We start from the raw sequence: 57,452 nt of genomic DNA on the forward strand, positions 1-57,452 counted from the left end.
CCGCCGCCGCTTCCGGAACATACGGGTCATAGGCGATGACGCGCAGGCCTAGTGGTTTCACCTTTTGGGCCAGCGCTTGCGGGATATTTCCAAAGCCGACCAGCCCGAGCGTCCTGCCCCGCAGCCTCACAATCGGCTGAGTCACCTTGAAATCCCAGCACCCGCTCTTGACAGCTTGATTGGCGACGGCGATCTTGCGCGTCCATGCGAGCATCAATGCGAGGGCGTGATCGGAGACTTCGTCCCTGCAGTAATCCGGCACGTTGGCCACGCAGATCCCTTTTTCCGTCGCCGCCGGCAGATCAACCGTGTTGACGCCTACGCCGTAGCGGGTGATCACCCGGCAGGCTTCCAGCCGTTCGATCACCTTGCGGCTGATCGGGGCGTACTGGTTGATCAGTGCGTCTGCATCCCGGCAGGCTGCGATCACGTCTTCCTCCGTCCGGCATTGCGCGGGGACCAGCTCGATCTGCTCGCTATCCAGCACCTGCTCTTCATACCGCAAATCGGCAAACTCCCAGTCTGTAACGACAACTTTCCACTTTCGCAAATCTCACCCCTCCTCAGGTCAACCAGTGCAGCGGTACAGTAATGAGTGACGGAAACAGAATCAACAAGATCAGGATGAGGATCTCTACCAGCAAAAACGGCCAGACTCCTCTCATGATGTCTTCCATCCCGATTCTTCCGACACCGCAGGCCACGTTGAGCACCGTGCCGACCGGCGGCGTCAACAAGCCGATACAGGTGTTCACGATAAATACGACGCCAAAGTAGATCGGGTCGATGCCCGCCTCTTGAATGATGGGCATCAGTACCGGGGTCAGGATCAAAATGGTCGGCGTCAAATCCATCGCGGTGCCCACCAGCAGGACGATCGCATTGATCACAATCATCAGCAGCAGCGGATTTTCTACCAGCGGTCCCAACAATTCTGTCAGCTGCAGAGGAATGTTGGCCACCGTGATCAGCCAAGCGGAGACCATTGCCGCCGCCGCGAGAAACATCACGACACTCGTCGTCTTGGCGGAGACGATCAAGATGGAGTAGAGCTTCCGCATCGGCAGCTCCCGGTATACCGCCACTCCGACGAACAGGGCGTAAAAAGCGGCTACTACCGCCGCTTCTGTAGGGGTAAATACCCCTCCGCGAAGTCCCCCGACGATGATCACGGGCAGGATCAGAGCCCAAACTGCACCCTTCGCCGCTTCCAGGATCTCCTTTGGCGATTTGCGCGGGTAAACGTCGAATTGCCCCTTTCTTACCACGACACCCCACGTGACCATCAATCCGATGCCGATCAAAAGCCCCGGTACGATCCCCGCCATGAACAGCTTGGTGATCGAAATCCCGCTGGTGACGCCAAAGATGATCATCGGAATGCTCGGGGGAATGACGGGAGCGATGATGCCGCCCGCCGCGATTAACCCGGTTGAACGGTTCCGGTCGTACCCCGCCTTCACCATCATGGGAATCAAGATCGCCCCGAGGGCGGCTGTGTCCGCCACGGCGGAACCGGACAATCCGGCGAACAGGATACTGGCCAGGATCGCTACGTAGCCCAACCCGCCGCGGATGTGGCCGACCAGCGCCAACGCCAGCGAGATAATTCGCTTGGAAATGCCGCCCGCGTTCATCAATTCGCCTGCCAGGATGAAAAATGGAATCGCCATCAAGGGAAAATTGTCCGCACCGTTAATCAGATTTTGCGCGATGATTTGACTGTCAAAAATATCCATATAGAACATCAGGGCGACTCCGCTGAAGAGCAAGGCGAAGGCAATCGGCATGCCTAGCGCCATCACTCCCAACAGAGACCCGAGAAATATGCCCAGCGTCATCTATCTCCCGCCCTCCTGTATGGCCCCGCGGCTAGACGCCGGCAAGTCTTCTGCTGATTCGCCCGTCCGGGCCATTTGCTCAACCGTCCGATTGCCAAACAGCACCCGGTACAACTTGGCGATGATGATGACGGCCATGCATACACTCGTGACGATCCCGATCCCGTACACATAGCCGAGCGGCAAACCGGTGGCCGGAGCCGTGCTGTCCATGTTGATCAGGGTCATTTTCCAGCTGCCGTCGAGAACCAGCCAGAGCACGTAGAGGAGAAGGACATGGGTGAGCACGAACACCACTTTTTTCATTAGCGGCGAGAGCTTCTTCACAACCATGTCAACGCCCAGATGCTCGTTGTCTTGCAAAGCGCCGATTGCCCCCAGGAAGGTCATCCAGACAAACAGAAAGCGTGACATCTCTTCCGACCAGGTGATCCCCGAATTGAACAGATAGCGCAGAACGACGTTGCCGAAGACGAGAATGGCCATGAATGTCAATGCCAGAGCGATGGCGCCATTCAACAGCACATTCAGGATTTTTGAAGTTTTGTCCACCTTATCTCCTCCCTCTTTTTCAGCTACTTGGCCTGTGCCTTGATTTTCTCCGCCATTTTCTTTGCCCACGGATTCTTTTGATAGCTTTCGTCATAAAGCGGTTGGACGGCAGCTTCCATCGCCCGTATGAAGGCATCGTCAGGCTCGGTGAACTTGATTCCTTTTTCCAGGAGAAATTTCTTGTCTTCTTGATAGCTCTTTTCCAGCAGTTCCCACTCGTAATCGGCGGATTCTTGAGCTGCCTCCTCGATGATCTTTTGCTGGTCGGGTGTCAGCTGGTTCCAGAGTTTGGCGTTGATGATGTAGTCTTATTGCTCTCTCAGCTCGGGAATCAGATCCGGAGGCACCTCTCCTTGAACTGCCAGTACCAGATTTTTCGCCGCCGTCATCGCCATGTTGAACCGCGTCTGCCGGGTCGCCGAGCCGATATGGGGCAGGGTCACGACATTAGGCATGCCAAGCAGGGGATTAGCGGGTGAAACAGGTTCCTCGGCAAAAACGTCGAGGCCAGCCCCCCAGATCCGCCTCTCCTGCAGCGCCTCGATCAGCGCCGCCTCGTCCACTGTCTTGCCGCGCGACGTATTGATAAAGATCGCCGATTCCTTCATCAGGGCGAATTGCTCCCGCCCCATGAAGTGCTTTGTCTCTTCATTGAGCGGGATCATCAGGACGACAAAGTCGCTTTGCCGCAGGAGGTCCTCCAGGGAACGGTAGGACACGCCCAGCTTCTCCTCTGCATCCGGCTTGCGCCTGCGGTTGTAGTAGAGCACCTCCATGCCGAAGCCGTACTTTCCCCTAACCGCAATCGCTTCGCCGATTCTCCCCATACCGATGATGCCGAGGGTCTTTTTGTGCACATCCACTCCAAAGAGCCACTCGTCGCTCTTACTCTGCCATTTGCCTTCTTTGACATGCCGATCCAGCTCGGGCACTCTCCTGGCGGTGGATAAAATGAGCGCGAAGGCCAGGTCGGCCACCGTCTCGTCCAGGACGTAAGGCGTGTTCGTCCCCATCACGCCGCGGGATTTCATCGCTCTCCAATCCATGTTGTTGTAGCCGACCGAAATATTGCTGACCACCTTCAGACGGGGAGCGTGTTCGAGCAATTCGCTGTCAATCTGTCCGCCGACCATCAGCAATCCTTCTGTATCTGCGACCTCCTTCAGCAGTTGGCCGCGGGGGATCGGTTCATCCCCCGTCCATTTGCGATAGCTGCAGTGCTCGGCGACGTACGCTTCCACTTCCGCCGGTACCTTCGCAGCGATAAAGACATGTGGCTTCATGGTCAACCTCCTTGTACGTATCGTTACGCCTTTCTTTCCTCAATCGGATCCTTCACGATAAACCAGTAACAGAGGGCCGCACATCCGGCGATGATGCCCCCGGATACAAAAGCAAACAGGTAGGAGCCGGTCGCATCGACGATAAAGCCGGCTACAACGGGAGAAAATGCGCCGCCAAAGTATCCGCCGAAGTTCTGGATCGACCCCACGGAAGCGACCAATGCAGGCGGAGCCACATCTCCTGCCATCGCCCAGGCACTGCCGGTGATCGCGGAGATAAAGCAGAGCGCCAGCGTGAGCAGCGCCAGTGTGATCGCAATGCCCTGCACAAATGGGATGAGGATGACGACGACGGCAGCTGCCAGCGCGCAGATGCTGATCAAGCTCCGTTTGGCGTTGATCGGTGTACTGATCCCCTTATCCACCAGCTTTTTCGTGATGAATCCACCAACGATGTTTCCAAAAATGCCGCCGATCCACGGAATACTGGCGTAGATCCCCAGTTCCTGCAGCGAGATATGATGGGCTTCTACCAGATACAGCGGCAGAAAAACGAGGAAGATGTTCCAAATCCAGATGGTACAGAAAAAACCGAGGATCATGCCCCAAACGCTTCTGTAGGTAAACAGCGTCCGCCATTTGATCGGAGTTTGGTTGATGCCCTGTTCGGTACCGGCCCCGTCTGCCTGGATGTAGGCTCGCTCCTCCTCCGACAGCTTGCGGCTTTTGTCCGGGTTTTTATAAAACACAAGGAAGATGATGGCGAACACGATCCCAATCGCACCCGTGATGTAAAACAACGCCCGCCAGCCAAAGCTGACCAACAGAAACACGAGAATCGGCGGAGCGATCGCCGGCCCCCATTTGGATGAGGAGTCCCAGAAGCCCGTCGCCAACCCCCGCTCTTTTTTTGGAAACCAGTTGGCTGTGATCTTGGCCGCAGTTGGAAAACAGGGGGCCTCCCCGACGCCAAGCAGGAGCCTCGCTGCGATAAAGGAAGACATTTTGCTGACTGCGCCTGTCAGGAACGTGGCGAGACTCCACCAGATCACCGCAATGGAATAGACTTTCTTCGTTCCGAACCGGTCGATCAGCCATCCGGAAGGCAGCTGCATCATTGCGTACGACCAAGAAAATACCGTTCCCATCAACCCGATGTCTGTCTTTGTCAGCCCCAGTTCTTTCATCATTTCCGGGGCCGCAATGGACAGATTCGCCCTGTCCAGGTAGTTGATGATTCCCCCGATCAACAGCCAAATGACGACTGTCCAGCGGAAGTTCTTCCTCGTCTCCAAAGGAAGGCTTTCTTTTCTCGGCGCCAATGGTGTACTCATGGGATCTCCTCCTTTTTGTTTGACAAATAGTTGCCTTCAGTTTGTTCTATCCTATAAAACAATGTTCTACCGAGAGCTAATTGCAAGCGCTGCCATGATTTTATTGGTTTTACCATGTAAAACAAAGTTTTTATCTCTATTGATGAAATACTCATTCGACCCGGTATTTTCTGTAACAAATATACGAGCTATCGCCTCAAAACATGTCAATAAAATCCCCGTCCGTTTCTTCCTTCTCTCTTTTCTGTCGATCACAAGATTTACTTGAACAGGTGCGGCAGCCACAGGGAAATCTGCGGAATATAGCTGACCAGGAGCAAATCCACGATCAAGACAAAAAGGAAAGGAAGGACTCCTTTTGTTATTTCTTCCAGCGAAATCTTGGCGATTTGGCAGGAGATAAACAAATTAACCCCAACCGGAGGCGTACACATGCCCATTGCCAGGTTTACGATCATAACCAACCCGAAATGCACCGGATCGATTCCGAACTGCATGGCGACTGGGGTCAACAGGGGTGCCAGGATGATAATCGACGCACCAGTCTCAAAGAACATCCCGACGATAAACAAAAGCAGGTTGACCAAGAGCAAAAATACAAAGGGGTTGGTTGAAATCGTGGCAAAAAAGTCACCGACCATCTGCGGCACGCTTTCGCGGCTGAGAATCCACCCGAACAATCCCGCATTGGCAATGATAAACATGACGATCGAGGTCGTGATCACCGATTGGCCGAGAATCGGGAGCAAACTCTTCCATGTAATTTCTCTGTACACAAACATGCCGATCACAAAAGCATAGGCTACCGCCACCCCTGCGGCTTCCGTCGGCGTAAAGATCCCGCCGTAGATGCCTCCCAGGATGATAACCGGCATAATCAATGCAAGGCTCGCCTCTTTAAACGCCTGCCAGCGTCCGGGCCAGCTTACCCGCTCCTCGCTGGCATAGCCCCGCCTTTTCGCGATGAAATACACGGCAAGCAGCAGAGAAAAGCCGATTAGCAGACCGGGGATCACCCCTGCAATAAACATGTCGCCAACGGAAGTCTCCGTAGATACGGCATACAGAATCATGGGAATGCTGGGAGGAATAATCACACCCAACTCACCCGATACAGCCTGCACGCCGCCGGCAAAGTTGCGATGATACCCCCGCTTGATCATCGCCGGAATGAGGATGGTGCCCAGCGCCGCGACCGTGGCCGCGCTCGATCCGGATATCGCCCCGAAGAACATGGAAGTCACGACTGCCACTACACCTAAGCCGCCTTTGATGTGGCCGGTCAGCGAGTTGGCGAAATTGATCAGTCTCCGGGAAATTCCTCCCGATTCCATCAGCGAACCCGCTAAAATAAAGAACGGAATCGCCATCAGCGGAAAGGAATCAATCGAGGTAAATTCCCGCTGGGCCAGGATAAGGAGCGGAATTTGCCCTCCCCACCACACTGCGATTACGGAAGCCAATCCTAACGCCACCGCGATCGGCACCCCGAGGATGAGGAAACCAAATAAGGAGATGAAGAGAATGGTCGCCATCTACTTCCCGCCCTCCTTTTCGGAAAACATTTCCATGATAACGGTAACCGCATTCATGATCAGAAAGACAGAGCCAACGGGAATGCTGGCATACGCGAACGACATTGGCAGCTGCAGCGCGGCCAGCCTTTGGGTTTGAACTTTATCCATCATGTCCAGACCCTTCACCAAGAGCAGCACGAAGAAAATGATCGCCACGACATGGATGATCGTTTTTAAGATCCTTCGTTTTTGCGGGGGGAGCCGCTCGGCAAGAAACTCCACCGCAATCATCTGCTGATGACGCAGGGCTAAGCCGGAGCCCATAAAAACGGCATAGGCCATGAGGATGCGTGCCAATTCTTCAGACCAGGGAAGGGGAAGTCCCAGGAAGAAACGGGAGAATATCTGGAAAATAATGATGACAGACATGATTCCCAGCAATACGCCCAACAGGATCAATATTGCTCGGTTGATGGAATCGATTAGCCTTATGATCGCGGTCATTTTCACTCACCCTTTTCTTCGCTTGTGTATGAGCCGGCAGAAGGCAGAACAGACCATTCTGCCCTCTCATTCGCCAGCAGCTGAACCTACTGTGTATTCCTGATTTTCTTAATCAAGTCGCCGTATTCTTGTTCATATTTTTTGTACACATGCTCTGATGCCTGAACGAACGCCTCGCGGTCGAACTCTTCGCGCGGAACAATTTGCATGCCGTTGTCCCGGGCTGTCTGCAAAAATTGGTTGTTCATCTTGAAGATGAACTCCCGCTCGTGATCACGCGCAGCTTCAGCAGCGGCCTGGATAATCTTCTGCTGCTCGGGCGTGAGACTGTCAAATTTGGCTTTGTTAATGATGAAGGGGGCAGCTTGATAAAAATGTTCCGAAATGGTCATATGCTTTTGAACTTCATAGAATTTGTTCGGGATGATGACAGACAAAGGATTTTCCTCTCCATCGATGACCCCTTGCTGCATCGCTGTGAACAGCTCGGTAAAGGCCATCGGTGTGGGACTCGCTCCGTAATCCCGGAAGACATCCAGATGAACCTTGTTTTCCTGTGTGCGGAGCTTCAGCCCTTTCAGATCCTCCGGTTTCTTGACCGGATGTTTATTGTTGGTCATATTGCGGAAACCGTTTTCGGGCCAGACGATCAGCTTCATGCCCTGGTCTTCCAACTGCTTCGCTATCTCCGCTCCCACTTCGCCGTCCAGCACTTTGTAGGCATGCTCGCGATCCCTGAACAAGAACGGAAAATCCAGGGCGTTAAACATCGGGGCAAAGTTACCCAACGGCCCGGCTCCGGTAATGACCGCGTCCAGGGTCCCCAATTGAACCGCTTCCACCATCTCTCGCTCGCCGCCCAATACGCCATTGGGGTGCATTGTGATTTTTACTTTTCCCGCTGTTTCCTTTTCTACCTGCTCCTTGAACGCCACCAGAAACTGCTGGTAGTGGGACGTCTCCGTATCCGGCGCCGCGCTTCCAATGGCGATGGTGACAACCTGGTCTCCATTATGTACAGTTCCTTGGCTGGCCGTCGCCGCCGGTTTGCCGCTGCCGCCGCATCCTGCGAGCACGCTCATGGATAACAACAGGACTGCCGAAAGAAACCTGCTTCCTCTTTTCATCTTCCTCACCCCGATAACGATGTGATTAATTGTCAATTCACATTATTAGGAAAATTTTAGCCCTATCGACCCGTCCCCGGATCAGGTCCTGGAACGCCCGATTGCCGTCCTGCAGGGAACGGATTTCGGACCATTCTGTTTCGTCGATTTTCCCGCTCTTCAACAGCTCCAACGCGTCGTAAAAATCCTGGGCATTGTAGGAGAAGGAGCCCAGCAGACTGATTTCGCTCCGTATGCAGACATTGATCGGCAGCTGGGTCTGGTCGATTCCCAGCCCGATATTCATAATCGTCCCCCCTGGATTGACCAGTTCAACCGCAGCCGAGCGGGTAGGCTGAAACCCGGCCGCATCGATGATCACGTCAATTCCCGAAGGTCCCATCGCAGCTTTTATTTTTTGCAAATACCCTGGTTCATCAGGGGTGATCGTTCCTGTCGCACCCAGTTTCTCCGGCGTTTGCAAGCGGGCCTTGTTTGTATCCACCACGATCACCTTCGAAGCCCCCAGGATTTGCGCAACCAGGAAGGATAACAAGCCGATGGTACCCGCTCCAAACACCACAACATTGGCAAACGGATGCTTTTCCATCGCCCGCCGGGTCGCCCGCAGGGAACAGGCCAAGGGCTCTGCCAGTGCGGCCCGATACGAATGGAGCGAGTCGGGAATCACGTGAACGGCCGAAGCCGGAACCCGGACGTATTCGGCAAATGCGCCCGGGCGGTGAATTCCGATAATGGCTCGATCTCTGCAGAGCTGAACCATTCCCCTCCGGCAGGCATTGCAGCTCCCGCAAGAGATCAGGGGATTCACCACGACTCTTTGCCCAACCAAAAGACTGCGGACGGATGATCCCATTTTCGCGATCGTCCCGCTAAACTCGTGCCCCATGACCAGCGGAGGGACTCGCAGGCTATTGTGACCGAGGTAGCCCTCGATTTCCGACCCGCAGATCCCCGCCGCATCCACTGATAGCAGGACCTCATCTTCGGCCATTTCGGGGACCGGCATCTCCTGAATTTCCATCCACTCAGGTTTTGTCCAGACCAGGCTTTTCAATTCAGTCCCCCCTGACTGCCAACATTCACTTCGGGAATGCCCAAATCCGCCGCTCCCAGCGGAGAAGTCACGGCTTCCGGGCAGTAGCGCTCGATCATTTGAATGCCCAGCTTGGCACGCCTCACCCTTTCTCTGCACAAAGAGATATTGGCCGCCTCCAGATGCTTTCCGGAAGGATACACATCCGGATGGTTGCGGAGTCCGAATTTGATATAGACCGGGGATAAAATACGAATCAGTGCGGGAATTTCATAATGCCGGATAAATCCGCCGAACCCGTCCGGCACTTCCACGTACAGATCAATCGGGATGTCGATCGCTTGGCGGATGGCCGCAAGCTTGGGCAGGGTCAACGCCGTCGGCACATTGTATGTATCTGCTCCTAAGTCCTGCATGATCTTGATCGAAACCGGATTGGCCGCCATCATCTGAACGGACACTTTCACGACAAAGTTCTTGGGGAGCATCCCTCGGTCTTTCATTTTTTTGGTCAGATACAAAAGCCCCTCATCGGCCACCAGCGCTCCGCGGACACCGAGGTCTGCCGCCCGTTTGAGATCCTCCATGGCATAGACCAGCTGATCGGCCCCTTCATGGCGCAGGGCGATCACCTTTCCCGCGGCGGTAAACGGTTGGGCACTGATGTCCCAGGTCCCGCGCGGTCCGACAAACAGGCTCAGCTCCATTCCCCGCTCCGCAGTCATCCGGGCCATTTCCTGAATTTCTTCATCGGTCAAGAGCATGATGCCGCTTCCTTGGGAAACCCGATGTACGGTGATCCCGTAGCGGTCGATTTCTTCCAGCGTAGCCTCCAGGGCGCGCGGACCTTCAACACTGGGCAGTTCGATCCGGTACTGCGCCCCGTCCGGAAAGCGTTTGGCCGAAGCGGGGAGATCGTATCGATCGCCCGCCGGGAAGCCTAATTGAGCAAGCAGTTCCTTGGACTCGTTCACTTTTCACACCTTCTCCCGTTGGTTTTTTAGAAAGTAGGGCCAATCCGCCAAATGCCAAAGTCGTGCTGCTTGAGAATTTCCGACTTCGTCAGCTTGCCGTTGGACACTTGCCTGATCTCCTCGAGCAGCCTTCTTCCGACAGAATCGATCGTTTCCGTGCCTTCGATGATCGTCCCGGCATTGACATCCATATTGTCGCCCATATTTTCGAACATTCTGGAATTTGTCGCGATCTTGATGACTGGAGCGATCGGCGAACCGGTAGGCGTTCCGCGTCCGCTGGTAAACAGGACGACCTGTGCACCGCCGGCGACCATGCCGGACAGCTGCTCGATGTCATGCCCCGGCGTATCCATCCAGACCAGGCCTTTTTTCGATGGCCGCTGGGCGTAATCGATCAGCTCCTGCAGCGGTCTGGTCCCCGATTTATTGGCCGCTCCAAGGGACTTTTCTTCCAGTGAACTCAAGCCGCCGCGAATATTCCCCGGACTGGGGTTGCCTGTACGAATGTCGATCCCCATGGAAAAGGCGCGTTTTTCCATCGCATCGATCACTTCGTAGACCCGCTTCGCCACCTTGTCATCCACCGCCCGCTTGGCCAGCAGATGCTCCGCCCCGATCAATTCAGTCGTCTCCGCCAGGATGGAGGTACCGCCAAGATCGACGATCAAATCGCTGACCACGCCTACCGCCGGATTAGCCGACAATCCCGAACACGCATCGGAGCCGCCGCATTCCGTCGCCACGATCAGTTCGCTGAAATCGCACTCTTCCCTCATCAGTGCCGAAGCGTCCTGCACCATCTGGGCCGCAACCTTCGCCCCATTGGCGATCGCAGACAGCGTTCCGCCGTTTTCCTGAATAGAAACCAGTTCAACCGGCTTTCCCGACTGGGCGGCAATTTCGTCGGCAATCTTCCGGGCTTGGTGAGTCTCGCATCCCAGCCCCAGGACGACGACTCCGTAGACGTTCGGGTTGGTTCCATGCCCCACATAGGTGCGAAAGGTTTGCTCGTAGTCTGCTCCTACCTGGGCACAGCCATGCTGATGGATCATGCTTACCGTTCCCTGCACCAGCTCGGTAATTTGCCGGGCCGTTTGAGTAGCGCAGACAATCGTCGGCAAAATCAGCACGTGATTCCTTACGCCCACGCGGCCGTCCGGACGGCGGTATCCCCAAAACTTAATGCTGTTTTGCTTGTCCAAGCTTATCACCTCTCCCTCTTTTTCCTTCCAAATTATGAATGTGGACGTGTTCCCCCGGCTCGATATCGGCGATGGCGACACCGATTACCTCGCCGTACTTCAAAATATTCTGTCCATTTTCGATCCGCTTCACCGCAAACTTATGGCCAAATTCGATCGCCGCCTTCAACTTTACTTGTATCCGCAGATCTTTCGTTTCTATTTCTACGGTTGCATCAGCCGGTATATCGGCTAGCGCAGTCGCCACGTTGTCTGCCGGATTCATGATCACGGCGTGGTACTGATTGGTTGTCACGAAAAACTCCCTCCCCTGTTACCTGATTTTTTAGGACCGGATCAGTCGATGTCCAAAAAAGCGAGTTTGTAAGCGTTGTCGGAAAAGAGCAACCACCTCCTTTCGCATTGTATTTTTGTATTTAATATGATTGTATACAATGAGATGAAAAACAGGATCAATGCATACATTTATGATTGTATACAATCAGGTTATTAAAAAAACTTGACCGTTCTTCGATAGGAATTATCGAGATGAATCTTCATGATTTCCCGCGCCCGCTGAGGATCTCCCTCCATCAGAGCCCGCACGATGTTATGATGCTCCTTCGTCTCCTGCTTCAGGTGTTCAGCGTCGAAGACGATTTTATTTACGGCAAAGTATTGATGAATTCGTTCCGTAAATAAAATGATGAGATTTTCCAGTGTCTTGTTTCCGGAATAGTGCGCAATCAATGCGTGCAATTTATTCCCTGTGGTTAATATCGGCAGCCAATTGTCTTCCTGGCGGTCAGACAGCTCGATTTCCTGTTCCAGATTTTTCAGCGTCTCATAGGGAATTTTCCCGATCGCCAGCTCTAATGCTCTGATTTCCAATACCATGCGCAGATCGTATAGATCCTCTACTTCTTTTCGGTCGAGAGAGGCGATAAATGTTCCCTTATAGGGGATGGTTTCAATCAATCCCTCGTGTTCCAGCAAGGCCATCGCCTCTCGAAGCGGCGTCCGGCTTACCCCCAGTCTCTCTGACAAATCCATTTCCACCAACGGGTCCCCAGGTTTTAAATTTCCCTTTAAGATCGCGGACCGGACCTCTTCATAGGCAAGCTGCCTTAAGCGAACAGATTTCTTGTTTATCTTCTTCACTTCATTTTCTCCTTTTTCATTCATTGGCATTTTCTTCGGGCGGATTTACTATTGGGAATTTTAAGACATCTATTTGGGGTTTGTCAACAACCAGGCTGAATTTTCTGTAAATGTTTTTTTGCATATGAAAAGGGCGCTTTTCAAAAGCACCCTGACGTCTCTTACTTTTCAGCTGTTTCCATCACTTTTACTTCCGGGTCTGCAACCTGCATTTCACCGAGACCGCGGATCAATTTCTTGGCGTATACCTTTTCGGGCTTCAGGACAGAAACCAAGTAATCGATGGCAATTTGAGGATCAACCGTCTCACCACAGGTGTAGCAATCCAGTGCCGCGAAGCCGCGTTCAGGATAGGTGTGAATCGACAGATGACTTTCCGAGAGAAGAACCAGAACGGTCGCTCCTTGAGGAGAAAACTGCTTGGCTTGAACGCCAAGAACCGTAGCGCCACAGGCTTCTGCGGCTTCCACCATTTGCCGCTTGAGAAATTCTGCATCATTTAAAAGGTCAAACTGTACACCCCATGTGTCAATGGCAACATGTCTTCCGAAAGTTGAATATTCCATCTTTCGGTTCCCCCTTCCTAGCAAGTATTCTTGGAACATCGCTAGGACCTGCGTCATTCACTAACGGGGGCGGCATCCCTCGTATTCTCCACCCTTTAAAGTGAATCCTGGTTCCTAATCCTGTTTTTCCAACGACATTAAAAGTACCATGGTTCCACCAAAATGACAATACCTTTTACGAAAATATTTGTTGGAAATGAAAAAATGGGCGCATCAAGCGCCCACTTGTTCACAAATTCTCTACAATCTTACGCTTCCAGCAAAAACAGACGAGTCGATAATCCGGACAGCTGCTGGTCAATGGCGGAAATCCTCTCGGGCGTCACCTTCTTCGCCCAATTGCGCAAATCGAGCAGGCGGTCGGTTTCCTCCCGAATCAATTTGATTTCCTCTTCGCTTCCGGTACTCATGTACAAGCGTTCCAATTCCTTCGAAGTCCGCCCGAAGCCGGTCCCTTCGTAGATCGGGACTTCTGAATCCTCTGTCACTTCTTCAATCCGGATCACGGAACCTTCATCGTAGTGGTACACAACCGTAAAGCTGTCATAAATCCGGTGAACAATGCCGTGGCCTTTAAAAGCTTTCATCGCTTTTCTCATCGCGTTGGCAAGAGTCAAATCCTTAATGACATAGGAGCTTTCACAAGAATAACGATTTCCCTTACGGTGAAATGACAGCTGTATTTCCCCGGAATGGTCATCGATCGTGATATCACGGTCTCCGTTATCGTATACTTTTTCTTTTACATCAATTTTTTCATTGGCGAAAAGCTTAACAAATTGTGTAAGCTCCTGTTCGCTCATCGTAAAATAGGCGCTCGCGTAGTTCGTGGCTAAACGCTGTGCCATAAAAATCGCCCCAATTCTCCTTGTTTTCCAGGGATGACACCTGGTACCGCTGGCTGTTTCCGAATGCCGGCTGCCAACAAAGGAGCGGAAGCTAAGTATCGACAAACGATCGCTGTAGAATCTGGCCTTGCCCAATGAGCCTAGACTCGGTATGGGAAATGAAGGCGGATCACCCACTTTTGAAAGGTAACATAAATCTACACGTTTTATTATACACCATGCAGCCGGAAAAATCCTGTGATAAAACACAAGGATTCCCGTAAAAACATGGGCATTCGCCCATATGACTCGATTTGACGATATTATCCCCTTCAATCATCGCTTTATCTATCTATTGTTGCGAATATCTCCTTATTTCAAACCGATGAGTTGGCTCGCTTTCCGTATCGCATCCGTCTCTTCTTCCGTCAAGAGATACGTGGACTCCCCGGCTTGTACCGGTTTGGCGTAGATCCGGGACTCGTGGCGGCCAAAAATGCTGGTCAATACGACGCCGTTTTTCTCGTCGTCGAGCAGCGCCAGTGAAAAGCTGAGATCGCTTCCCGTATCATCAAATGCATTGTAGCGGATCACGGCCAGATTGCCGCAGCGATTGGTCAACTTTTGGGACAGCCGATTGATCATAAACTGTTGATCGGCTTGCTTCTGTTTATATTCATCCAATTGATCGAGCATCCGGGTGAGACCTGCTTCGATGTTGCCTCCGTCACTGCCGGCAAGAAACCGTTTCATTTTCCTCTGCAAACGGCTGATCCGCGAATTGAGAACAGTCACAAAAATAAGTAAGATCAGGATCATGAGGCATAAAGCGGCAGAAATGTAAGGGGATGACAAAATGGATAGGAGCTGCTGCATTGTGTTCTTCCTTTCTTTATAAACCAGTCCGACAGAAGCGAGACTTTCATACCTGCTTATTGTACCTCCAAATGACTGCTCCTTCAAACGAAACTGTTGTTTGCCAAAAAGAAGCCTCCACTGCCAGTGAACAAAAGCGTAGAAGCGGCATCCTCTCGATCGGAGTTTGCCGCTTCTATCCCGTGTGCCGCCAGACTAATTCCATTTTCAACCTACCTATCCGCTTTATTCTCACCTGCTACGCTTCTAATAACAGCATTTCCCGTCTAAGCTTCTTCAGACGATCTTTTGATTTGTTGATCGAAGACTTGTCGTTTGCCTGCAGAGCGTCATACAGCGTGGCCAGCTCATAATCCAGCTCCAGGCGAAGAACCGGAATCCTTTCCTCTGCATCACGGCGTTTCAACGCGGCAATTACCTGATCAATCGTCACACTGCACGCTTTTTCGTAGATCACCTTTTTCTCAGCTCCTTTAATCTCAATAATTCTCACGGCCTCCCCGTAACGGATGTTTTTGACCAGGATTTGCTGTTCGCCGACAATTTTGACGACGGCGTGTCCTTTTGCCTGCTCGATGAACTGGTAAAGCACTGTAGCCAAGCGCATATCCAAAACGATGCCGTCTAACCCTGAAAGCTTGAAGGCTTCTCCCTGTTTGTGCAACGTGAGGCAATAACTACCCGATGCGGTCTTCACAAGTACACAAAACTGCTTTGGCTCCTCCCGCCAGGCGATATCCAACCCGTTCTCCACTAACACCTGCAGCAGTCTCTTTAAGGTGGGACGGTCAAACCAGACAGCGACATTGCTGTACTCCAATTGGTTATAAGCAGTCATCACGGCACCCTCCCTTAACAGAATAATCAGATTACTGTAACAGCCATGTGGGAGTGAGTGGTATATCATATTATTCGCCACTCTTGTTTGCCATTCCTTGCAGACAACTTTTTCGCCTCACTTTTTCACAGGCGCCGCTGCCATATGCCTGCCCTACCTTTATTATCCGACTTTTCCGGCCATTTTGCCAGAGGCAATCCATGCAGTCTTGGCAGTATTATTTTCCAATCGGTTGTGATATCATATGGTCAGTTTTGCAATAGGGAGTGATCACTTTGTCTACGTTTACAGGTTTTGCGCAAGAGGACTTTGACGTATTTTCCGTTGAAGGCCTGGATGCGCGCATGGATCAGATCAAATCGTTGATCCGCCCAAAGCTGGAATATTTGGGTCAGCACTTCGCCCCCGCCCTTTCCCTGCAGACTGGGCAGGAGATGTTCTACCACGTAGCAAAGCACGCCAGACGGACCGTGAATCCGCCCGCTGATACCTGGGTGGCCTGGGCTGCCGACAAGCGCGGCTATAAAAAACACCCGCACTTTCAGCTAGGCATGTGGGGAACGCACCTCTTCGCCTGGTTTGCCCTCATATACGAGTCACCCTTTAAGCAAGAGATCGGACAAGCAATGGAAGAGCGAATTGATGAAATCATGGAAATCGTCCCTGCCGAGTTTCGCTGGTCGCCTGATCACACCCAGCCTGAGAGCACCCCGCAGAGCCAGCTGGGCAAAGCCGGCGTCCTGCAATTGATCGATCGCTTGCAGCGCGTGAAGAAGGCGGAAATCCTCTGCGGTATTACCATCGACCGGCACGATCCGATTTTGGGCGACGCCGAAAAGCTCCTCGGCCGCCTGGAACAGACCTACTCGATCCTGACCCGCGTGTACCACCTGACTGCCGTCGCCGTCAGGTAATACCCAAATATATGCAAAGAACAGGTCCGCTTTCACCAAGATGGGAAGCAAACCTGTTCTTTTTGCACATTCAGGAGCTGATGATGTTCTCCAGACGCCCGATAATTTCGTTCGCCTGGCCAAACATGCGGTCAAACAACTGCTGCACCGTAGGCACATCGTGTATCAGGCCGATCACCTGGCCCGCCCAGCCGAACCCGGTCTCATCCCCTTCATGGATATAGGTTCGGTTTCGCTGCCCGCTGATCAACGTTTTTAACTGCTCGTACCCGGCACCTTCCGCTTCCAGCGCGAGGATCTGATCAGAACCTGGCGTGCGAACGACCCGCCCCGGTGTGCCCAAGGTGCGTTTGATGACTGTCGTGTCGTGTTCGGTTCCCTTGACCAGCGCTTCTTGGTAGGCCGGGTGAGCGTGAACGCACTCCTTGGTGGCAATGAAGCGCGTGCCCATTTCCACGCCTTCCGCTCCCAGAGCCAGCGCAGCCACCAAACCGCGGCCGTCGCCGATTCCGCCGCTGGCCAGCACGGGAATCGAAACAGCCTCGGCGACCCTGGGAACGAGCACCATCGTGCCGATATCGTCCCGCCCCAGGTGGCCGCCGCCTTCCTGGCCCACCGCCATCACAGCGTCAGCTCCGACTGCCTCCGCTTTTTGCGCCTGCCTGACCGAAGCTACCAGTACCAGCTTTTTGATGTCATGCCCGTCAAGCCGGCGGATCAACGGCTCGGGATTTCCGCCGGTAACCGTGATCACTTTTACCCCCTCTTCCACTGCCGCTTCCAACAAGTGTTCGTATGAACGATCGTGCTGACCGATGGCAAAGTTGACGCCAAACGGTTTGTCCGTCATCGACCGAACCTTGCGGATTTCTTCTCGAAGCGCCTCTGCAGAGGGCAGCGTCATGGCGGTTATCTGCCCCAAACCGCCCGCATTTGACACCGCTGCCGCCAAATTTGCATAGGCTAAATACGCCAACCCTCCCTGTACGACAGGGTACTTGATGCCAAGCATACTCGTCACTCTCGTCTGCATACCATCACTCCCTCCTTACTGTTCACTTCTCGCCGTACCCGGCCAATTCCTTCCAATATCCGCCGCCGCTCTGGAAATCCCTGAAAAATGTACTTGCTTTCCCCCACACGTCTGCTATACTCAATATTGTTTTTTTGCATATTTATTCTGTTTATAAAGCGAGGCGATACACAATGAGACAAGCAAAAACTCCTCTGTTTAGCGGTCTGTTAGAACATGCCAAGAAAAACCCCATTCAATTTCACATTCCAGGCCATAAAAAAGGGATGGGCATGAATCCGACCTTCCGCGAGTTTATCGGGGAGAACGCCCTCTCCATTGATCTGATCAACATCGCCCCGCTGGACGATCTGCATCACCCCAAAGCGATGATCAAAGAAGCGCAGGAGTTGGCTGCTGAAGCATTCGGCGCCGACCATACCTTCTTTTCCGTACAGGGGACGAGTGGAGCGATCATAGCGATGATCATGGCCACCTGCAACCCTGGAGATAAAATCATTGTGCCGCGCAATGTGCACAAATCCGTATTATCGGCAATCATTTTTGCCGGGGCGATTCCCGTATTCATCCATCCGGTCATGGACGAGCGCTTGGGAATCTCCCACGGCATAACCAACAATGCGGTGCAAAAAGCACTGGAGGCTCACCCTGATGCCGCTGCCCTCCTGGTGATCAACCCGACTTACTTCGGCATTTCCGGCGATTTGCGGCAGATTGTCCGGACCGCGCACAATTACGAGATACCCGTCTTAGTCGACGAGGCCCATGGCGTCCACATTCACTTCCACGATGAGATGCCGCTTTCCGCCATGCAGGCAGGCGCTGACATGGCGGCGACCAGTGTGCACAAGCTGGGCGGCTCGCTGACGCAAAGCTCGATCCTGAATGTGCGGGAAGGCCTGGTTGACGTAGGCCGTGTCAAGACGATCTTAAGCATGCTGACGACGACGTCTACCTCGTACATCTTGCTGGCTTCGCTCGATATGGCCCGCCAGCACCTGGCTCTGCACGGGCGCGAGCTGCTTGCGAGAGCGATTCAGTTGGCCGAGACAGCGCGCGAACAGATTAATCAGATCCCCCGCATCCGCTGTGTCGGTCCAGAGATCCTGGGCGGCCCGGCTACGTTTGCGATGGATCCGACCAAACTTCTGATCCACGTACGGGAACTAGGGATTACTGGATGGGAAGTAGAAAATTGGCTTCGCGAAAAATACCAGATCGAAGTGGAGATGAGCGACTTGTACAACGTCCTCTGCTTCGTCACAGCCGGCGATACAGAAGAGGCGATCGAGACGCTGGTCAATGCTCTGCGCCATCTCTCCATCGAATTCGCCCATATGAATGAAGCGGAACCGCTCACAGTCACCCTTCCGGAAATACCCGTGCTGTCTCTCTCTCCCCGGGATGCGTTTTACGCCGAAACAGAAGCGGTCCCGCTGGTGGAAGCGGCAGGCCGGATCACGACGGAATTCATCATGGTGTATCCGCCAGGGATCCCGATCTTCCTGCCAGGAGAAGTGATCACGGAAGAAAATATCCTGTACATCCAGGAGAACATCCGCGCTGGGTTGCCTGTACAGGGGCCGGAAGACGAGTCCCTGCAGACCATCAAGGTAGTCAAGCGGCAGGAAGCGATATCTGGTTAAGGGAACTTCGATATAAACGAAAAATCCCGAGGTTTTTCCACCTCGGGATTTTTTGCGTACTCTTTTTTACGGATAGACACGGATCGTGATCTTTTCAAACGGAGTGCTGTTCAACAGATCGATCACTTCATGGTAATAGTCGATGAAATCCTCCACGTAGTAGGACTGCTCACGGCTGCCGCCTTTGAAAATGAATTGCACTTTGTCCGCATCGTTGTTGACCAGCACACCGGTCAAGCGGCCTTCGTTAAACAATTCCTCCATCGTGTATTCCTTGATCTCACCGTTATTGCCGCCGTTATCCCCGTCATCGTCGCGAGGCCAGTCAAATGCCATCGTGTAAACAGCCGGGCTTCCGCTGCGCGTATCGATCCAAACGGCACGGTTTCCACCGAGGCTAAGCTCGCTTGGCTGGGCATTGTAATTCAGCCCTTCGCCGTAGGAACCGCGGTCTATATCGTAAAACATGTAGTCAAATTTGTCGGGGTCCCGCGGAAGCGCCTCTTGGAATACTATCATGTTGCGGGCGATTTGCGGGCGAAGCTGATCGCCTGCTCTGTTGCCGAAAACCGGCCAGTATCGCTCAGAGCTCAGCGAATAATAGTACAGGTCCCAATCATACGGTCCTTCCTCTGTCCAGACGATGTAATTGTCTCCGATGTGAGCGTCTTTCGCCTGTGCCTGACGACGGACAGAGTAGCTCTCATATGTCTTGATATCGTATATATTGATGCTTGAGCCGCCGTAATCATCCGACAGCCAGGTGATGTAGCTGCCGTTCGTATCCAGGCTCTTCAGGTTTCGGGCGTAACCGACTTCCTTTTGGCTTCCGGTAGCCAGGTCAGTCAGATAGACAGTTCCGCCACTGCCGGATTCGCTAAGCCAGACAAGCTTGCTTCCTGCGAGTGCATAAAACTCTTTGGAAGGATACTCTCTTTGACCAGTTACACGCTTTTGAGTGCCTGATTTAATGTTGTAAGCCATCAAGGCGTCGTCTCCGTAATTGTACCAAACGACCCAAGAGTTGCTCACCAGCGGACGCTCAGCAGATTGATTTGACGAAATCACTTTCGCCTGCTTGGACTCGACGTTGTACAAGACGACTTCATCGGTCCGTTTATCCTTGTGGTTGATAAAGACGACGTATTTGTCGCTGCCGGAAGGTTGACTCGGATCGCTGATCGTCCCGCCCAGGTTGATGGTATCACCATTGCGGAAATTGTGCAGATGCAGTTGGATATCTTCGCGATACCCCAGTCCAAACAACAAATTGTTTCCGTTTAAACTGAAATTGTTGCTGCTTTGGACTCCTCTGTCGATGTGCTCGGTGCGTTTCGTGCTGATGCCGTAGGACATCAGATCGCTGCCTTCCAGGAAAACGATCCGGTTTCCGGAGATTTTGGGGTATTCCCGATCTTGGGTATCGTCAGTTATCTTGGTCTCCCTGCCGCTCTCGATATCGTAATAGTAGATAACGGATCTTCCGCGGCGGCTGTCGTTATAGGCGACAATTCCCCTGTCAATCGTGGGGTGGCCTTGGTATCCATCCCTTACGACAAGAGCCTTCTCTTTTTTGGTAGAGAGGTCGTAAGCGTAGATATCGCTGTTGCCGTTTCGTTCGTCTTCCCACACGACATACGAACCGTCTACAGCAGGTGAACTGGCCTCATTGCTCTTCGAGATTCTCATTTCGACACCTTCGTTGATGTCGTAAGCGTAGATATCGGTCCCTCTGTCGCGACCGTCTTCCCAGACGACGTATCCGCCCTTCAGGTCCAGCTCTCTTCCCGGTCTGGCATCGTCTCCTGAGATACGCTTCGTCTTCTTTCTATTGATATCGTACAGGTATACAGCTTCACTGCCTCTTTTGTCATCAATCCAGGCTATGTAATTGCCATCTACCTTCAGCCCTGTTTTACTGTGGCCGTCTGCAGCGATGCTTGTCGACTTCTCGGCATCTAGGTCATACAGGATCACCGCATAATCGTCATCGTTTTGGTTGATCCAAACCGCGTAGCTGTCAGACACGCCAATACCTGCCTCAGACGAAGGGCTTCCGGCATTCAACTCCAGCTTTGTCTCCGACCAAATCCCCTCTGCATGAACAGGCATTCCGCTCCATAGGGAGGCGCCCAGAACCGCAGCGGCAAGCATCCCCTGGATGCGTCGAATCTTCATATGTAATTCCTCCTCTTCCTCAATTCAGCGTTCTATCTATCTTTTTGTATCGCTCCCTTTTATTATCAGCTATATTCATAGAGTTGTAAACACGCAAAAACGGGGATTGGCCCATGCCCAAAAAAAAGCACCCATGCCCTGGGTGCGATCCTTAGTCTTCTTCGGTTTGGTGACAGCAATTGCAGCCGGAATCACAGATTCCGTATAAGGTTTTTACCTGATTGGATTCAAAGTGATCGATAATCGTACCACAGGTTTGACAGACGATGGTGCCCATGACTCCCCTCCACTTTCGCAAGGTAATGTACGATATCCTAATCAAAACATGTACGAAACTTTAATGTGATACATTTATAATAATATGTCATACTAATTGCGTCAACAGAAAAAATCATATTCATTAGCTCATTTTTTTATCACAATCTCAATCAATTAGTATGTCACATTTTGCCGCTTAGCCAAACAGAAAGAGCAGGGTTCCTGCTCTCCTGCTCCTTCATTGGTTCAATATTGGTTTTCTTCAAATGGCATTGATGGCAGATACTCCTGGAAAAACTGGGCAAGCTCCTCCGCCTCTTCCGAACAGTCGATGCGAAAAATGTGCTGAAGATAAGCGGGGTTATGCGCATCCTCAGAACTGAGAAGGGTAGAGCGCCCCGTTTGCATGCAGACGACCAATGGTTTCCCGTAAAACTTGTGGGTGAAGACAACCCCGAAGTCGTAACGCTTTCTGTCAGAAGCGAACCCAAAGAATCGAACTTGGGCTGTTTCAGACTCGTCATATAAGCTGTCATAACGGTCCATCGTTACCCCTCCCTTATTTTTTAAAAATTTCGTTCTTTTACAAGTTTACCATAATATTTTTGTCTTTGTCACGTAGACATTTTTTAACAAACGGAAAAATGGGCGATAATGGAAACCCCTATCCCAGATTCAGCCAGAGCTTATTTATGCGAATGCAGTTTAAGGAAGCACTCCCAGGTAGTATGCCTACATCCCCAGTAAAAAAACCGCCCGAGTAATAACTCGGACGGCAGTTCGAGCGCCGTTTTAAAAAGAGGCGTTGGAAGCGACAGGCAAGCGGTCTTCACTCTCTTGAATCCAGCGAACCTTTTCCGTCCCATGAAGCGTTTGTGCCAGAAAGGTCAGGCATTCAAAGAACAGCTCCAGCACGACAGGACTGTACCGTTCCTTCAATCGCTCCAGTGCGGCCGTCAACCGAAAGAGATCGGGCACGCTTTGACGGCTTTGTTCGATCACCCGTTTGCCGACCAGAGTCGGGTACACATTGACGACCCGGCCGTCCAGGTCTGACTTCTCAATCGTCACCAGGCCTTTATCCATCAGCTTCTTGATGTGGATGACAATCGAAGACGGATGCCAGAACGTCCAATCGGCAATCTGCGTTACCCGAACTCCTTCGTAACAGTAAATAATCCATAAGATATTCAATTGAACCGATGAATCCAAATTGGCTGCCTTGGCTGCCCGTTCCCAATCCTCTTTATTGACAACAGAAATTGCCCGCAACGTATTCAATGCTTCATACACTTGTCTGACCGTTGCCTCCTGCATGCCGTATTCCCCCCAGTCGGTTTTTCTCTGTAGCCGAATGAATATTGTTTATTATTGTACACTTTTCTGAAAACATCCGCAATTATTTTCCCAAACAACTAATTTTGTTGTCAAAGATAGACAGAAAATGCTACACTTAACCATAATGCACGTACGATAGATCAGGTATGGGAGTGAACGTAAAAGTGAATCTGCAGTCAGCCTATATATACTTTGTGGAAGGCTCCGCCATTCAACAAGCGACACTCGCCGATGTGAGGGAAAAGCTTCAACGCTACATCGATATGACCAAAAAGACGGGAGAGCAGTTAGGGTGGTGGTACAGCGAAGCCGCATTTCCCTACAAAATAGAAGATGCAGAAGACGAGAATGGCCCCTGGCTCTTGTTAAGAGGCCAAGACCCAAAGCTTTATAAATCGATCATCATCGGGGTCGGAACGAAAAAGGCCCAGGATACTGAACGGCATTACGTTCAAGTCACCCTCCCGCCGGTGGCAACACATGGCGACAAGAGCAAGGCGAATGAATTTTGCCGCTATTTAGCCCGCGAATTCAAAGGCGAACTGGTGCTGTTCAACGGCCGGGTGCAGTACTTCCAACCGCGCAAGCCCTAGCGGCAGGAATGACCCATCGGATGCACAAATCAGGGCATCGTATTCCTATTCAGTACGGGAACCGGTTTCGCCGGGCTTTTCATACTATTTCGACAAGGCTGCCGAAGACAACACCTGCGGACATGCCTTTTCTTTTTTCCGGCCAAAAAAACAGGCCCTGTCGAGGGCCTCTGCTTTGGTATCTTGTTACGAGATAACTTCAGAACGTGTCAGCGAATAGAATCTTCCATCAACCATACGTATTCCTAGATCGACGCAGTACATCAAGCCTTCGAGGACACCATAGAGAACCCATTCAGACGAGCGGTGATTGATGTCAAAGTCTGTGTACACATCCATGCCGTCATTTCGGATCTCATCGCGATCCGTCACATCGTAAAGCCTCAAGACAAATGGCAATTCGGCATAAGGTATGGCAAACTTCTCCTCGATCTCCTGCTGAAACTTCTCTGTCAAGTGCCAGGTCGCTATAAGGGACTGTTCATCTTTCCTGGATATGCGTATACTCGGGCCGTCAACATCAGTAGATGACCGCGCGGGATCTGTCTTCATTCGCTCCCATCTTTCCTTTCCAATGAAAACTTACTTTGTGATTTGTACAGCTTTATTTATTATATCATGGAGTTGCGAAAAATGAAATCGCGTACATCCAACTGTGAATCAGGAGAGGCCAATGGCCTACCTGCCGACGGTAAAGGTGTTTTCGCCAACCTTCACATAAGCGGAATTCTTATCCCGTTTCATCAAAACCTGGACTTTATACGTTCCGTACTGATCCAGCTTTGTTGAGATGAACGGCTCGGAAAAGTAGAAGCTGGTTTCGCTGCGCGTCGAGAAGGTTCGCTCGTCTCCGCCGGCAACCACTTTGCCGTTAGGGCCGACGAGGACCACCTTGAGAACCAATTCTTTTGAGACAGGCGCGTTATCTACCTCTACAAAGACGCCAAAACTGCGGGGAACGTCTTTATCCGTAAAATTTTTGACCGGATTGCTCAAGATGACGTCCCGGCTGCGCTTCTGCACTCCTTCCAAGACCAATACGTTGACAGCAGGCTTCTCCACTTCCAATTTTCCCGAATCCACGTCATAGTTGGAAAATGCCCCCAAACGGTCTACGATCTCCTGCACCGAGCTGACACTCGACGCCCCCAATTCCACTCCGACTTGTTCGCCGCCGACCGACACTTTGACGATTCCATCGCCGTTTGCAGCCGTCGATACGCCCGCGATCATGAGAGCCATTAGAATAGGTATAACTTTCTTCTTCATGCAGCAATCCTCCAGTAAGATTTCCGTAGCATAAGTCCTCCATTTTTTTACCCAACTGTTTAGACGCGAAAAAATGAAAATAGTTGTGGTCCATTCGAGATTTTTTTCAACAAAATCCACAGTATCCACAGGGCGGAACACGCGGAAATTCGGAAGTTTTTCACATGGACTTGTGGATAACTCGCGGTTTTAGTTTGAAAATTGCATTTTTTTGGCGAGGAGAACATAGTCCGTGGAGACCGGGAAAAATGGGCTCGCTTCGGCTGTGGCACGCCGGCGGGGAAGTAGGACTGGCCGTCTGCACTACAAAAAACGGCACGTCGACCAAAAAGGACTGGAAGTATTTCAACGTAGAATTTGGTCGACAGGCGTGTGCCGTTTTTTTCCGTTCCGACTGGGTGGGCGTTGCCAAGGCCTGTGCTCGCTCCATTTTTCCCGGTCTCCTCGAGGCTTCCGCTAGAAAAGATTAAAAAAAAACAGGCGCAGATTACACTGCGGCCTGTATCTTTCTTAAGCGGATTTGATTTATGCGGATGTTCCCGACTTCCACGTAAAATAGTCACAGATCAGCCGAATCGCCACTTCGATGGCTTGTTCGTCGGGTTCGAGCTTGGCGTGGTGCAAACCGTACGGAGTATTTACTCCGAGCCAGAACAGAAAACCGGGGATCTCTTCGAGGAAGAAGCCGAAATCCTCGGCGGTCATCGCTGGGGGGCACTCGATTAGCTCAAGACCGGGCCGGGTGGCTGCCCAGTCCATAAATTCTCTCGTGAGTGCCGGGTGATTGTACACCTGGCGGTAGCCTGAGCCGTAATCGATGGCGGCCTCGCATTCAAAGCCGGCTTCTATTCCTTTGAGTAAAGCCTCTATGCGGGATTGGATCTGCTGCAGCGACTCTTTGGAAAAGGTGCGGATGGTTCCCTCGAGCCGGGCGGATTCCGCGATGATGTTCTGTTTGGTGCCGCCGGTGATCTTGCCGACCGTCACGACCGCAGAGTCGAGCGGATCGACATTGCGGGCGACGACGGTCTGCAGCTGGGTCACCAGATGGCTGGCCGCGACGACCATGTCATTTGCCTTGTGGGGATACGCGGCGTGGCCGCCCTTACCTTTGAGATCGATAAAAAGCTCCGCCGTGTTGGCGAACAGGATTCCTTCGCGGGTCGCCACTGTGCCTACCGGATATTCGGGGGCAATATGCAGCGCGAAGATCTGATCGGGCCTCAGCTTTTGAAACACCTCGCTGTTCATCATCGGCAGGGCGCCCCCCGGCCCCTCTTCCGCCGGTTGAAAGACGAACAGCAGGTCGTCAGCGATCGGTTCGTGTACAAAATGGGTAAGGATGCCGAGGGCAATCGCCATGTGCATGTCGTGGCCGCAGGCGTGCATGTAGCCGGGATGTGTCGAGTGGAAGGGATAGCTGGTCTCTTCTTCTATCGGCAGCCCGTCCATGTCGGTCCGCCACGCGAACGTGCGGGACGGATTGGTTCCCTTCACTTTTGCCAGAATCCCTGTGCGCCACGTCTCGATCTCCATCCGATCTTGCGGGAGCGACCGCAAATAGTCGAGCAGGTAGGCCTGCGTTTTCACTTCTTGAAAGCCCGGTTCGGGAATTTGATGCAGGTCCCGGCGTATTTGGACAAACGGTTGAACCGTCATGGGAATGCTCCTCCCTCTAGGAAACCTTTGCTGTGATCTCAGCCAGCGCCTCGGCAAACCGGTCTGCTTCTGCACGCGTCAGGGTAAGCGGCGGCAGGAGCCGGACAATCGTCTTCTGGGTCACGTCGACAAGGATGCCGGCAGCAAGCAGTTCGCCCTGGATCCGGCTGACCTGCTCAGCGGAGAGCTTCATCTGCAAGCCCAGCATCATGCCCTTGCCGCGAATCTCTGCGTACCAGGCCGGATTGTCTTGGACCAGGAGGGACAGCCGCTCACGCAGGTAGGCGGCAGTCTGATTGGACTGCTCTATGAAGGAGGGCTCCAAAATGACGTCCAATACCGCATTGCCAAGCGCCGCACTAAGCGGCGACGGGGCAAATGTCGTGCCGTGATCGCCCGGCCCGAACAGATCCATCAATCGTTCCCCTGCGATTACTCCGCCGAGCGGCAAGCCCCCGCCGACCCCTTTGGCAAACAAGATCAGATCAGGGGTAATGCCGGCGTGCTGGTAGGCAAACAGCGTGCCCGTCCGTCCCATGCCGGTCTGGATTTCATCGATGCAGAAAAGCGTTCCAGTTTCCCGGCAGAGCCGCTCTACCTCTTGCAGATACGACTGCGAGAGCGTAATGATGCCGCCGGAACCGAGGATCGGCTCCATCAGCACGGCTGCCGGCCGTTCGCGCTCGAACACGGCTACAAGCTCGTCCACGTCCTGCGCTTCTATTTCAAACACGGGAAACGCCGGGCTGGGAAAGTCCTGGTACACGTGTGCCTGGCGGGTGAGCCGGAGCGCTCCGAGCGTCCGGCCGTGAAAGCTGTTTTTCAACACGACGACACCAGAACGTCCATTCGCTTCGCGAACCGTCCACTTGTGGATCAGCTTGATCGCTGCCTCCGTCGCCTCTGCGCCGGAATTGCCGAAAAAGACCTTCCCCTTGATCGAATGCTCCACCAGCCGCTGAGCCAGGCGAATAGCGGGAGGATTTAAAAAGACATTGGAGATGTGCAAAAACTTCTCGCCTTGTTCTCGCAAAGCGCTGATGATCGCCGGATGGGAATGTCCCAGCACGTTGACCGCCAGTCCGGTAAACAAGTCCAGATACGCCTTTCCCTCTACGTCGTACAGGTAGTTTCCCTCGCCTTTCGCAATCGCGATCGGCAGGCGTTTATAGGTGGACATGAGATACTCTTGATCCAATGAACGCCAGTCATCCACGGTGACGCCCTCCTTCTGGGGTATGCCCCAGTTTCTTTCTGTTTTATTACTTGATAGGAATTTCCTTACAGCTGGCGCAATTCCTGTTTAATTTCCGTCTTTGACTTGGTTTTATCGTCGATCTGCTTGATGATCCGGGCAGGAATTCCCGCTACGACGACACCCGGCGGCACATCGTCAATGACGACTGCTCCGGCGGCGACGACCGAGCCTTTGCCGACTCGCACGCCCTCCAAAATCACGGCGTTGGCCCCAACAACTACATCATCTTCGACAATAACGGGAGTGGCGGAAGGCGGCTCTACTACACCGGCGATAACCGCCCCTGCACCGATGTGGCAGTTTTTTCCGATCGTGCCGCGGCCGCCAACGACGACGTTCATATCGATCATCGTGCCTTCGCCGATTACCGCTCCGATATTGATCATCGCGCCCATCATGATGACAGCATTGTTGCCGATCGACACCTGATCGCGAATGATCGCTCCTGGCTCTATCCGGGCCTGTATCTCCTTCGTATCGAGCAGCGGTATAGCCGAATTGCGGCGGTCGCTCTCCACGATGTAATCTTCGATTTGCTCTTTGTGCTGCTCCAAAGCCGGCTTGATTTCCTTCCATTCGCCGAACAGCACGCCGACGTTATTGCTGATAAACGCCTTGGTATTGGCGCCAAAGTCGATCCCTTCCAGGTTTCCTTTCACGTGAACCTTGACCGGAGTCTTCTTTTCACTCTTCTGAATAAAAGCGATGATTTCGTGCGCATCCATCATTTTCACTGGTATTGGCCTCCCATTAGCTGTCTGAAACCGTCACAAAGGCGATTTTGCCAACAAAAAAAGCAATGAGCGGATCGCATCTCATTGCACTCTCTTGCCTTGGCAAATGATCAATAGCGCTCCACGAAAGATCCTCTTTCATGACAGGATGTCCATTATTCACGGGCCATCCCAGCCTTCGTTTGAATGGGGCAAACAAAAGCTTCGGCGCATTGGCCTTTCTTCCTTTCCTGAACCCCCATCTTTCCAAATGGAAAGGAGTACTGATCCGCTGCGCACCTCTATTTATCATGACGGTATTGAGTTGATTTTTACTCTACCAGATTTCACGCGAACAGACAACTGTATTGTTTGCGTCCCCCTGTCACTCGTCCTCGTTAAACCACCCTTTCTTCTTGAACCAGGCCATCATGAGCAGGGCGATGGATGCCATCAGGCCGAGGACGAGATAGTACCCGTCAGGCCACTCCAATTCCGGCATCACCTTAAAATTCATCCCGTAGACGCCGGCGATAAAGGTGAGCGGCATAAAGATCGTGGCGATCACAGTCAGTGTGGTCATGATCGTGTTCGTCCGGTTGGTGTTGATCGACATGTAGCTGTCCCGCAGATCAGACGTTATCTCCCGGTTCCGCTCGATCATCTCGGTCAGCTTCAGCAGGTGATCGTGTATATCGGCCAGATAGAAGCGATACTCCTCCAGCCCTTGTAAATGCGTGGAATTCAGCATGCGGTAGACCAGATCGCGCATAGGAAAAATCGAATGGCGAACTTTCAAGAGGTCGTTGCGGATTTCAAAAACCCGGTCAAGCCTTCTGCGCAGGGACTTCGCCTCCCCGTGTTCTCCAAGGTCGACGAGCCTGTCTTCCATTTGATCGACGATCGGGAAGTAAAAATCGACCAGCTTGTCAATGACCGTGGAGGCGACGTGCAGCGTGTTTTGGATCAGCTCGCCCTTTTCCGGCAGTTGGTTCCATACCTCATCGATCTCCTGCAGCGGCGCTTTGTGGTAAGAGACGATGTATTTCTCCGCGACGAACAGGTCAACCTCCACGACGTCCAGCGTCTCCCGGTTTAGCGCGTGCAATACAAAAAAATGGTAGTTGGCAAAATGATCCAGCTTCGGCCGCTGAATGAAGTACAGGCAATCCTCGATGCTGAGCGGATGAAAGTGAAAATAAGTCCGCAGCAAATCAGACTCCTGTTCGCTCGGCTCGCTGAAATCCACCCAATACCACAGGATATCTTCGGCAGATAACTGTTCGAGAGAAAGATCGGTCAGAAAGCGGCGATCCGTCGTCAGCGCCTGGATTCTCAACACGGGCTGTTTCACATCCTTTGTCTTCTAAACTCGGCCAGCAGGGTTCAAATTCAGTCTGACCCGTTTTGGCAAAGGCTATCAGTCCATTTTGCAGAGTTTTTGACAGATACGCATGTTCTTCTCCGCTAAACGCAAAAAGACCCGCCTCGATGAAAGCGCGGGTCTTGCATTTGCTTCCTCTAATTTAACATCTGGAAGACTTGCTCTACGTCTTTGTCGCCTCTGCCGGAGAGGTTCACGATGAGAATCTGATCCCGGTTCATCGTCGGGGCCAGTTTCAACGCGTAGGCGACGGCATGGGAGCTTTCCAGGGCAGGGATGATCCCCTCTGTTTTGGACAGGATCTGAAAAGCTTCGAGCACTTCCTCGTTCGTCACCGTATAGTACTCGGCGCGGCCGGTTTCCTTCAAATAGCTGTGTTCCGGACCGATGCCTGGATAATCCAGACCGGCGGCGATGGAGTAGGTCGGCTGCGGATTTCCTTCCTCGTCGAGCAGCACCAGGCATTTGAAGCCGTGGATGACGGCCGGCACTCCTTTGGTCAGGGTAGCTGCCTGGTCGGGCTCGACGCCGATCAAGCGTACACCCGCTTCCTCGATGTAGTGGGCAAAGGCGCCGATGGCATTGCTTCCGCCCCCTACGCAGGCGATGACGGCGTCAGGCAGACGGCCTTCTTTTTCAAGGATCTGCCGCTTCGACTCTTCGCTGACAATCGCCTGAAAGTGCTTGACCATCGTCGGGAACGGATGCGGTCCCACTGCTGAGCCGAGCAGGTAGAACGTGTTCCGATAGTTTTGCACCAAATCGTTCAGAGCCTCGTCTACCGCATCTTTCAGCCTACCCTGTCCCTTGGAGACGGGAACGACCTTCGCTCCCAAGAGCTCCATTCTGAAGACATTGAGCGCCTGCCGCCTGGTATCTTCCGCTCCCATGTAGATCGTGCAATCCATGCCAAACATCGCACAGGCGGTCGCGGTTGCTACTCCGTGCTGGCCTGCTCCCGTTTCGGCGATGACGCGCTTGGCTCCCATGCGTTTGGCCAGCAAAATTTGTCCGATGACATTGTTGATTTTATGGGCACCGGTGTGGTTTAAATCTTCCCTTTTCAGGTAAATTTTCGCACCGTTGCATTTTTCTGTCAGGTTTCTCGCGTACGTGAGGGGATTTTCCCTGCCGACGTATTCCTTTAAATAGTACAAGTACTCTTGTTTAAACTCCGGATCGTCCTTGTACTTCTCAAATTGTTCGGCCAAATAGTCTAAAACCTCTTTCAATTCGGGCGGAACGAAGCTTCCACCAAACTGGCCGAAGTACCCCGGTTCAAACTCTGCTGTGCTCATGTGTATCTCCTCCTCAGCTCTTCTCCTGCTCTGCTCAGGGGCAGTGCATTTATAACCTACAATACAATCGGCCGGATAAAATGTCAATGAGGTTGCCCTAGTCGCTGAAAAAAAGGTGGCGGATCTTTTGAGTTTGAGAACATGGTGGCGGCGGAAGAAAAAAATGGGCGAGCTTCGTCTGCGGCACGCCTGCGGGGAAGCCGGGCTGGCCGTCTTCACTACAAAAAACGGCACTTCGACCAAAAAGGGCTGGAAGTAGTTCAACGTAGAATTTGGTCGACAAGCGTGTGCCGTTTTTTTCCGTTCCGACTGGGCAGGCGTTGCCAAGGACTGTGCTCGCTCCATTTTTTCTTCCTGCTCGTGCTGTCCTCACATTAAGAAACCAGCCCTGGCTGATGCAGGACTGGTTGAGATAGTTTGATTATCTTGTTAACGGCTTACCGGCTGAGGTGGGCAAGCTGTGGTGCTTTTTTGACCAGCAGGGTGAGCACGATGCCGGTTATGATGTATTCCGGCAGGATGTAAGACAGGTTGTATAGGAAAGAATACGTGGTTACCGGCATTCCTTCCGGGGCATAGGAGCCAAACCAGACCACGCCTGCGGTAAAATGGCATAACAAACGCACCGTTACGGCCATGAGCAAGCTGAGCCAGATTTTCGCGGTTTGATTGGCGCCGGACAGCCAGTTCGCCGAGCGGGCCAGGCCGACCAAGCCGATCGCCGTATAGGCTACCGGATACTCCAGAAAAAACTGGACCGGATGAACCACGTATCCTCCAATCAAATATTTCAACTCGCCGACGATCAGGCCAGCGATTAACCCCGCCGTCAACCCTCTGCGCAGCGCCACGATCACGATCGGCAGCATCACTAACGAAATGGAACCGCCCTGCGGCATCTGAAAAATTTTGACCATGCCAAGCACGTACGCCAGTGCTGCCATGATGGCGATCTCCGCCATGATTGTCAAACGCCCTGTATTCATCTCTTCCCCTCCGTATGTTGTTCACTTTCACTTCTGTTAGCCAAGCGTAAAAAAACTCCCCCCTTCATCGATGATCCGATGTGCGGAGGAAGTGTTGTTTACGAGCATACAGGTATGAAAAAAACCGTTGTGGAAGCAACGGTCTTCACATACGAGTCGACAAACAGGTGCGATGTATGCAAATCCCTCCGCTGGCATTATCCAGATCAGGTTAAACGGTCGATAACGAGTCAGTTATCCTCTCAGCCCAGTTTCCCAAGCTCCCGCATATATTGGTTACGGCACCATCATATCAGATCTGTATAAGATGTCAAGACAAACGGACTGCGAAAAAGGTTGTTTACCCAAACGCCAGGAAGGGAAAGGAACTGGGTAATTGGTCCCAGACATCAGGAGAGATTGGAGTAGAAGACAACCATGGCAAAAGTAGTGGTAAATCCGGCAACCATCAAGAAAAATATCATCAAAGGACTTCTTGAGCTGATCGATTCCGTGCCCGACAGCGATGAAGCTGCCGCCGTGAAACAGCTCATTTCCTATTTGAATGGTCTGCTGAGAATCAATGTGGTCACTCCGCCTACCACGGAAATCATGAGCATCATCAAACACGAGAAGCCCACCCTTTACCACGCCACCCGCCGGTCGCTGACGTCCACCAGCCATTTGAGCATGCTGTTTCAGATTGATATGAACCCGGACTTGGCAGCAGAGAGATTGCAGCAATACCAAAAAAGCAACTGAACGAAGCCCGTCTCCACAATTCCGAGACGGGCCTTTTTGTCTCATATCCGGTCATCTTCCCAGCGCTTCGCGTATACCTCGGCTGCTTCGCCGGCTTGATCCCGGGTCTTTACTTGGTTTGCAAAAGCGGCTGCCGATTGATCCAGCAGCCACTCCCGGACGGGATCTTCATTTACGTCCGAATCGACCTCCGTCTGTTCGTCGTCTTCCGCCTGTTCGGTAATGTAGGGTGTATCCAAATTTTGCTTGGTCGTCAGGATGTTTACCTGCACGTTTTCCTCTGATTTTTTCATCTTTGCTTCCGCCTTGTCTGCATGTTCTTACCTGGTACTATTTCCCGGCAGAACTGATCATATGCATGCCGGGATGAGCCATGAGTACAGGCCAAGACAACCCGTACGGAATATGAATTTTCCGTCTATTTTCTCCCGAGAGGAGTTGCTTCGTCAGGGAAGAATTACTTCAGAGGGCCTGACAGCAAAACGACAGGTTAGAAGCGTTCCTTACGGTTATGTTATCGATAGGATCTTTTGGAGGGTTACACTTGCGGATACGATATCTACCCCTTTTGCTCATTTTTGCGTTGTGTTTGCTGCTCCCGGGGTACACTCCTCACGCCGGCAGTGCGAAGGCTGCATCCATCGGCCCCAAGGGGCTGGGGACCGAGCAGCGGAATTGGGTGACCGGTCCCGAAAAACCGCAGATTTCTATGGAGCGCTACAGAGTAACGGTTCAAGATGATGTGACCATTCCGATGCGCGACGGCGTCCTCTTGAAAGGCCGCCTGTATTTGCCCCAGAAGAGCGGTCCATTCCCTACGCTGGTGATGCCAAACGGCTATGGTCACGACAGCCGTACCGGCCGGCAGATGGATCATCTGCCTTTTGAGATGGCACAGCGCGGGTATGCGGCTTTGCATGTGACTATGCGAGGGACCCCGCCGTCGAGAGGGGTCAAGAACCTCTACAATAAATTCGGGAAAGACGGCTATGACGTGATTGAATGGGCCGCCGAACAGACGTGGAGCGACGGCAACGTGGGTATGGTTGGCGCGTCCCTCTTAGGGATCAACCAATGGCTTGCGGCCAAGGAACTTCCTCCTCACCTGCGGGCAATCACCCCCGAGATCGCTTGTACGGATTGCTATGACACGCTGTGGTATCCGGGCGGGATGCTGCCCGGACCGGGCAGAGCAGCACGCGGCTTCCCGGAGTACACCTCGGCCGTCCAGCATCGAAATTTCGACAGTTGGTGGCGGGAGCGCACCGTACTGGCCGAGGATCTTCAAGCGATGGCCGACCACGGCATAGCCGTATTGATCTCAGGCGGCTGGAACGATTACATCACCCCGGGCAACGTGAAAGCTTTCGCGGAATACAGCACCATGAACGGCAGCAGCAAGCTCATCATCGGACCTGAGGCCCATACCTCGATCAAATCGCTTCTCCCCTACAGTTACAGAAATTACCAGCAACTCTGGTTCGACCACTATCTACTCGGGCTGGATAACGGCATCGACCAGGAGGATCCTGTGCTGATCTATGTGCAAGGACCCAATCAATGGCGGTTCGAAAAAGCCTGGCCGATCCCGGATGCCAATCTGGAAACACTGTATTTGAGCCAGACGCGAAGCGGGTCTGTCAAAAGCTTGAATGACGGTTCACTGTCGGCCGATAAACCCGCGGAGAAAAAGTCGGTTGCCAAGTACAGCTATTCTCCCGCTGCGGGACCCTTCCTGCCTGCGATGCGGAGCAACGACAACGGGATTACGCAAGCGGATCAACGCCCGTATGAAGCAAAAACGCTTACCTGGACCACAGGTGCGCTTTCCGTCCCTACGGAAGTGACGGGCAGCTTGAAATTTACCTTTTGGGCTGCAGCCACTGCGAAGGATACGGACTTTGTCATACAAGTGACAGACGTCGCCCCCGGCGGAGAGTCCAAACAGGTTACAACCGGCTACCTGAACGCCCCCCGGGCAAAGTCGCGCTCCCATCCGGCGCCGCTCACACCGGGTAAAATCGAACAATATGAGATCGAAACCTTGCCCACATCGTACGTCTTCGCGGCCGGACACCGGATTCGCCTAAGCATTGCCGGCGGGAGCAAAGCGCTGCCTCACCAGATCGCTCCCCAGGGACCGGGCCTCAATCCCACTCCGGCCGAAGTGACGATCTACCAGGATGCAACTCATCCTTCGAGCCTGGAGATCCCGGTGATCGGCACGAATTTGAAGGGGCAAGTTCAAAACCCGCCAGAGCAGAAGTGGACCAGCTTGTTGGAGCGCTTGAAGTCGCTCATGCAGCATCAGATAAACAAACCAGTCGCACGCCAATGAAGGCGTCCGACTGGTTTGTTTTATGTTCAAACGAGCGGTCCGAAATCCTTGTCCAGCTTCAGGAGAAATTTGGCGACTTCCTTCGCGTGATTTTTGACGTAGATGCGGTAATCCCCATCTTCGGGAACGGTTATGGTAATGGTACCTGTTCCAGTGGCAACCCGCTTGCTGTACACTTTCTCTGTGGAGACGGACATGATCCCGATTTCAAGTTCTCTTACCTGCTCGCATGCAACAGACCAAGTGACAGTCTCGCCTTTGGCCCATGCCGCCTGACCAAAATTGTTCTCGTGTTCGGCAGCCAGCCAAACAGTTAAATCCTTTCCGTTCGACGTGCTGATACCGCCTCCTTCTCGAGCTGCTCCCTCGGACGATTGAGTCGGCCCGGCTTCCGCCGTTGACGGACCTACTGCAGGAGCAATGGAAGATTCCACAGGCTTTCCGGCGGAACTAACAGCAAATGCCCCTCCTGTCCCGATGGTGGCGATCAGTACGATGCCTAAGATCACGAGGCCAGATTTCTTCTTTGTCGTGTCCATAATCGAAAAAAGGCGAGTCCTCATTCCCTTCTTCCCTTCGTAAAAGTTGGTTGAGAAAGACGTTTGGCGCCCGTCCCGGCTGCGGACGACGCCGATGATCGTTTCCCCGTAACGCTTGCGCTGCGCAAGGCTCATGCCTGCCAGTACCCGTTCATCGCATGCGATTTCCCCCTGCGCGGCAATCGCTTTTGCCATCAGATAGACAACCGGGTTGAACCAGTGGACGGCAGCCGCGAGCAAAACCACTGCTTTGTACCAGAGGTCGTTTCTCTTGAAATGAACAAGCTCATGCCTGAGAATGAAGTCCAGTTCATCGGAACGAAATGGAACGGGCGGCAGCAGGATGACCGGTCGGAAAAAGCCAACCAACATGGGGGTTGTGATCCCCTGACAAATCCTGATATGTATCTGACCTCCGACCTTCATTTCGGTTTTTACTGCACGGAAAACGTCTGCTGTCTCCGGATCAGTCACTTCCTCGCTCCAGCGGTTGACCAGTCTCATAAAGCGCCAATGCCGCCTGGCGTGGAGAGCTAGCTGGACGATCATGCCGATCAGCCATAGGCCTGCCGCCACTTGCCACAGGGCTTCAGGCGAACCCCAGCCTGTTTCCTGCCCGACAACCATCGGCATCAAGCGCTTACCGGCCTCTATGGGTTCAACAAGCACGGCCGGCATATCGGGTTTCAGGGAGAACAAAGCTGCCTCCCAATGCGGCCGAAAAGGGCAGAGCCACCCGATCACGATCGCCAGCCAAGTGTAATACAGCCACGTCGCAGCATAGCGCTTAGACAAAAGCGGCGTCGCAGCCATATAGGCCAGGGATACGACCGACATGCCGACCGAGCATTCCAGCAAGGCTCTGAAAAATGCTTCCATGTCACTCCCTCTTTTCTTGCAGCCATTTGCTCAGCTCGTCCAGGTCCTCATCCTTCAATTTTTTGCCGTCATACAGCGCGGCAACCAAGCTTGTAAAAGAGTTTTCGTGAAACTTTTCGATAAAGTCTCCGGTTTCAAACTGTACGTACTTCTCCTTGTCCACAAGCGGAAAGTAGGTACGTTCTTTTCCGTTTTTTTCCGACCGCAGAAACCCCCGCTCGACCAATCGCGACAGCAGGGTAAGAATCGTCTGGGCTTTCCATTCCTTTTCTCTTCCCAACTGTTCCATGATGATGTTCGTTGTGATCGGGGGTTGATTGGCCCATACCACTTTCATAATCTCAAACTCGGCATCAGGAAGCTTTTTCAGCTGATTCAAGGCATCACCTTCATTTTCTACAATTGTCTACAACCATATTCTACAAGCGTCTTAAATGGTTGTCAACCGTGGAAACTCAATACTTTGCCTGCCTTCATAAACACACAGCTAAGACCCGCATAACAAAAAATAAAGCGGCCGTCCGGGATACTAGGATAAAGCCCCGGACAGCCGCTCTGTCTCAATTCAGTCTATTCAACAAAATTCCTTGCTCGCCGGAGATAACCGTCAGTCCCTGCCGGTCATTCGTTGTACAGATGGCAAGCGACATACTGGTTGTCCACTTTCCTGAACACCGGCTTTTCCGTCTTGCAGATGTCCATGCAAGCGCTGCAGCGCGGATGGAACGTGCAGCCGGAAGGCGGATTTGCCGGGCTTGGCACATCTCCCTGCAAGACGATCCGCTCTTTCTTCAGCAGCGGATTCGGCTGGGGGACGGCAGATAACAAGGCCTGCGTGTACGGGTGCTTTGGCGATTGGAACAGCGCGTTCTTATCGGCCAATTCCACCATTCTGCCCAAATACATGACCCCAACCCGGTCGCTGATATGCCGCACCACGCTCAAATCGTGGGAGATGAACAAATAGGTGAGCTCAAATTGCTGCTGCAAATCCTGCAGCAGATTGATCACCTGGGATTGAATCGACACGTCCAGGGCGGATACAGGCTCATCGGCGACGATTAATTTCGGATTCAGCGCAAGTGCCCGGGCGATTCCGATCCGCTGGCGCTGACCGCCGCTGAACTCGTGGGCGTACCGCTTGGCGTGATAGCCGCTCAACCCGACGACATCGAGCAATTCCTCCACTTTGCGGTCTTTTTCCTTGCCCTGAGCCAGCCCGTGTATTTCCAATGGCTCCGCAATGATGTCGCCCACCGTCAGACGCGGGTCAAGCGAGGCGTACGGATCCTGAAACACGATCTGCAAATCTTTCCGAAGCGTTCGCAATTCTCGCTTGTTCATGCCTACCAGGTTCTTGCCGGCGTAGAGAACTTCTCCTTCAGTAGGTTCCAGTAATTGTAAAATCGTTCTTCCGGTCGTGGACTTGCCGCAGCCGCTTTCCCCTACCAGTCCCAGCGTTTCCCCTTTATTGATGGTAAAGTTCAGGCCGTCGACCGCTTTAACGTAATTGACAGTTCGGCTCAAAAACCCTTTTTTGATCGGAAAATACTTTTTCAAGTTTTTTATTTCAACCAGCGGCTGTTTCACTCTGATTCCTCCCTTCCTCGGAAGAGTGCAGCCAGCATCGGCTCAAATGCCCTGCTTCCAACGTTTCCAGCGGAGGCATCTGCTGTCTGCAGATATCCGACGCATACTCGCATCGCGGAGCAAAGGTACAGCCTTCGCGCATACTGCCCGGTATCGGCACGCTGCCCTTGATGGAGTACAAGCGCTTATCCTGGGATTCCAGCGTCGGAATGGATTTCATCAACCCCTGGGTATAGGGGTGCTTGGGATTGGTAAACAGCGTGACGACATCCGCTTCTTCGACCACTTTGCCGGCGTACATGACAATCACCCTGTCGCACATCTCCGCTACGACCCCTAAATCGTGGGTGATCATCATGATCGCCGTATTGTGCTGCGCTTTCAATTCTCTCATCAAATCGAGAATTTGCGCCTGAATCGTGACGTCCAAGGCAGTGGTAGGCTCATCCGCGATCAAGAGCTTCGGGTTGCAGGACATGGCCATGGCAATCATCACGCGCTGCCTCATTCCGCCCGACAGTTGGTGAGGATATTCGTCCACGATCTGTTCCGCCCGGGGGATGCCGACCAGCTTCAGCATTTCAATCGCCCGCTCGCGCGCTTTTGCCTTGTTGTACTTCATGTGGATCTGAATGGCTTCGCCGATCTGCTGACCGATCGTGAACACGGGGTTCAGCGACGTCATCGGCTCCTGGAAGATCATCGCCATCTCGTTTCCGCGAATGCTCCTCATCTCCTCTTCCGGCAACGAGAGCAGATCCTTGCCGTCAAACCGGATTGAACCGCCGACGACTTTTCCGGGGGTCAGCCTCATGGCAGTCAGCGAGGTGACGCTTTTCCCGCACCCCGACTCCCCTACGATGCCGACGGTTTCCCCCTCGTGTATCGTGATATCTACCCCGTCTACGGCTGGAACAACACTGTCATTGGAATAAAAGTATGTTTGCAGCCCTTTTATCTCAAGAAGCTTCTTAGTCAATCCAAACCCTCCCTTGCAGCAAAATACATCCTGTGGTGTTCTACAGCTTCATCTTGGGATCAAGCGCGTCACGCAAGCCGTCGCCAAGCATGTTAAACGCCAAAACCATAAACATGATAGCTAATCCGGGAATCGTGCTGACATGGGGCGCCATCCGCAGGTATTCTCTGCCGGCGCTGAGCATCGCTCCCCACTCCGGGGTCGGAGGCTGCGCTCCCATGCCCAAAAAGCTGAGGCCTGCTGCCGTCAGGATCGCCGACGCGATGCGCAAAGTCGACAGTACGATGATCGGCGCCACGCTGTTGGGAATGATGTGTTTCATAATGATCCGGGTATTGGAGCCGCCCATGGCGCGGGTCGCTTCGATGTACTCCTTATTCCGGATCGACAGTACTGAACCGCGGGCGATTCTCGCGAAGGTCGGGACAGAGAAGAGGCCGATCGCGATCACGACGTTCATCATCCCCGGCCCCAGCACGCTCACGATGGCAAGCGCGAGCAAAAAGCTGGGAAACGCCAAAAATACATCCATGACCCGCATGATCAACGAATCGAACAGACCGCCGAAATACCCGGCAATCGTACCTAATGTGACGCCGATGATTAAAGATATAAATACCCCGACAAGTCCGACCATCAGAGAAATTTGCGCGCCGTAAATTACGCGGGAGAAGATGTCGCGTCCAAACTCGTCTGCTCCAAACGGATGGGACCAGGAAGGCTTGTCCAGCATTTGGTCCATATTTTGCTGGATCGGGTCGTAAGGAGCAATCCACGGTGCGAAGATGGCCACAATGACAAAAAGCGCTACCATCCATAACCCGATCATGGCCCGCTTGTTCTTCTTGAAGCGAGCCGTCATCATTTTCCAGGGCGAGCTGGGAACATACGATTGTGCTGCACTGCTGTTTTTCTCATGCTGGACCACTGCTTCTGTCTGGCTCATAGACCTGCTCCTTTCTAATCGTATCTCACTCTGGGATCAACCAGGCTGTAGCATAGATCGACGATCAAGTTTACAAAGACGAAGATGGCGGCGATGAACAGAATACTGCCCTGCACAGCGGGATAATCCCTGAACTGGATCGACTGAATGACGAAACGGCCAAGTCCATTCATGGAGAACACCGTCTCTGTGAGCACAGCTCCCCCGAGCAATTGTCCGAATTCCAACCCGATAATCGTGATAATCGGAATTAAGGCGTTCTTCAACGTGTGTTTGTAAATGACGACTTTCTCTTTTACCCCTTTTGCCCGTGCCGTACGGACGAAGTCCTGGTGGATGACCTCCAAGATACTTGAACGGGTCAAACGGGCCAGGATAGCGGAGGAAGACAGCCCAACTGCTACGGCAGGCAGAATAAAGTATTTAAAACTGCTGTTTCCGCCTGAGGGGAATATCGGCAGATAATAGGAAAATGCCAGAATAAGCATGAGCCCCAGCCAGAAAACAGGCATTGAGATACCGAATAACGAAAACATCATCGTAAAGTTATCGCGTAAACTGTTTGGTTTCGTGGCAGAAAAAATCCCGGCAAACAGACCGATGACTACCATGATGATGATGGCCATGACGGTAAGTGTAATCGTCGTGGGGAATCTGGTTAGGATTTCCTTCAAAACCGGACGATCGGAGCGGATTGAGTTGCCAAAATCGCCTTTTACCAGATTAGCCATATACATCCCGTATTGAACGTAGAGAGGCTTGTCCAGCCCCAGTCGTTCCCGGATTTGCTGTACATCATGCTGCGAAGCGTCTTCTCCCGCTATGATTCTTGCCGGATCGCCGGGAATCATGTGAATGAGGGCGAAAGTGATGATAGATACGCTGATAAGGGTGGGTATCATTTGCAATACACGCTTGATAATATAACTGATCAACCTGATGCCTCCTTCCCCTGCCGGGTGTTTTTCTTTTAGTCAACACTTTGCCCACGATTTCGAATTTGGTAAGATTGTTTCACTCCCTCTTCTTCCCATGCCTTTTTGCTGAATCCCTTCATTTGAGAGTAGCACCAGATGAATGATAAGTAAAATTAACATTTTTATTGGAAAGAACAAAAAATATCTTATGAAAATTTGTATTTTATATGCGTTTTCATTTGATGTTATTTCTCATCTTGCAGACCCAGTTCATCGATCACCAGTGCAGCCATTTTGATTCCTTCCATGTAGTCCTTTATCAAAATATTTTCATTTGGCGCGTGTTTTTTCGAGTCTGGATTGCCTACGCCGAACCCTGCAGCGGGAATTCCAAATTGCTGGCACAGCTTGTACATCGGACCGGACCCCGGATTCATGATAATGACTCGCGGCGGAATCCCATTCAGCTTTTCCGCAGCTGTTATAATCTTTTGAACAAGCGGATGGCCTGGATCTGTCTTCGCCGGAGGTGTCCCGTCTGTTGCAATGACTTCTATATCCTCGAATCCGCTGCGATCCAGATGCTTTCGGAGCAGCTTCAGGATTTCCTCCGGGTCCTGATCGGGTACCAGGCGAAAATCGATACTCACCCGTGCAGTCGAAGGCAATACTGTTTTCGTTCCCTCTCCCTCGTAGCCGGACACAAGTCCGCAAATGGTGCAGGTAGGTTGGAACAGCAGCCTCTCCTTCAGTTCCGTCCCGCTGCAATTCAGCAAAAATTGCTTTAATCCCAAACGGTTCAGCATCTGCTCTTCTTCAAAATCCATTTCTTCGAGAATGCGTTTTTCCACTTCATTCGGCTTTTGCACCCGATCGTAAAACCCGTCGATTAAAACCTCTTCCTGTTCGTTTTTCAAGCTGTTTAAAGCCCAGATCAAACGCCAGGCGGGATTCTCGATAATCGCGGCATTGGAAGAGTGCAGGTCGGTATTGGCTCCCTTTGCCACCAAGTGGACGTAGAGAATTCCCTTGTTCCCCAGTTTTACTTCAAAGCTCCCGTCTTCGTTGACGATCCCGTTCTCCCAGATGCACAGGTCGGCTTTGAATTTTTCCGGATGGCTTTGGGCGAATTCCTGAATATGCTTGCTGCCGGATTCCTCTTCCCCTTCGATAATAAACTTCAGATTGACCGGAAGCTCCCCATACACTTGCTGATAGGCGTGGACGGCACAGATACGGGCTACCAGGGCTCCTTTATTATCTGCCGACCCGCGGGCAATGAGTTTGCCTTCTTGTATTTCCGCTGCGAACGGATCGCACACCCAGGCCTCAATCGGGTGTTCCGGCTGTACGTCATAGTGATTATAGAACGAAATGGTTCTGCTTCTGCCCTGGGAAATCTCCCCGTACAGGATGGGGTGACCGTTCGTCTCTATCACCTCTACTTTCGCCCCGATCTCCAGCAGCAGCTTTTGGACGAGATCAGCCGCTTCTTTTATTCCTCTGTTTTCCGTGGAGACACTGGGCTTACGGCATAACTCTTGCAGCCAATTGATATATCGCTCCCGATTTTCTTCAATGTACCGAAAAACCTGTTCCATCGTAGCCTCATCTCTTTCATCTAATAGTTATCCATTATGCATGCTTCGATTTACCGGCGTCAGAAACTTTACTATTCAAGTAAAATTCCCACTAGCAACAAATTATACATACGACTAATAAATAGGTAAAATTAATTAATTTAATACAATTTCCATAAAAAATTTTATGGAATAGACCGAGTTGGGAAATCTTTTGTTGTATTCATAAAGCTCTTACTACTATACTTTTAGTTGTATGCCGCAAAAAAGTTTGAAGGAGCCTGCTATGGATGAGAAAGATTTCATTATGCTTCAATATATCCACGAGGAACAGCATATCACCAAAGCCGCAGAACGCCTCTATATGACGCAGCCTGCCCTTACCTACAGATTGCAGCAGCTGGAAAAAGAACTGGGCATCCAGATTCTGATTAAAAACGGGAAAAAAATTACATTCACGCCAGAAGGCGAATATTTGGTTTCCTTTGCCCACAAGATGTTGTTTCAATTTCGGCAAGCCAAGGAGCATTTGACCAACATGGCAGATGAGGTGCAGGGCACTTTAAAAATTGCCGTTGCCAGCATCTTTGCCAGGTATTACCTGTCTCCTCTCCTCAAAAAGTTCGTCGAGCAGTATCCCAAGGTCGTCATTAACGTCTATACGGGATTAAGCCCGGAATTAATGGAATTATTAGACAGCGAAAACGTCCATCTTGCGCTTGTTCGGGGCGACTACAAGTGGCCGGGAGAAAAGCATCTTGTCACCCAGGAAAATCTGTGCCTGGTCTCCAAAAATCCGATCAATTTGGAGCTCCTTCCCTACTTGCAGCAAATTCAATACAGGGCCACCGACAAAGCTTCACGAAGTTTCAAGTTTACTTCCAACACCCCAGTCAACGAGCAAATCCAACACTGGTGGACGGAAAGGTACGAGGTTCCTCCTCTCACGACCATGCAGGTGGACAGTTATGAAACATGTAAAGAAATTGTCAAAAACGACTTGGGTTATGCCTTTATTCCGCGAATTTTTTTAAATCCAACAGACAATCTTTACACCCTTGATTTAATCACCAAGGATGGAAGCGTTATCAAAAGAAATACCTGGATGCATTACAAAGAATCCTCAACAAGATTAAAGGTTGTGGACAAATTTATTCAATTCATCAAATCCCAAAATTTACATTCCCGCTGGTCTCCCCAATAAGCCAAACAACCTTGGCGCATCCGCACAGAATCGGAGGCCAAGGTTGCCAGGCTACAACTCCTAACGGGAGATGGCTTTTTCCCTTAAAAACTCATCCTTGATCTGCTTCAGTAAATCCGGGTTCTCAATGAGATCGCAGCAGCTTCCCGCAATCGCTTTTGCGGCCGCGATGACAGCATAGTGACCATCTTCGCTTACGCCGGCTTGCTCCCACTCCCTGGTGTGGTTGGGGACGCCAAACGGGACAAATGAGACCCGCAAGCAGGCTCCCGGAACAATATGGGTTACGATGCTGAAATCCGTTGATCCTGTATTCTGCCTTGGCGGAGTAATCTCCCTGGCCCCGGCTTCTTTGGCATTGGCTAATAAGACGTCATTCAAACTCTGGACATTCAATTTGTTCGCCAACGTCTTTCCTTCCTGAATCGTCAGCTTGGCCCCAATCGCCAGCGCCGCGCCGCGGGCTGCATTGCAGACACGTTCCGTTACCTCGTTCAGGTACGAAACATCAGCGGCACGTATTAAAAATTTGGCGACAGCCCGTTCCGGAACAATGTTGGGGGCGACCCCGCCTTCTGAGATAATCCCGTGAATGCGTACATCAGACCGTACATGCTCTCTGAGGTACTCAATGCCATGAAACGTCATCAGCACCGCATCGAGTGCGCTTATGCCCAATTCCGGCGCTACAGCCGCATGGGAAGACTTCCCTTCGAAGATAAAATCCCTCGAAGTGATCGCCAGAGATTTTCCGTCGACAGTCGTGCGATCGCCCCCGTGCATCATCAAAGCAACATCCAGTTGATCGAACAGTCCGGCTTTCGCCATGGGGATTTTCCCGCTGGTCGTTTCCTCTGCCGGCGTTCCGTAGACGACGATCGTGGCCGGCGTATCGCCAAGATTCTGCATGATGGCGATCGCTGCGCCGGTGATGGATGAAGCCTGCAAATTATGGCCGCATGCATGGCCCAAACCTTCCAGTGCATCGTATTCGCATAAAAGGCCGATCGTCGGACCGCCCTCTTTATTTTTATACGTCGCCATAAATGCAGTAGGCAGATCGGCTACATTCGTCTCTACGGTAAAACCGTATTGCGACAGCGTTTCAGTCAACAGCTTTACCGCTTTGAATTCCTGGTTGCCCAATTCCGGATTGTCGTGGATAAAATCGTTAATGGAAATGATTTTGTCGCTCAGTTTCTCTACACTCTCAAACATCTTTTCTTTTCTATTCATCTTGTGCCTCCCATCATGCGCTGTCAGACCATAAAAAGAGAGAAGGAGTACTTATATATTTCCTCCCTCTCTACCGTAAGTTTGAAGCTTTTAACGATTTTGCAGAATTTGGCTAAAAAAATCTTTCACTGCAGGGAGAACCTTAAACCCTTCATGAGCGATCCCGGGAAGCTCTTCGTACCGCACGGAAATTCCTTCCCTTCGAAAACTGTCCCGAAGTGCCCTCAGTCTTTCAACCCGTGTATTTCCAAGTTCTTTAAAACCGTCCAACCAAAACGGGGCGTCTTCGTCATTGATCATCCACGTTTCCAAGTCCTCGCTGCCTACCGTCATCAATACGGGAACGCTTTGCATCTTGGACAGAGGCAGAGGCTTGCCAATCTTCTCCTGGTAATCCCCTACTCCCAAATACCACGGTTTGCTCCTGTCCAGATCGGTCACATTGCCAGGTGCTCCGATGGATAGACCCAGTAAGCGTTCGGGATGCAGGTAATAGAAGCGATGGACAAATTGCCCTCCACCCGAAAAACCGTGGAGAAAAAACCGGTCACTGGCAACGCGGTACTGCTGTGAAATCTCGTCCACCATCGCCAACAAGACCTCGTCAAACCGAGTATCCTGCACCCGGACAAACTTATAGGAATCCACTTCCCAAGGTTCCGTAATCCCTCCGGGAAACAGCGGGGCAAGAATAATCGTGTGGTGCGCCTCGGCAAAATCAATGAATGCATCCCGGTACTGCTGGGCGTTGCGCATGCTCCCGTGGACGATCACGGCAAGCGAGCAAGGCTCCTCGCGCTCGTCATAGCTTTCGGGAATGTAGAGACAGTAGGAAAACCTTGAATCGTACTGACAAGTAAACTGGGTCGTCGCTTTTCTTTGAAAATAGAGAGCCTTGCTCATTTTTTCACCGCATCGCGGAGAATGAGGTATTCATTCGCCCAGGTGTAAACATTTTCCAGACCCTTCTGATGGGCTTGCACTTGTCTGTACTCCACCAGGAAAATCCACGGAGCGTCGTCCTTGATCAGCTGCATGGCTTCATGGTACGTTTGCGTCCGCTCTTCCAAATTGGAAAGGCTCATTCCTTTTTCAACCAGTTCGTCAACTTTCGGATTGGAATATCGGGAGTAGTTGTTTGCTCCGTTCGTTGTCAAGAGCGGTCTCAGACCCCAGTCGGCATCTCCCGTCGAGTTGCCCCAGCTGCCTACCATCAGATCGAAATCGGAATCTTTTTTGTCCGTCTCCGCTTGGTAAGCGCTCCACTCCCATTTCCGCAATTCAACATCAAAACCGACAGCCTGCAGTCCGGCCTGGATAAACTCTGCGATTTTACTGTCCATCAAGTAACGGCCATCCGGTGTCCACAGTTTGATCTTCGTCCCTGGTTTCACACCCGCTTCAGCCAACAGCTGCTTGGCCTTTTCCGGGTCAAAGGGATACTCGCCGACAGAGGAATAGCCTGTCACGGATTCTGAAATGGCAGCATCGGCTACCTTGGCCTGACCATTCAGGATTTTGTTCACGATCGTTTCCTTATCAACCGCGTAATTCAATGCTTGGCGCACCTTCACATCCTGGAACAGCGGTTTCGATGCATTGATCGCGATGTAGAGATTGCGATAGGCCGGCGTAATTTGCACGTCGATATTCGAGTTTTGCTTCAATCGATCCACATCCTGGGAAGCGATCGGGGATATCGCATCGACTTCGCCGTTCTCCAGCATGATGGTTCTCGACGAGTTTTCCGGTACCGGCTTGAACGTGATGGATTTCAACTTCGGTTTGTCACCCCAGAAGTCTTGATTGGGTTCAAACACAACAGATGTACCGGGAGTCCATTCTTTCAATTTATAAGGGCCGGTGCCGACAGGATTCTTGCCGATGTCCGCATTATCTTGAATCGCTTTCGGACTGATAATGCCCCCTGCTCCGTGGGCAAAGGCGTTCAACGCTGCGCCAAACGGTTTCTTAAACGCGAAGGTGACTTGATATTCGCTGTCAACGTTTACATTTTCGATAAAATCAGTATAGAGGGAACTTCTGGCCAATTTTTTCTCCGGATTGAGCACCCGGTCGAAGTTGACTTTTACTGCTTCTGCGTTGAATGGAGTCCCATCCTGGAATTTCACGCCTTCACGCAGCGTGAAGGTCATTTTCAACCCATCTTCTGATGTTTTCCACTCCGTTGCCAATTGAGGAACAATCCTGGAGTTCTCGTCAAACGTAACGAGTTTGTCATATAGCAGGACGTTCGCCTGATTCGAGATACTGTCATTGGCATCCTGCGGATCAAAGGTGAGCGGTTCTGCTCCAAATGCCACGACTACATCCTTTGCTTCTACAGCTTGACTCGCGTTTCCGGATTGATCTCCTGAGCCAGACTCCGGTGTAGAACCGCCGCAGCCGGTAAGCATCAGTGCGGCACCCAGCACTAGTGATAAGCAGAGCGTTAACGTTTTTCTCTTTTTCATCATGTACCCCCCTGTTTGAACCCTGTTATTTATGAAAAGGAATAGCATTTGTACTCATATTTGTGAGGCGGACCAATCGCGATCCACATCTGCCCTTTGCTCGGCTGTGCGATCACGGAAGCAAAGGTAACGGATTCTGTACCCCAGTCTCCCGGCATGCGGCAAAGGGTGTGGGGAGCGGTTTCGCGGTCGCGCAGGACGCTTTGCATCGCGTCCGCATTCAGTTGACCGTGTTTTTGCTCAAGCAGGGCTCGCATCCGCTGTAAGCGAACCTGCGAATTTTCCAAATCTTCGCCGGTTTTTCTTTCCTCCTCCAACAACTCTTCTGCAACAAAGTGGTTGGAGTGAGCCAAAAGGCCGTTTACCGGCTGTATCAGGCCGTCTCTTGCCGGAACCGTTTCGAGGTCGATCGCCTTGCCCGTCTTGTCCATCATGATCAGGTTTCGAGACGAAGCCCTGTGCAGCCCTCTGACCAAATCAATCCCTTCTTCCACCGAAGACGCTTTCATCAAGGCCAAACGGGAGAGCAAGTAGCGGGGAAAGCCGACGCGCCAGCCGTCACAGACCAAGAAATTGGCGAAAACACCCATTCCCGCATTGCTGATCCCGATATACGATATTTGCCCGGCCGGTGTCAGCATCAGCGTTGACGGCCCTTCATCCGGGACACATTCGGCTACGATCCCGATTTCCGAGTAAAACCCCGGCAAGTCGGCATTTTGACCGATCAGCGGGATGCCGTCACTGGTCGCTTCCGGCATGACGGCAAATGTGGTGCACTCGTCTGTGGTGTCAAAGTGCTGGTAGGCCTCTGCCCGAAGCTGCAGGAAGTAAGCCTCGCCCAGCGACAGACCCGTTGCATCGGCAATTCCCTGGATTTCCTCATCAAAGAACGGAGCGTATTTCATGACGTAGGGCCGGTATTGCAAGGCGGCCTGTTCCAAGGCTTCGAGTGAATCTACCTTTACCTTGCTTGTCAGCTTTTCCAGCGCATAATCGCGATGCTTTTGAATCAGGGCTTTACATGCCTCACCGTATTGCTGACCGATTTGACGGTGAGTTCCAGAAAAACGGTAGAAGGGAAAAGATTCTGACGATCTTCCGGAAGTCGTGTTTTCCAAATTGTGCAAATTATGCAACCCCCTTTGGTCATGGTCATGGATAGAAGGAATAGCAAAACTCTTCTTAGCCTTTTTAATCATAACATTTGAATTTCAATTATGTTAAATCAGTGTTTTTACAGATCATTCATAAAAATTTTTTATTCATCTGCAAAAATAAGTTTCTATATTTGGTTTTTATGTATATTTATGTAAATGAAAGACAAGAGAGTGACGTACCGCGATTGAAGAGCGTATCACCCTTCTGTTTTTACGGTCTCGGAAATGAAGTCGACGAATGCCTTTACTGCATGCAATTTCAAGGATTCTCCGCGAAAGAGCATCCACGTGCTCCGGTACACCGGCTCCCCCTGCAGATCGCGAAGCTCCGTGCAATGCAGTCCGGTCGTGTGGGTCAGCACGCTGCCGGGAAGGATGGCATAGCCTAGTCCGTTGGCCACCATTTCTTTGCACGTATCGACATTATCCACCTCCATACCGATGAAGGGAGGTGCCTGGTAGTGATTGGCCCACCAGTGATCGATCAGTGATTTGAGCTGGGAATCCGTCTGGTACTCAATCCTCGCCAGCGCAGGCAATTCGTCCGGGCGGATCTCCTCCTTCGAAACGAGATACACTTTTTCTTTCAAGAAATGAAGCTTTTGGTCGGCCCAGGGGTATTCGCCTTTCACAAATCCGATATGCACCTCCTGGCTGTTCAATTTCTCCAGTACATCCCTGCTCCAGCCGGTATAGATTTGAAACTCGACGTGCGGATACTTGTCTTTAAATAATTTTAACAGCCCGGGAAGTTTGTACCTGGCGATAAAACTTGAGACCCCCAGTCTCAGGGTACCTCTTGGGACCGAATCCATATTTGCCAGGTTCTCTTTGATGGTGCGAATTTTCCGCAGCATCTCTTCCGCACACTTCACCAAGTATTCGCCTTGCGGAGTAAACTCGACCCCCTTCGTCCCCCGGTACACAATCGTCACGCCAAACTCCTTCTCGATCTGCCTGAGCCGATTCGTCAGCGCAGGCTGCGATACATACAGACTTCTCGCTGTTTTCGTAATATTTTTATGCTGGTACAGCGTCCGCAGCATCAGCCAGTCCCGCTCTTCCATCGTGTCAGATGCCTCCTGCCATAATTGTTTCGTATGGATTGCGATAAGAAAATGCTATTTTCTATGACTTCTTATTTCACTGTATACTATAACCCACAAATGACATTGCTGCAGGTGAACTTATGACGCTCGCAATCGTAAATATCGTATCCCTAGGCTTTCAAACGATGGTGTACATGACCAGACTGATCATCCCCCTTTACGCAGCCGAGCTCGGAGCCAGTACGGCCGGCATCGGGCTGTTGACGGCATCCTACGCCTTGCTGCCGCTCTTTTTCTCCGTTTCTGCCGGGAAAATCGTCGATCGGGTGGGCAATCGCTTGCCGACTCTGCTGGGTTTGCTCGGTTTGTGCGCCGGTCTGGCCCTTCCGTTCTTTTTTTCATCGCTCTGGTCTCTCTGTCTGTCCCAGTTGATCGTGGGAATCGCGTATATCTTTATTAACGTCCCGCTGCAAAACATCCTGGGTCAGACGGCGACCCCGCAGAATCGGGACCACTATTTCGGCGTGTTCTCCATGTTCGTTGCTTTGGCAGGGGTAATTGGCCCCGCTGTCGGAGGGTACATCGGCGAGCACCTGTCTTATTCGTCCGTGTTTCTTGCCGCTGTCATCGCCGGCTTGATTCCATTCGCCGCGGCCTGCCGCATCCCGAAAGCTGCCAACGGCCCCAAGAAAGCGGTCCAAAATGAAACCAGCTCCCTGTCGCTGCTAAAAGCGCCTTCCCTGCGAAAAGCCTTGCTCTCCAGTGCCTTGGTGCTGTACTCCCGGGACATCTTCGTCGCTTACTTTCCGCTGATCGCAGTGAACTTCGGCCTTTCCCCGTCGGCGATCGGCTGGATTATCGCCATCCAAGGCATAACGATGATGGCCGTGCGCTTTCTGCTTGACAAGCTGACAGGTTCGTTCGGCCGGAACCAGGTGCTGTTCGGCTCCATACTGGTCGCGGGATTCTCCTTTCTCTTCGTTCCGCTGACCGATCATGTCTTTCTATTGGGCCTGATCAGTGCTGTCATGGGAGCGGGTCTTGGCTGCGGGCAGCCGCTGTCCATGACCACGGCCTTCAACGCCTCACCGCCGTCGAGAACAGGTGAAGTGCTGGGACTTCGCCTGGCCACCAACCGCCTTTCGCAGTTTCTTGCCCCGATGCTGTTCGGGCTGATCGGCACATGGGCGGGCATCGTATCCATCTTTTATGTAAGCGGGGCCTTCCTGGTCGGCGGCGCCTTTTTTACCAAGACGAAATCGGCGGGCGTTATCGCTGTGAAAAAATAGGGCGGAGGACCCCTGCTTGATGCGACATCGAAGAACATAAAAAAATCCGACCACCTATCAGTGATCGGAAGAATAGTACGTGATAGATTCATTATATAGACATGGCCGGAAATATTCCTTAGTCGGTTATTGGAAAAAGACAAGGGACTATTTGCTTATTTTCCCGTTTCCAACCAGATATCTTTCGCTGTGATTTTGCACTCTGTCAATGGGCAGTCAAACAGAACATGAAGTTCAAAGCCTGTATCAGAAAGGTAAATCTCATCATAGAGCCACCAAGCGCCCTCCAGTTTATCGGGAAGAGCAAGTTCTGTTACCCCCGTAAAGATCAGTTTGACGTCGGTGAAGTAGTGAAAGCCCCCTCGGCAATCCAGCGTCATGATCAACCGATCGCCAGATGCGAGCTCGCACGAGATTACCTTTGCATCGTGCAATGAATTCTCATGCAATTGAACAGCCCCTGCCGGTAATTTATCTTTTACTGCGTTGTATTGCTGCTTATATCCCAGTGCGAGGCGCTCCATTCTCATACGATATTCCTTCTGCCATCGTTCAGACATTTGCCTCAGTTCTTCCGAAGGGTACTCTGTTCGAATCGTATAATCATGGATATAGGGGTGAAACGATTCAGGAAGATACTTCAACAAGTCGCTTTTTCGGAAATCCAGGTCTTCCTGAACTTGCTTTTTGAGGTCGATCCCTTCTTCAGAGCAATATTGAATGTACTCTTCCCACTCCTCTCTTGTTTCCGGAAATACCAAGAAACCCGCTACTTGCATTTTCTCGTACCAAGCTTTTGTGAAATATTTCACAAATAAATCCCCTCCCTCAAGCTTTCTCCTCAAAGGGTCCGCAATTTTTGCAAAAACATTTTCATCGCCATCGTCGATACCGATGTGACAGCCTGGAGAATGGAAAATTCCCGGGTGAAACGCTTGTCCTTTATGGGCACGCTGCACACTTCTCCCGCTTCCAATTCCTTTTTTACGACCAGGCGAGACAGCATCGCAACGCCCAGCCCGGCTGCGACGGCCTCTTTCACGCCCTGGCTGCTGCTGAACACGAAACTGCGTTTGATCACGAGGTCGTTGTCCCGGATAAACTGATCGCTGAACGCCCGAGTGCCTGAGCCCGTCTCGCGCAGCACCCAAACCAGATCCTGCAGCATCCCCGGTTCTGCCTTCTGCACTGAGGACAAGGGGTGGCCTGGCGGGGCGATCAGAATCATCTCATCCTCCATAAAAGGCTTCACTTGGATGTCGGAATACCTTACCGTCCCCTCCACCAGGCCGATGTCCAACTCACTCGCCCGAATCCCCTGGGCGATTTCCTCGGTATTGGCGATCTTCACTTTCATGTCCACCTGCGGATACTGGCCGGCAAACTGGGCCAAGAGCCCCGGCAGGATGTATTCGCCGATCGTAAAGCTGGCGCCGATCTTCAATGTTCCGGTCACCACGTCGCGCAGCAGGCAGATCTCTTCTCTGGCCGTTTCGTAGAGGGCGAGAATCTGCTTCGCATGTTTATAGAGAATCTCCCCCGCTTCCGTCATCTTTACATGCTTGGGGGAGCGATGCATCAATTTAACGCCGAATTCATTTTCCAAATTGCGGATGTGCAGGCTGACCCCCGGCTGGGAGAGATTGAGCAGCTCCGCCGCACGTGAAAAATTGCTCTGTTCCACAACCGTAACAAATACCCTTAAGGTTTCTACGATCATCTGCTGCATCCTCCGTCATCCGGCAATGTGTGGACCCGCCGTCCTTCTCTCTACCCGATTGTATCTGTTTCCATCCGTTCGAACAACGCCAACGATAAGTTTTTCTAATCCTTCAGATAGCAGATCGGTATTTCACTTCCGCTTCCAGCCGCTCTATAGTTAGAACCGTAAAAGAACATGCATGTTTCTTTTTTCATTTGCAAGGAGTGAGGAAACGTATGGAGCAAGCGCAAGCACTTGCCATGCAAAAACGAAAAAAACAAAATCTCGGCTTTATTTTGGGGATCGTGCTTACCTTGGTGATCGCTTTGGTTGCGAAATACTTAGCCGGGTTTCCCTTTCTTTCCATCATGGGGCAGTTGGTCATCGCAATTCTCATCGGGATCGCCTGGCGGGCCGTCGTCGGAGTCCCGCAGCAGGTGATCGCCGGGACCAGCTTTTCCAGCAAAAAGCTGCTTCGCATAGGCATTATTCTGCTCGGGATGCGGCTGAACCTGATGGATATCGTACACGCCGGACCAAAAGTGCTGATCATCGATGTGATCGTCATCTCGTTTACGCTGGCGGTCGTGTACGGGTTAACCCGCCTCTTTCGGGTGGAAAAACGGCTGGGCATCTTGACAGCCTGCGGTACGGCCATCTGCGGCGCCGCTGCCGTCGTCGCGATCGCGCCGCAGATCAAGGCAAATGACGAAGAAACCGCGATCGGCGCGGCGATGGTCGCGATACTGGGGACGATTTTTACGCTTTTGTACACGTTTCTCTACCCGGTGCTGGGCTTTTCACAACTCGGATATGGCATTTTCTCCGGTGCTACGCTGCACGAGATCGCCCACGTGATCGCGGCGGCTGCTCCGGCCGGCAATGACGCGCTGGACATGGCCGTGATCGTCAAGCTGACGCGGGTCGCCCTGTTGGTGCCGGTCGCGATTCTCATCGGCATCTGGGCCAGCCGATTGGAACAAAAGGAACACGGCAGAGCCTCGAATGCTCAGAAGAAATCGATTCCGATTCCCTGGTTTATCCTCGGATTTCTGCTTGTCAGCGGAATCAACTCCTTGGGCATCATCCCGTCGTCCGTGGCTGACAAGATCGTGGTTCTCGCCTACATGCTGATCGCGATGGCGATGGCTGGACTCGGTCTCGGCGTCGATCTGGTCACGTTCAGACGGCTGGGGATGAAATCGTTCGCCGCCGGTCTTGTCGGGTCCATCTTGCTGTCGATCCTGGGGTTCGGTTTGGTTCATCTCTTTCACCTCGCGTGACGGACTACTCTCAAGAGCGGCAGTCCGAACGAACCCTCTTTCGAATATTCCCAACTGTGTTACAATGTCTGAAGAGGCGCCGGACTGCCAGCAAAATACGGTTAGTCGGGCGCCTTTCTTTCGAGATTTTTCCGCAGGCAAGGAGGAAGGATAGTATGCTCAAAGAGATGGCGCTGATCGGCATTTCTGTCGTCGCCGTTATCGTCGCCCTGATTGTCATCGCATTGGTCGTTGGCGGACTGATCTTGCTGGTAAAAGGCAAAAAGACGCATCACTCGATTATCCGTTCCCACCCCTTTCTTGGCTGGATCAGATACCTGTTGGAAAAACTGGGGCCGGAATTCCGACAGTACTGGTTTGATGACGATAATGCCGGTAAGCCCTTTTCACGCTATGATTTTATCGGGTTGATCTACTCAGCCAAGTACCGCTCAGATCTCGTCAGCTTTGGCTCCAAGAGAGCGTTCGAGGAATCGGGCTACTACATCGCCAACAGCATGTTTCCCCTGCTATCGGAAGAATTACAGGTAAAGAACGAGGAACTGGTCCATTCGCGAAAATACGTGATCGAGCACGAGGGCATCTTTAACCGCAGGGAAAAGGTCGTCGCGGACCAAACCCCGCCTTGGCTGTATACCGACGAAGACGCCCTGATCGTCGGCCCTGGCAGGAAGCATCCGTGGAAAGTTAGCGGCATGTTTGGCGCGTCGGCGACTTCGTACGGCTCTGTCGGAGAGAATTACATCCTCTCGACGGGTCACGGGGCCCAGATGGCAGGCGGCTCCTGGATCAACACCGGGGAAGGCGGCGTCGTAGCGGAACACCTCGCTTCCGGAGTTGACGTCGTAGCCCAAATCGGACCGGGGCTGTTCGGCTACCGCGATGATCACGGCGACTTCTCCCTGGACGAATTTTTGCAAAAGGCGGCAGAGCCGAATATCAAGGCCTTCGAACTGAAGTTTGCCCAAGGAGCGAAAATCAGAGGGGGACACCTGGAAGGCTCCAAGGTTAACGCCAAGATCGCCGCCGTGCGAAAAGTACCGATCGGCAAGACGATCAACTCGCCGAACCGCTTTTCGTTTTTAAAGAGCCCGGAAGAGGCTCTGCAGTTTATTCGCACCCTGCAGGAGGCGGGCGGCAAGCCGGTCGGAATCAAAATCGTCATCGGACAGCAGGATTCCCTGGAGGCCTTCTTGGAAACAATGATCAGATTGGACATCTTCCCCGACTTCATTACGGTGGACGGAGGCGAAGGCGGTTCCGGGGCTACCTACAAGGCGATGGCGGATTCGATGGGCCTTCCGCTGATCCCCGGCCTGATCACCTTGGTCGATACCGCCTGCCGGTACGGGATTCGGGAGAAATTTGCCGTCTTCGCCTCCGGAAAGCTGATCACCCCGGACAAGGTGGCGATTGCCCTGGCGATTGGAGCGGATGCCGTCAATTCTGCACGCGGCTTCATGATGGCCAACGGCTGCATCATGGCCTTGCAGTGCCACACCGGATGCTGCCCTGCGGGGGTGACCACGACCGATCCGAAGTACCAGGATGCGCTCGTGCCGGAAGAGAAGAAATGGCGGGTAATGAACTACATCATCAGCATGCGCGCCTCGCTCTTCGCCCTGGCGGCAGCGGCCGGCATCGACAGTCCCAAGCGCTTTACCCGCGAGCACATCTTGTTCAAGGATGAGCTGGGCCGCACCGTGAAGCTGAGCGAGCTTTTCCCGCTTCCTTCGCCGGAGCCGGAAAAAGCCCGCGGGGTCAGCGCGTCTTGAAGTAAGCTAAGAAAAGTGAGGGGAATTATACGTACCGCTTCAGTTTGCTTTGGAGGACATTGGGGAGGGAAACCGAAAAAAATGGGCTCGCTTCGTTCGTGGCAAGCCGGCGGGGAAGCGGGGGATGTCCGTCTCCACTACAAAAAACGGCACGTCGACCAAAAAGGACTGGGGGTAGCTCAACGTAGCGTTTGGTCGACAAGCGTGTGCCGTTTTTTTTCGTTCCGACTAGGTAGGCGTTGCCAAGGCCTGCGCTCGCTCCATTTTTTTCGGTTTCTCGCGGCTTTTCTCTATAAAAAAAGGNGTAGCTCAACGTAGCGTTTGGTCGACAAGCGTGTGCCGTTTTTTTTCGTTCCGACTAGGTAGGCGTTGCCAAGGCCTGCGCTCGCTCCATTTTTTTCGGTTTCTCGCGGCTTTTCTCTATAAAAAAAGGAAGAGGCAGCCCTGCTTGGGCTGTACTCTTCCCTTTGGCCCTTTGATGGTAAAATAACGTCACCTCTAATAGCCTGCATGAAGAGATTTCCAGCTTTTAGGGAGTGATCGGGATGGTCATTTGCCTGGAGTCCTGGTCATATCCTCCTCAATTTCAACCGTTCGAGATTTTTCATCCCAGTTCACATTTGCCCCTACTGTCTCGGTCACAATTCGAATGGGAACCATCATGTGCCCGGCAATCGTTCTAGGTTTAGCTTCTAAAAACAGGGGAGTTCCATTCACATATGCAAAATTCGACTGAGATAGTTTGATTTCGATCTCACCCTTTTTTGCCAGTACCAATTGATTCTGTTCATCCCAGGAAACCGCTGCTCCCATTTTTTCAAATACTCCTCGAAAGGGAACGTAAACCCTCCCTTCGATCATGATCGGAGGCTGCGGAAACGAGACCTTTTCCCCATTGATCAGAACCTGAATGGGCATGTCCTTTCTTGGAACAACAATCAGAGCATTGCTCAATTGTCTGCCCGGAGTAGTGATATATTTCCCGTGGGCATACAGACCGGACGAAGCCCCACCATCCATATTCATAGCAGACATCAACCCCATAGACCGGCATATTTCAGCCAACTGTGCCAGGGTAACGTTGGGGACCGTTCCCATGACAAGTCGATTGTCAGCCGTAAAGCCAATAAACGAACGCTGTCCACTGTTGATGGTCAATTTCGGATCTGTCATTCTTTCTTCTACAGGGTTGAGGACAATTTTTCCGTTCTTGACCAACGTTGGTCCGGCACTTGTTATGTGCTGGAATCCCTCGGAAGAAAGCTCGGTTGTCCGATCGATCACAGGAAGTGAATTCCCATTAAATCCGATTGAGGATCCGCTAGACCCTTCGTTTATTTCCACATAGTCGATGACAATTTTGCCCCACGGCGGCTTTTCTTCCCCTTTGTTGTACGCCATAAAAAAGGTTCCATTGATAGCAGCCAGCGCCCCATTTCTCTTCGCCATGCTTTCCAAACTTTCTGTTTTCCCCAGCTGGTCGTGTGCTAAGACAGGACGAACTTCCAACTGGGAATCATTTAGATTTACCGTTACGAATTGGACGTTTCGTTTACCCGAAGTCGTGGAGAAATCCCGGCTTCCCGCTGCGACACTCTTTTTTAGGTCTGGTTGGGTAGACGGA

Annotated in this window: 58 protein-coding genes and 2 riboswitches (1 of these 60 running past the window's edge); of the genes, 11 read left to right on the forward strand and 47 right to left on the reverse strand. The window is 52.2% G+C overall.

Features of this window, described 5'->3' with window-relative positions:
• From ACI7RC_RS21935 to ACI7RC_RS22020, 18 genes are all read right to left on the reverse strand, one after another.
• On the reverse strand, positions 1–550 hold a 550-nt coding region (locus ACI7RC_RS21935), incomplete at its 3' end, for an NAD(P)-dependent oxidoreductase (RefSeq protein WP_408110331.1).
• 13 nt (positions 551–563) lie between these two features.
• Positions 564–1,841 carry a TRAP transporter large permease gene (locus ACI7RC_RS21940; protein ID WP_408110332.1) on the reverse strand — a complete coding sequence of 426 codons (1,278 nt, stop codon included), beginning with the start codon at positions 1,839–1,841 and terminating at the stop codon, positions 564–566.
• A complete protein-coding gene (locus tag ACI7RC_RS21945) occupies positions 1,842–2,393 on the reverse strand; it encodes a TRAP transporter small permease (protein WP_408110333.1) in 552 nt (183 codons plus the stop codon). It lies immediately after the preceding gene.
• 23 nt (positions 2,394–2,416) lie between these two features.
• Positions 2,417–2,695, reverse strand: coding sequence for a type 2 periplasmic-binding domain-containing protein (locus ACI7RC_RS21950; protein WP_408110386.1), 279 nt, complete (start codon positions 2,693–2,695; stop codon positions 2,417–2,419).
• A gap of 6 nt (positions 2,696–2,701) precedes the next feature.
• Positions 2,702–3,676 (reverse strand): 2-hydroxyacid dehydrogenase, encoded by a 975-nt coding sequence (locus ACI7RC_RS21955; protein ID WP_408110334.1) that lies wholly within the window; start codon positions 3,674–3,676, stop codon positions 2,702–2,704.
• Between the two features lie 23 nt (positions 3,677–3,699).
• Positions 3,700–5,010 (reverse strand): MFS transporter, encoded by a 1,311-nt coding sequence (locus ACI7RC_RS21960; protein WP_408110335.1) that lies wholly within the window; start codon positions 5,008–5,010, stop codon positions 3,700–3,702.
• Positions 5,011–5,270: 260 nt separating this feature from the next.
• Complete coding sequence (locus ACI7RC_RS21965) at positions 5,271–6,545, reverse strand: TRAP transporter large permease (RefSeq protein ID WP_408110336.1); 1,275 nt, start codon at positions 6,543–6,545, stop codon at positions 5,271–5,273.
• Positions 6,546–7,031: a TRAP transporter small permease gene (locus ACI7RC_RS21970; protein WP_408110337.1), complete on the reverse strand. Its 486-nt coding sequence runs from the start codon at positions 7,029–7,031 to the stop codon at positions 6,546–6,548. It lies immediately after the preceding gene.
• An 86-nt stretch (positions 7,032–7,117) separates the two neighbouring features.
• A complete protein-coding gene (locus ACI7RC_RS21975; protein ID WP_408110338.1) occupies positions 7,118–8,158 on the reverse strand; it encodes a TRAP transporter substrate-binding protein in 1,041 nt (346 codons plus the stop codon).
• Between the two features lie 37 nt (positions 8,159–8,195).
• Entirely contained in the window at positions 8,196–9,215 is a 1,020-nt protein-coding gene (locus ACI7RC_RS21980) for a galactitol-1-phosphate 5-dehydrogenase (RefSeq protein WP_408110339.1), read from the reverse strand.
• A complete protein-coding gene (locus ACI7RC_RS21985; protein WP_408110340.1) occupies positions 9,212–10,168 on the reverse strand; it encodes a U32 family peptidase in 957 nt (318 codons plus the stop codon). The genes ACI7RC_RS21980 and ACI7RC_RS21985 overlap by 4 nt, the downstream gene beginning before the upstream one ends.
• 26 nt (positions 10,169–10,194) lie before the next feature.
• Complete coding sequence (locus ACI7RC_RS21990) at positions 10,195–11,373, reverse strand: UxaA family hydrolase (RefSeq protein WP_408110341.1); 1,179 nt, start codon at positions 11,371–11,373, stop codon at positions 10,195–10,197.
• Positions 11,351–11,668, reverse strand: a complete 318-nt coding sequence (locus ACI7RC_RS21995; RefSeq protein ID WP_408110342.1) for a UxaA family hydrolase — start codon at positions 11,666–11,668, stop codon at positions 11,351–11,353. Before ACI7RC_RS21995 ends, ACI7RC_RS21990 begins: the two co-directional genes overlap by 23 nt.
• A gap of 194 nt (positions 11,669–11,862) precedes the next feature.
• On the reverse strand, positions 11,863–12,513 hold the full coding sequence (locus ACI7RC_RS22000; protein WP_408110343.1) for a GntR family transcriptional regulator: 651 nt from the start codon (positions 12,511–12,513) through the stop codon (positions 11,863–11,865).
• A 161-nt stretch (positions 12,514–12,674) separates the two neighbouring features.
• Complete coding sequence (speD, locus tag ACI7RC_RS22005) at positions 12,675–13,079, reverse strand: adenosylmethionine decarboxylase (protein ID WP_408110344.1); 405 nt, start codon at positions 13,077–13,079, stop codon at positions 12,675–12,677.
• 248 nt (positions 13,080–13,327) lie between these two features.
• Positions 13,328–13,927, reverse strand: coding sequence for a hypothetical protein (locus ACI7RC_RS22010; protein ID WP_408110345.1), 600 nt, complete (start codon positions 13,925–13,927; stop codon positions 13,328–13,330).
• 351 nt (positions 13,928–14,278) lie between these two features.
• Positions 14,279–14,782 carry a DUF4446 family protein gene (locus ACI7RC_RS22015; protein ID WP_408110346.1) on the reverse strand — a complete coding sequence of 168 codons (504 nt, stop codon included), beginning with the start codon at positions 14,780–14,782 and terminating at the stop codon, positions 14,279–14,281.
• Between the two features lie 238 nt (positions 14,783–15,020).
• Positions 15,021–15,620, reverse strand: a complete 600-nt coding sequence (locus ACI7RC_RS22020) for a hypothetical protein (protein WP_408110347.1) — start codon at positions 15,618–15,620, stop codon at positions 15,021–15,023.
• 275 nt (positions 15,621–15,895) lie between these two features.
• On the opposite strand from ACI7RC_RS22020, the gene ACI7RC_RS22025 reads away from it, so the two are divergent.
• Positions 15,896–16,534, forward strand: coding sequence for a YktB family protein (locus ACI7RC_RS22025; protein WP_408110348.1), 639 nt, complete (start codon positions 15,896–15,898; stop codon positions 16,532–16,534).
• A gap of 70 nt (positions 16,535–16,604) precedes the next feature.
• On the opposite strand, the gene ACI7RC_RS22030 is transcribed toward ACI7RC_RS22025, so the two are convergent.
• Positions 16,605–17,567 (reverse strand): NAD(P)H-dependent flavin oxidoreductase, encoded by a 963-nt coding sequence (locus ACI7RC_RS22030; RefSeq protein ID WP_408110349.1) that lies wholly within the window; start codon positions 17,565–17,567, stop codon positions 16,605–16,607.
• 173 nt (positions 17,568–17,740) lie between these two features.
• Here ACI7RC_RS22030 and ACI7RC_RS22035 point away from each other — a divergent pair, with 173 nt between their 5' ends.
• Complete coding sequence (locus tag ACI7RC_RS22035; protein WP_408110350.1) at positions 17,741–19,213, forward strand: aminotransferase class I/II-fold pyridoxal phosphate-dependent enzyme; 1,473 nt, start codon at positions 17,741–17,743, stop codon at positions 19,211–19,213.
• Positions 19,214–19,279: 66 nt separating this feature from the next.
• On the opposite strand, the gene ACI7RC_RS22040 is transcribed toward ACI7RC_RS22035, so the two are convergent.
• The 4 genes from ACI7RC_RS22040 to ACI7RC_RS22055 all read right to left on the reverse strand — a co-directional run bounded on the left by ACI7RC_RS22040 (position 19,280) and on the right by ACI7RC_RS22055 (position 22,966).
• Positions 19,280–21,391: a hypothetical protein gene (locus ACI7RC_RS22040; protein WP_408110351.1), complete on the reverse strand. Its 2,112-nt coding sequence runs from the start codon at positions 21,389–21,391 to the stop codon at positions 19,280–19,282.
• Positions 21,392–21,542: 151 nt separating this feature from the next.
• A complete protein-coding gene (locus ACI7RC_RS22045; RefSeq protein ID WP_408110352.1) occupies positions 21,543–21,668 on the reverse strand; it encodes a GapA-binding peptide SR1P in 126 nt (41 codons plus the stop codon).
• A gap of 227 nt (positions 21,669–21,895) precedes the next feature.
• Complete coding sequence (locus ACI7RC_RS22050) at positions 21,896–22,195, reverse strand: DUF3055 domain-containing protein (RefSeq protein ID WP_408110353.1); 300 nt, start codon at positions 22,193–22,195, stop codon at positions 21,896–21,898.
• A gap of 246 nt (positions 22,196–22,441) precedes the next feature.
• Positions 22,442–22,966, reverse strand: a complete 525-nt coding sequence (locus tag ACI7RC_RS22055) for a MarR family winged helix-turn-helix transcriptional regulator (RefSeq protein ID WP_408110354.1) — start codon at positions 22,964–22,966, stop codon at positions 22,442–22,444.
• Positions 22,967–23,151: 185 nt separating this feature from the next.
• Between ACI7RC_RS22055 and ACI7RC_RS22060 the strand changes: the two genes are divergently transcribed.
• The gene (locus tag ACI7RC_RS22060) at positions 23,152–23,580 is read left to right on the forward strand and encodes a DUF1885 family protein (protein ID WP_408110355.1); all 429 of its coding nucleotides are present in this window, start codon (positions 23,152–23,154) and stop codon (positions 23,578–23,580) included.
• A 186-nt stretch (positions 23,581–23,766) separates the two neighbouring features.
• Here the strand turns inward: ACI7RC_RS22060 and ACI7RC_RS22065 are convergent, their stop codons facing one another.
• Positions 23,767–24,132, reverse strand: a complete 366-nt coding sequence (locus tag ACI7RC_RS22065) for a DUF4912 domain-containing protein (protein WP_408110356.1) — start codon at positions 24,130–24,132, stop codon at positions 23,767–23,769.
• 126 nt (positions 24,133–24,258) lie between these two features.
• Positions 24,259–24,849, reverse strand: a complete 591-nt coding sequence (locus tag ACI7RC_RS22070; protein ID WP_408110357.1) for a hypothetical protein — start codon at positions 24,847–24,849, stop codon at positions 24,259–24,261.
• A gap of 248 nt (positions 24,850–25,097) precedes the next feature.
• Here ACI7RC_RS22070 and ACI7RC_RS22075 point away from each other — a divergent pair, with 248 nt between their 5' ends.
• Positions 25,098–25,319, forward strand: a complete 222-nt coding sequence (locus tag ACI7RC_RS22075) for a hypothetical protein (RefSeq protein WP_408110358.1) — start codon at positions 25,098–25,100, stop codon at positions 25,317–25,319.
• Positions 25,320–25,374: 55 nt separating this feature from the next.
• Here ACI7RC_RS22075 and ACI7RC_RS22080 read toward each other — a convergent pair whose 3' ends face one another.
• From ACI7RC_RS22080 to trpB, 5 genes are all read right to left on the reverse strand, one after another.
• Complete coding sequence (locus ACI7RC_RS22080; protein ID WP_408110359.1) at positions 25,375–26,508, reverse strand: N-acetyldiaminopimelate deacetylase; 1,134 nt, start codon at positions 26,506–26,508, stop codon at positions 25,375–25,377.
• 16 nt (positions 26,509–26,524) lie between these two features.
• Positions 26,525–27,724, reverse strand: a complete 1,200-nt coding sequence (locus ACI7RC_RS22085; RefSeq protein ID WP_408110360.1) for an aspartate aminotransferase family protein — start codon at positions 27,722–27,724, stop codon at positions 26,525–26,527.
• Between the two features lie 65 nt (positions 27,725–27,789).
• Positions 27,790–28,500 (reverse strand): 2,3,4,5-tetrahydropyridine-2,6-dicarboxylate N-acetyltransferase, encoded by a 711-nt coding sequence (gene dapD, locus ACI7RC_RS22090; protein ID WP_408110361.1) that lies wholly within the window; start codon positions 28,498–28,500, stop codon positions 27,790–27,792.
• Between the two features lie 106 nt (positions 28,501–28,606).
• Positions 28,607–28,792: riboswitch (Lysine riboswitch) on the reverse strand.
• Positions 28,793–28,864: 72 nt separating this feature from the next.
• Positions 28,865–29,821, reverse strand: coding sequence for a magnesium/cobalt transporter CorA (gene corA / locus ACI7RC_RS22095; RefSeq protein ID WP_408110387.1), 957 nt, complete (start codon positions 29,819–29,821; stop codon positions 28,865–28,867).
• Positions 29,822–30,000: 179 nt separating this feature from the next.
• Positions 30,001–31,161 carry a tryptophan synthase subunit beta gene (gene trpB, locus ACI7RC_RS22100; RefSeq protein ID WP_408110362.1) on the reverse strand — a complete coding sequence of 387 codons (1,161 nt, stop codon included), beginning with the start codon at positions 31,159–31,161 and terminating at the stop codon, positions 30,001–30,003.
• 127 nt (positions 31,162–31,288) lie between these two features.
• Between trpB and ACI7RC_RS22105 the strand changes: the two genes are divergently transcribed.
• On the forward strand, positions 31,289–31,420 hold the full coding sequence (locus tag ACI7RC_RS22105) for a hypothetical protein (RefSeq protein ID WP_408110363.1): 132 nt from the start codon (positions 31,289–31,291) through the stop codon (positions 31,418–31,420).
• Between the two features lie 178 nt (positions 31,421–31,598).
• Here the strand turns inward: ACI7RC_RS22105 and thiT are convergent, their stop codons facing one another.
• On the reverse strand, positions 31,599–32,147 hold the full coding sequence (thiT, locus tag ACI7RC_RS22110) for an energy-coupled thiamine transporter ThiT (protein WP_408110364.1): 549 nt from the start codon (positions 32,145–32,147) through the stop codon (positions 31,599–31,601).
• Between the two features lie 166 nt (positions 32,148–32,313).
• A riboswitch (TPP riboswitch) is annotated at positions 32,314–32,424 on the reverse strand.
• A 140-nt stretch (positions 32,425–32,564) separates the two neighbouring features.
• On the opposite strand from thiT, the gene ACI7RC_RS22115 reads away from it, so the two are divergent.
• The gene (locus ACI7RC_RS22115) at positions 32,565–32,888 is read left to right on the forward strand and encodes a hypothetical protein (protein WP_408110365.1); all 324 of its coding nucleotides are present in this window, start codon (positions 32,565–32,567) and stop codon (positions 32,886–32,888) included.
• Positions 32,889–32,929: 41 nt separating this feature from the next.
• On the opposite strand, the gene ACI7RC_RS22120 is transcribed toward ACI7RC_RS22115, so the two are convergent.
• A complete protein-coding gene (locus tag ACI7RC_RS22120) occupies positions 32,930–33,181 on the reverse strand; it encodes a hypothetical protein (RefSeq protein ID WP_408110366.1) in 252 nt (83 codons plus the stop codon).
• Between the two features lie 251 nt (positions 33,182–33,432).
• On the opposite strand from ACI7RC_RS22120, the gene ACI7RC_RS22125 reads away from it, so the two are divergent.
• Positions 33,433–35,226 carry a CocE/NonD family hydrolase gene (locus ACI7RC_RS22125; RefSeq protein WP_408110367.1) on the forward strand — a complete coding sequence of 598 codons (1,794 nt, stop codon included), beginning with the start codon at positions 33,433–33,435 and terminating at the stop codon, positions 35,224–35,226.
• A 26-nt stretch (positions 35,227–35,252) separates the two neighbouring features.
• Here the strand turns inward: ACI7RC_RS22125 and ACI7RC_RS22130 are convergent, their stop codons facing one another.
• The 7 genes from ACI7RC_RS22130 to ACI7RC_RS22160 all read right to left on the reverse strand — a co-directional run bounded on the left by ACI7RC_RS22130 (position 35,253) and on the right by ACI7RC_RS22160 (position 42,677).
• Entirely contained in the window at positions 35,253–36,644 is a 1,392-nt protein-coding gene (locus ACI7RC_RS22130) for a M56 family metallopeptidase (RefSeq protein WP_408110368.1), read from the reverse strand.
• Between the two features lies 1 nt (position 36,645).
• Positions 36,646–37,023: a BlaI/MecI/CopY family transcriptional regulator gene (locus ACI7RC_RS22135; protein WP_408110369.1), complete on the reverse strand. Its 378-nt coding sequence runs from the start codon at positions 37,021–37,023 to the stop codon at positions 36,646–36,648.
• 242 nt (positions 37,024–37,265) lie between these two features.
• Positions 37,266–38,234, reverse strand: a complete 969-nt coding sequence (locus ACI7RC_RS22140; RefSeq protein ID WP_408110370.1) for an ABC transporter ATP-binding protein — start codon at positions 38,232–38,234, stop codon at positions 37,266–37,268.
• Entirely contained in the window at positions 38,215–39,213 is a 999-nt protein-coding gene (locus ACI7RC_RS22145) for an ABC transporter ATP-binding protein (RefSeq protein WP_408110371.1), read from the reverse strand. Before ACI7RC_RS22145 ends, ACI7RC_RS22140 begins: the two co-directional genes overlap by 20 nt.
• Positions 39,214–39,253: 40 nt before the next feature.
• Complete coding sequence (gene nikC, locus ACI7RC_RS22150; protein WP_408110388.1) at positions 39,254–40,078, reverse strand: nickel transporter permease; 825 nt, start codon at positions 40,076–40,078, stop codon at positions 39,254–39,256.
• Between the two features lie 95 nt (positions 40,079–40,173).
• On the reverse strand, positions 40,174–41,094 hold the full coding sequence (gene nikB / locus ACI7RC_RS22155; protein WP_408110372.1) for a nickel ABC transporter permease: 921 nt from the start codon (positions 41,092–41,094) through the stop codon (positions 40,174–40,176).
• Between the two features lie 227 nt (positions 41,095–41,321).
• The gene (locus ACI7RC_RS22160; RefSeq protein ID WP_408110373.1) at positions 41,322–42,677 is read right to left on the reverse strand and encodes a M20/M25/M40 family metallo-hydrolase; all 1,356 of its coding nucleotides are present in this window, start codon (positions 42,675–42,677) and stop codon (positions 41,322–41,324) included.
• A gap of 265 nt (positions 42,678–42,942) precedes the next feature.
• On the opposite strand from ACI7RC_RS22160, the gene ACI7RC_RS22165 reads away from it, so the two are divergent.
• Positions 42,943–43,860, forward strand: coding sequence for a LysR family transcriptional regulator (locus ACI7RC_RS22165; protein WP_408110374.1), 918 nt, complete (start codon positions 42,943–42,945; stop codon positions 43,858–43,860).
• Positions 43,861–43,920: 60 nt separating this feature from the next.
• Here the strand turns inward: ACI7RC_RS22165 and ACI7RC_RS22170 are convergent, their stop codons facing one another.
• The 5 genes from ACI7RC_RS22170 to ACI7RC_RS22190 form a co-directional block, all read right to left on the reverse strand.
• Entirely contained in the window at positions 43,921–45,096 is a 1,176-nt protein-coding gene (locus ACI7RC_RS22170) for a M20 family metallopeptidase (protein WP_408110375.1), read from the reverse strand.
• Positions 45,097–45,186: 90 nt separating this feature from the next.
• Entirely contained in the window at positions 45,187–45,999 is an 813-nt protein-coding gene (locus ACI7RC_RS22175; protein ID WP_408110376.1) for a hypothetical protein, read from the reverse strand.
• Positions 45,996–47,570 (reverse strand): ABC transporter substrate-binding protein, encoded by a 1,575-nt coding sequence (locus ACI7RC_RS22180; RefSeq protein ID WP_408110377.1) that lies wholly within the window; start codon positions 47,568–47,570, stop codon positions 45,996–45,998. Before ACI7RC_RS22180 ends, ACI7RC_RS22175 begins: the two co-directional genes overlap by 4 nt.
• A 29-nt stretch (positions 47,571–47,599) precedes the next feature.
• Entirely contained in the window at positions 47,600–48,700 is a 1,101-nt protein-coding gene (locus tag ACI7RC_RS22185; protein WP_408110378.1) for a C45 family autoproteolytic acyltransferase/hydrolase, read from the reverse strand.
• Between the two features lie 227 nt (positions 48,701–48,927).
• Positions 48,928–49,797 carry a LysR family transcriptional regulator gene (locus ACI7RC_RS22190; RefSeq protein ID WP_408110379.1) on the reverse strand — a complete coding sequence of 290 codons (870 nt, stop codon included), beginning with the start codon at positions 49,795–49,797 and terminating at the stop codon, positions 48,928–48,930.
• Between the two features lie 122 nt (positions 49,798–49,919).
• On the opposite strand from ACI7RC_RS22190, the gene ACI7RC_RS22195 reads away from it, so the two are divergent.
• Positions 49,920–51,068: an MFS transporter gene (locus ACI7RC_RS22195; RefSeq protein ID WP_408110380.1), complete on the forward strand. Its 1,149-nt coding sequence runs from the start codon at positions 49,920–49,922 to the stop codon at positions 51,066–51,068.
• A 155-nt stretch (positions 51,069–51,223) separates the two neighbouring features.
• On the opposite strand, the gene ACI7RC_RS22200 is transcribed toward ACI7RC_RS22195, so the two are convergent.
• Together ACI7RC_RS22200 and ACI7RC_RS22205 are read right to left on the reverse strand one after the other, a co-directional pair.
• Positions 51,224–51,880: a DUF4085 family protein gene (locus tag ACI7RC_RS22200; RefSeq protein WP_408110381.1), complete on the reverse strand. Its 657-nt coding sequence runs from the start codon at positions 51,878–51,880 to the stop codon at positions 51,224–51,226.
• Between the two features lie 29 nt (positions 51,881–51,909).
• Positions 51,910–52,788: a LysR family transcriptional regulator gene (locus ACI7RC_RS22205; RefSeq protein WP_408110382.1), complete on the reverse strand. Its 879-nt coding sequence runs from the start codon at positions 52,786–52,788 to the stop codon at positions 51,910–51,912.
• 218 nt (positions 52,789–53,006) lie between these two features.
• Between ACI7RC_RS22205 and ACI7RC_RS22210 the strand changes: the two genes are divergently transcribed.
• Together ACI7RC_RS22210 and ACI7RC_RS22215 are read left to right on the forward strand one after the other, a co-directional pair.
• Positions 53,007–54,053, forward strand: coding sequence for a YeiH family protein (locus tag ACI7RC_RS22210; protein ID WP_408110383.1), 1,047 nt, complete (start codon positions 53,007–53,009; stop codon positions 54,051–54,053).
• Positions 54,054–54,208: 155 nt separating this feature from the next.
• On the forward strand, positions 54,209–55,828 hold the full coding sequence (locus tag ACI7RC_RS22215) for a glutamate synthase-related protein (protein ID WP_408110384.1): 1,620 nt from the start codon (positions 54,209–54,211) through the stop codon (positions 55,826–55,828).
• Between the two features lie 549 nt (positions 55,829–56,377).
• Here the strand turns inward: ACI7RC_RS22215 and ACI7RC_RS22220 are convergent.
• Positions 56,378–57,452 carry the 3' portion of a stalk domain-containing protein gene (locus ACI7RC_RS22220; protein WP_408110385.1) on the reverse strand. It continues 74 nt past the right edge of the window, so the window shows 1,075 of its 1,149 coding nt (coding positions 75–1,149); its start codon lies off the right edge, out of view; it ends in the stop codon at positions 56,378–56,380.

Origin of the sequence: Brevibacillus sp. B_LB10_24, assembly GCF_046036945.1 — a bacterium.
Taxonomy (GTDB): domain Bacteria; phylum Bacillota; class Bacilli; order Brevibacillales; family Brevibacillaceae; genus Brevibacillus_C.

What these genes read in the sequence shown, in the direction of transcription:
- thiT (WP_408110364.1), bottom strand. Translation starts at nt 32,147, where the DNA reads ATGAATACAGGGCGTTTGACAATCATGGCGGAGATCGCCATCATGGCA.
- ACI7RC_RS22120 (WP_408110366.1), bottom strand. Translation starts at nt 33,181, where the DNA reads ATGAAAAAATCAGAGGAAAACGTGCAGGTAAACATCCTGACGACCAAG.
- trpB (WP_408110362.1), bottom strand. Translation starts at nt 31,161, where the DNA reads ATGAGCACAGCAGAGTTTGAACCGGGGTACTTCGGCCAGTTTGGTGGA.
- ACI7RC_RS21965 (WP_408110336.1), bottom strand. Translation starts at nt 6,545, where the DNA reads ATGGCGACCATTCTCTTCATCTCCTTATTTGGTTTCCTCATCCTCGGG.
- ACI7RC_RS21940 (WP_408110332.1), bottom strand. Translation starts at nt 1,841, where the DNA reads ATGACGCTGGGCATATTTCTCGGGTCTCTGTTGGGAGTGATGGCGCTA.
- ACI7RC_RS22215 (WP_408110384.1), top strand. Translation starts at nt 54,209, where the DNA reads ATGCTCAAAGAGATGGCGCTGATCGGCATTTCTGTCGTCGCCGTTATC.
- nikC (WP_408110388.1), bottom strand. Translation starts at nt 40,078, where the DNA reads ATGATGACGGCTCGCTTCAAGAAGAACAAGCGGGCCATGATCGGGTTA.
- ACI7RC_RS22080 (WP_408110359.1), bottom strand. Translation starts at nt 26,508, where the DNA reads ATGACGGTTCAACCGTTTGTCCAAATACGCCGGGACCTGCATCAAATT.
- ACI7RC_RS22075 (WP_408110358.1), top strand. Translation starts at nt 25,098, where the DNA reads ATGGGCTCGCTTCGGCTGTGGCACGCCGGCGGGGAAGTAGGACTGGCC.
- ACI7RC_RS22040 (WP_408110351.1), bottom strand. Translation starts at nt 21,391, where the DNA reads ATGAAGATTCGACGCATCCAGGGGATGCTTGCCGCTGCGGTTCTGGGC.
- ACI7RC_RS22180 (WP_408110377.1), bottom strand. Translation starts at nt 47,570, where the DNA reads ATGAAAAAGAGAAAAACGTTAACGCTCTGCTTATCACTAGTGCTGGGT.
- ACI7RC_RS22050 (WP_408110353.1), bottom strand. Translation starts at nt 22,195, where the DNA reads ATGGACCGTTATGACAGCTTATATGACGAGTCTGAAACAGCCCAAGTT.
- ACI7RC_RS22115 (WP_408110365.1), top strand. Translation starts at nt 32,565, where the DNA reads ATGGCAAAAGTAGTGGTAAATCCGGCAACCATCAAGAAAAATATCATC.
- ACI7RC_RS22020 (WP_408110347.1), bottom strand. Translation starts at nt 15,620, where the DNA reads ATGACTGCTTATAACCAATTGGAGTACAGCAATGTCGCTGTCTGGTTT.
- ACI7RC_RS22205 (WP_408110382.1), bottom strand. Translation starts at nt 52,788, where the DNA reads ATGATCGTAGAAACCTTAAGGGTATTTGTTACGGTTGTGGAACAGAGC.
- ACI7RC_RS22170 (WP_408110375.1), bottom strand. Translation starts at nt 45,096, where the DNA reads ATGAATAGAAAAGAAAAGATGTTTGAGAGTGTAGAGAAACTGAGCGAC.
- ACI7RC_RS22130 (WP_408110368.1), bottom strand. Translation starts at nt 36,644, where the DNA reads ATGGAAGCATTTTTCAGAGCCTTGCTGGAATGCTCGGTCGGCATGTCG.
- ACI7RC_RS22160 (WP_408110373.1), bottom strand. Translation starts at nt 42,677, where the DNA reads ATGGAACAGGTTTTTCGGTACATTGAAGAAAATCGGGAGCGATATATC.
- ACI7RC_RS22165 (WP_408110374.1), top strand. Translation starts at nt 42,943, where the DNA reads ATGGATGAGAAAGATTTCATTATGCTTCAATATATCCACGAGGAACAG.
- ACI7RC_RS22045 (WP_408110352.1), bottom strand. Translation starts at nt 21,668, where the DNA reads ATGGGCACCATCGTCTGTCAAACCTGTGGTACGATTATCGATCACTTT.
- ACI7RC_RS22015 (WP_408110346.1), bottom strand. Translation starts at nt 14,782, where the DNA reads ATGCAGCAGCTCCTATCCATTTTGTCATCCCCTTACATTTCTGCCGCT.
- ACI7RC_RS22175 (WP_408110376.1), bottom strand. Translation starts at nt 45,999, where the DNA reads ATGAGCAAGGCTCTCTATTTTCAAAGAAAAGCGACGACCCAGTTTACT.
- ACI7RC_RS22070 (WP_408110357.1), bottom strand. Translation starts at nt 24,849, where the DNA reads ATGAAGAAGAAAGTTATACCTATTCTAATGGCTCTCATGATCGCGGGC.
- ACI7RC_RS21955 (WP_408110334.1), bottom strand. Translation starts at nt 3,676, where the DNA reads ATGAAGCCACATGTCTTTATCGCTGCGAAGGTACCGGCGGAAGTGGAA.
- ACI7RC_RS21975 (WP_408110338.1), bottom strand. Translation starts at nt 8,158, where the DNA reads ATGAAAAGAGGAAGCAGGTTTCTTTCGGCAGTCCTGTTGTTATCCATG.
- speD (WP_408110344.1), bottom strand. Translation starts at nt 13,079, where the DNA reads ATGGAATATTCAACTTTCGGAAGACATGTTGCCATTGACACATGGGGT.
- ACI7RC_RS22010 (WP_408110345.1), bottom strand. Translation starts at nt 13,927, where the DNA reads ATGGCACAGCGTTTAGCCACGAACTACGCGAGCGCCTATTTTACGATG.
- ACI7RC_RS22030 (WP_408110349.1), bottom strand. Translation starts at nt 17,567, where the DNA reads ATGCAGACGAGAGTGACGAGTATGCTTGGCATCAAGTACCCTGTCGTA.
- ACI7RC_RS22195 (WP_408110380.1), top strand. Translation starts at nt 49,920, where the DNA reads ATGACGCTCGCAATCGTAAATATCGTATCCCTAGGCTTTCAAACGATG.
- ACI7RC_RS21970 (WP_408110337.1), bottom strand. Translation starts at nt 7,031, where the DNA reads ATGACCGCGATCATAAGGCTAATCGATTCCATCAACCGAGCAATATTG.
- ACI7RC_RS22035 (WP_408110350.1), top strand. Translation starts at nt 17,741, where the DNA reads ATGAGACAAGCAAAAACTCCTCTGTTTAGCGGTCTGTTAGAACATGCC.
- ACI7RC_RS22055 (WP_408110354.1), bottom strand. Translation starts at nt 22,966, where the DNA reads ATGCAGGAGGCAACGGTCAGACAAGTGTATGAAGCATTGAATACGTTG.
- ACI7RC_RS22065 (WP_408110356.1), bottom strand. Translation starts at nt 24,132, where the DNA reads ATGAAGACAGATCCCGCGCGGTCATCTACTGATGTTGACGGCCCGAGT.
- ACI7RC_RS22210 (WP_408110383.1), top strand. Translation starts at nt 53,007, where the DNA reads ATGGAGCAAGCGCAAGCACTTGCCATGCAAAAACGAAAAAAACAAAAT.
- ACI7RC_RS21960 (WP_408110335.1), bottom strand. Translation starts at nt 5,010, where the DNA reads ATGAGTACACCATTGGCGCCGAGAAAAGAAAGCCTTCCTTTGGAGACG.
- ACI7RC_RS22190 (WP_408110379.1), bottom strand. Translation starts at nt 49,797, where the DNA reads ATGGAAGAGCGGGACTGGCTGATGCTGCGGACGCTGTACCAGCATAAA.